Origin of the sequence: Nocardioides endophyticus (assembly GCF_039543845.1) — a bacterium.
In the GTDB taxonomy this organism is placed as follows: domain Bacteria; phylum Actinomycetota; class Actinomycetes; order Propionibacteriales; family Nocardioidaceae; genus Nocardioides; species Nocardioides endophyticus.
In genome coordinates this window covers 1-54,936 of sequence record NZ_BAABKN010000036.1, presented here as the reverse complement: position 1 = coordinate 54,936, position 54,936 = coordinate 1, and the positions used below count along the sequence as shown (strand labels likewise).

60 protein-coding genes (1 of these 60 only partly in view) are annotated in these 54,936 nt (G+C 71.0%); 27 read left to right on the top strand and 33 right to left on the bottom strand.

The genetic code is table 11. The features are described from left to right. The 3 genes in view from pspAB to ABEA33_RS24795 are tightly spaced (at most 50 nt apart) and all read right to left on the bottom strand, a layout consistent with a single transcriptional unit that may run on beyond the window. Positions 1-538: the 5' portion of a PspA-associated protein PspAB gene (gene pspAB, locus ABEA33_RS24805; protein ID WP_345529790.1), read on the bottom strand. 50 nt of this gene lie to the left of the window's left edge; only the first 538 of its 588 coding nucleotides appear in the window; the start codon lies at positions 536-538; its stop codon lies off the left edge, out of view. Further along, positions 538-1,464 (bottom strand): zinc metalloprotease HtpX, encoded by a 927-nt coding sequence (gene htpX / locus ABEA33_RS24800; protein WP_345529788.1) that lies wholly within the window; start codon positions 1,462-1,464, stop codon positions 538-540. The genes pspAB and htpX overlap by 1 nt, the downstream gene beginning before the upstream one ends. A 50-nt stretch (positions 1,465-1,514) precedes the next feature. Further along, positions 1,515-2,294, bottom strand: a complete 780-nt coding sequence (locus ABEA33_RS24795; protein ID WP_345529787.1) for a PspA/IM30 family protein — start codon at positions 2,292-2,294, stop codon at positions 1,515-1,517. A 122-nt stretch (positions 2,295-2,416) separates the two neighbouring features. Between ABEA33_RS24795 and ABEA33_RS24790 the strand changes: the two genes are divergently transcribed. Then, entirely contained in the window at positions 2,417-2,998 is a 582-nt protein-coding gene (locus ABEA33_RS24790) for a DUF3043 domain-containing protein (RefSeq protein ID WP_345529786.1), read from the top strand. 38 nt (positions 2,999-3,036) lie between these two features. Here the strand turns inward: ABEA33_RS24790 and ABEA33_RS24785 are convergent, their stop codons facing one another. Further along, complete coding sequence (locus ABEA33_RS24785) at positions 3,037-4,041, bottom strand: aldo/keto reductase family protein (RefSeq protein ID WP_345529785.1); 1,005 nt, start codon at positions 4,039-4,041, stop codon at positions 3,037-3,039. 490 nt (positions 4,042-4,531) lie between these two features. Here ABEA33_RS24785 and ABEA33_RS24780 point away from each other — a divergent pair, with 490 nt between their 5' ends. Continuing rightward, complete coding sequence (locus ABEA33_RS24780) at positions 4,532-5,758, top strand: HNH endonuclease (RefSeq protein ID WP_345529784.1); 1,227 nt, start codon at positions 4,532-4,534, stop codon at positions 5,756-5,758. On the opposite strand, the gene ABEA33_RS24775 is transcribed toward ABEA33_RS24780, so the two are convergent. Further along, positions 5,710-6,207 carry an MFS transporter gene (locus tag ABEA33_RS24775; RefSeq protein ID WP_345529783.1) on the bottom strand — a complete coding sequence of 166 codons (498 nt, stop codon included), beginning with the start codon at positions 6,205-6,207 and terminating at the stop codon, positions 5,710-5,712. The two genes, ABEA33_RS24780 and ABEA33_RS24775, sit on opposite strands and share 49 nt — an antisense overlap. Before the next feature lie 245 nt (positions 6,208-6,452). Between ABEA33_RS24775 and ABEA33_RS24770 the strand changes: the two genes are divergently transcribed. Next, complete coding sequence (locus ABEA33_RS24770; RefSeq protein WP_345529782.1) at positions 6,453-6,755, top strand: hypothetical protein; 303 nt, start codon at positions 6,453-6,455, stop codon at positions 6,753-6,755. 36 nt (positions 6,756-6,791) lie between these two features. After that, the gene (locus ABEA33_RS24765; protein WP_345529781.1) at positions 6,792-7,181 is read left to right on the top strand and encodes a hypothetical protein; all 390 of its coding nucleotides are present in this window, start codon (positions 6,792-6,794) and stop codon (positions 7,179-7,181) included. Here the strand turns inward: ABEA33_RS24765 and paaE are convergent. From paaE to paaA, 5 genes are all read right to left on the bottom strand, one after another. Next, positions 7,126-8,187, bottom strand: a complete 1,062-nt coding sequence (paaE, locus tag ABEA33_RS24760) for a 1,2-phenylacetyl-CoA epoxidase subunit PaaE (RefSeq protein ID WP_345529780.1) — start codon at positions 8,185-8,187, stop codon at positions 7,126-7,128. The genes ABEA33_RS24765 and paaE overlap by 56 nt on opposite strands. Further along, the gene (gene paaD, locus ABEA33_RS24755) at positions 8,188-8,649 is read right to left on the bottom strand and encodes a 1,2-phenylacetyl-CoA epoxidase subunit PaaD (RefSeq protein WP_345530047.1); all 462 of its coding nucleotides are present in this window, start codon (positions 8,647-8,649) and stop codon (positions 8,188-8,190) included. Continuing rightward, positions 8,649-9,326, bottom strand: a complete 678-nt coding sequence (gene paaC, locus ABEA33_RS24750) for a 1,2-phenylacetyl-CoA epoxidase subunit PaaC (protein ID WP_345529779.1) — start codon at positions 9,324-9,326, stop codon at positions 8,649-8,651. Before paaC ends, paaD begins: the two co-directional genes overlap by 1 nt. A gap of 116 nt (positions 9,327-9,442) precedes the next feature. Further along, positions 9,443-9,724: a 1,2-phenylacetyl-CoA epoxidase subunit PaaB gene (gene paaB, locus ABEA33_RS24745; protein WP_345529778.1), complete on the bottom strand. Its 282-nt coding sequence runs from the start codon at positions 9,722-9,724 to the stop codon at positions 9,443-9,445. Continuing rightward, positions 9,721-10,653, bottom strand: coding sequence for a 1,2-phenylacetyl-CoA epoxidase subunit PaaA (gene paaA / locus ABEA33_RS24740; protein ID WP_345529777.1), 933 nt, complete (start codon positions 10,651-10,653; stop codon positions 9,721-9,723). The genes paaB and paaA overlap by 4 nt, the downstream gene beginning before the upstream one ends. Before the next feature lie 85 nt (positions 10,654-10,738). Between paaA and ABEA33_RS24735 the strand changes: the two genes are divergently transcribed. From ABEA33_RS24735 to ABEA33_RS24720, 4 genes are all read left to right on the top strand, one after another. Next, positions 10,739-11,287, top strand: coding sequence for a GNAT family N-acetyltransferase (locus ABEA33_RS24735; protein ID WP_345529776.1), 549 nt, complete (start codon positions 10,739-10,741; stop codon positions 11,285-11,287). 63 nt (positions 11,288-11,350) lie between these two features. Next, the gene (locus ABEA33_RS24730; RefSeq protein WP_345529775.1) at positions 11,351-11,566 is read left to right on the top strand and encodes a hypothetical protein; all 216 of its coding nucleotides are present in this window, start codon (positions 11,351-11,353) and stop codon (positions 11,564-11,566) included. A gap of 24 nt (positions 11,567-11,590) precedes the next feature. Then, positions 11,591-12,292 carry an AzlC family ABC transporter permease gene (locus tag ABEA33_RS24725; RefSeq protein ID WP_345529774.1) on the top strand — a complete coding sequence of 234 codons (702 nt, stop codon included), beginning with the start codon at positions 11,591-11,593 and terminating at the stop codon, positions 12,290-12,292. Continuing rightward, positions 12,289-12,591 (top strand): AzlD domain-containing protein, encoded by a 303-nt coding sequence (locus ABEA33_RS24720; protein WP_345529773.1) that lies wholly within the window; start codon positions 12,289-12,291, stop codon positions 12,589-12,591. The genes ABEA33_RS24725 and ABEA33_RS24720 overlap by 4 nt, the downstream gene beginning before the upstream one ends. Before the next feature lie 58 nt (positions 12,592-12,649). Here ABEA33_RS24720 and ABEA33_RS24715 read toward each other — a convergent pair whose 3' ends face one another. Both ABEA33_RS24715 and dapB read right to left on the bottom strand, forming a co-directional pair. After that, positions 12,650-14,149: a M4 family metallopeptidase gene (locus tag ABEA33_RS24715; RefSeq protein ID WP_345529772.1), complete on the bottom strand. Its 1,500-nt coding sequence runs from the start codon at positions 14,147-14,149 to the stop codon at positions 12,650-12,652. Between the two features lie 132 nt (positions 14,150-14,281). After that, on the bottom strand, positions 14,282-15,040 hold the full coding sequence (dapB, locus tag ABEA33_RS24710; RefSeq protein WP_345529771.1) for a 4-hydroxy-tetrahydrodipicolinate reductase: 759 nt from the start codon (positions 15,038-15,040) through the stop codon (positions 14,282-14,284). A 62-nt stretch (positions 15,041-15,102) separates the two neighbouring features. Here dapB and ABEA33_RS24705 point away from each other — a divergent pair, with 62 nt between their 5' ends. The 6 genes from ABEA33_RS24705 to ABEA33_RS24680 all read left to right on the top strand — a co-directional run bounded on the left by ABEA33_RS24705 (position 15,103) and on the right by ABEA33_RS24680 (position 21,373). Continuing rightward, positions 15,103-15,618, top strand: a complete 516-nt coding sequence (locus ABEA33_RS24705) for a class I SAM-dependent methyltransferase (protein ID WP_345529770.1) — start codon at positions 15,103-15,105, stop codon at positions 15,616-15,618. A 56-nt stretch (positions 15,619-15,674) separates the two neighbouring features. Next, positions 15,675-16,295 carry a transposase gene (locus ABEA33_RS24700; protein ID WP_345529769.1) on the top strand — a complete coding sequence of 207 codons (621 nt, stop codon included), beginning with the start codon at positions 15,675-15,677 and terminating at the stop codon, positions 16,293-16,295. After that, a complete protein-coding gene (locus ABEA33_RS24695) occupies positions 16,292-16,834 on the top strand; it encodes a hypothetical protein (protein ID WP_345529768.1) in 543 nt (180 codons plus the stop codon). The genes ABEA33_RS24700 and ABEA33_RS24695 overlap by 4 nt, the downstream gene beginning before the upstream one ends. Positions 16,835-16,860: 26 nt before the next feature. Continuing rightward, the gene (locus ABEA33_RS24690) at positions 16,861-18,747 is read left to right on the top strand and encodes an ATP-binding protein (protein ID WP_345529767.1); all 1,887 of its coding nucleotides are present in this window, start codon (positions 16,861-16,863) and stop codon (positions 18,745-18,747) included. 70 nt (positions 18,748-18,817) lie between these two features. Next, positions 18,818-20,836, top strand: coding sequence for an eCIS core domain-containing protein (locus tag ABEA33_RS24685; RefSeq protein ID WP_345529766.1), 2,019 nt, complete (start codon positions 18,818-18,820; stop codon positions 20,834-20,836). A 3-nt stretch (positions 20,837-20,839) separates the two neighbouring features. After that, positions 20,840-21,373 (top strand): hypothetical protein, encoded by a 534-nt coding sequence (locus ABEA33_RS24680; protein ID WP_345529765.1) that lies wholly within the window; start codon positions 20,840-20,842, stop codon positions 21,371-21,373. A gap of 6 nt (positions 21,374-21,379) precedes the next feature. On the opposite strand, the gene ABEA33_RS24675 is transcribed toward ABEA33_RS24680, so the two are convergent. The 3 genes from ABEA33_RS24675 to rpsO all read right to left on the bottom strand — a co-directional run bounded on the left by ABEA33_RS24675 (position 21,380) and on the right by rpsO (position 25,504). After that, a complete protein-coding gene (locus ABEA33_RS24675) occupies positions 21,380-22,624 on the bottom strand; it encodes a M16 family metallopeptidase (protein WP_345529764.1) in 1,245 nt (414 codons plus the stop codon). Positions 22,625-22,725: 101 nt separating this feature from the next. Next, the gene (locus ABEA33_RS24670; protein WP_425577472.1) at positions 22,726-24,966 is read right to left on the bottom strand and encodes a polyribonucleotide nucleotidyltransferase; all 2,241 of its coding nucleotides are present in this window, start codon (positions 24,964-24,966) and stop codon (positions 22,726-22,728) included. A gap of 262 nt (positions 24,967-25,228) precedes the next feature. After that, the gene (gene rpsO, locus ABEA33_RS24665; protein ID WP_345529763.1) at positions 25,229-25,504 is read right to left on the bottom strand and encodes a 30S ribosomal protein S15; all 276 of its coding nucleotides are present in this window, start codon (positions 25,502-25,504) and stop codon (positions 25,229-25,231) included. Between the two features lie 176 nt (positions 25,505-25,680). Between rpsO and ABEA33_RS24660 the strand changes: the two genes are divergently transcribed. Further along, positions 25,681-26,385: a L,D-transpeptidase family protein gene (locus tag ABEA33_RS24660; RefSeq protein WP_345529762.1), complete on the top strand. Its 705-nt coding sequence runs from the start codon at positions 25,681-25,683 to the stop codon at positions 26,383-26,385. Between the two features lie 6 nt (positions 26,386-26,391). Here ABEA33_RS24660 and ABEA33_RS24655 read toward each other — a convergent pair whose 3' ends face one another. Then, positions 26,392-26,634, bottom strand: a complete 243-nt coding sequence (locus ABEA33_RS24655) for a DUF6458 family protein (protein ID WP_345529760.1) — start codon at positions 26,632-26,634, stop codon at positions 26,392-26,394. A 77-nt stretch (positions 26,635-26,711) separates the two neighbouring features. Beyond that, positions 26,712-27,269, bottom strand: a complete 558-nt coding sequence (locus tag ABEA33_RS24650) for an RNA polymerase sigma factor (RefSeq protein WP_345529759.1) — start codon at positions 27,267-27,269, stop codon at positions 26,712-26,714. 68 nt (positions 27,270-27,337) lie between these two features. Between ABEA33_RS24650 and ABEA33_RS24645 the strand changes: the two genes are divergently transcribed. After that, positions 27,338-28,012: a hypothetical protein gene (locus ABEA33_RS24645; protein ID WP_345529758.1), complete on the top strand. Its 675-nt coding sequence runs from the start codon at positions 27,338-27,340 to the stop codon at positions 28,010-28,012. 72 nt (positions 28,013-28,084) lie between these two features. Continuing rightward, positions 28,085-28,468, top strand: a complete 384-nt coding sequence (locus ABEA33_RS24640) for a hypothetical protein (RefSeq protein WP_345529757.1) — start codon at positions 28,085-28,087, stop codon at positions 28,466-28,468. 73 nt (positions 28,469-28,541) lie between these two features. Here the strand turns inward: ABEA33_RS24640 and ABEA33_RS24635 are convergent, their stop codons facing one another. Both ABEA33_RS24635 and ABEA33_RS24630 read right to left on the bottom strand, forming a co-directional pair. After that, positions 28,542-29,723, bottom strand: coding sequence for a sulfite oxidase (locus ABEA33_RS24635; protein ID WP_345529756.1), 1,182 nt, complete (start codon positions 29,721-29,723; stop codon positions 28,542-28,544). A gap of 24 nt (positions 29,724-29,747) precedes the next feature. Next, the gene (locus tag ABEA33_RS24630) at positions 29,748-31,922 is read right to left on the bottom strand and encodes an MMPL family transporter (protein WP_345529755.1); all 2,175 of its coding nucleotides are present in this window, start codon (positions 31,920-31,922) and stop codon (positions 29,748-29,750) included. A 131-nt stretch (positions 31,923-32,053) separates the two neighbouring features. Between ABEA33_RS24630 and ABEA33_RS24625 the strand changes: the two genes are divergently transcribed. After that, the gene (locus ABEA33_RS24625; RefSeq protein WP_345529754.1) at positions 32,054-33,220 is read left to right on the top strand and encodes a sensor histidine kinase; all 1,167 of its coding nucleotides are present in this window, start codon (positions 32,054-32,056) and stop codon (positions 33,218-33,220) included. Beyond that, positions 33,172-33,813, top strand: coding sequence for a LuxR C-terminal-related transcriptional regulator (locus tag ABEA33_RS24620; RefSeq protein WP_345529753.1), 642 nt, complete (start codon positions 33,172-33,174; stop codon positions 33,811-33,813). Before ABEA33_RS24625 ends, ABEA33_RS24620 begins: the two co-directional genes overlap by 49 nt. On the opposite strand, the gene ABEA33_RS24615 is transcribed toward ABEA33_RS24620, so the two are convergent. The 3 genes from ABEA33_RS24615 to ptsP all read right to left on the bottom strand — a co-directional run bounded on the left by ABEA33_RS24615 (position 33,810) and on the right by ptsP (position 36,591). After that, positions 33,810-34,484, bottom strand: a complete 675-nt coding sequence (locus ABEA33_RS24615) for a hypothetical protein (protein ID WP_345529752.1) — start codon at positions 34,482-34,484, stop codon at positions 33,810-33,812. The genes ABEA33_RS24620 and ABEA33_RS24615 overlap by 4 nt on opposite strands. After that, entirely contained in the window at positions 34,481-34,816 is a 336-nt protein-coding gene (locus ABEA33_RS24610) for a PadR family transcriptional regulator (RefSeq protein WP_345529751.1), read from the bottom strand. Before ABEA33_RS24610 ends, ABEA33_RS24615 begins: the two co-directional genes overlap by 4 nt. Before the next feature lie 71 nt (positions 34,817-34,887). After that, positions 34,888-36,591, bottom strand: a complete 1,704-nt coding sequence (ptsP, locus tag ABEA33_RS24605) for a phosphoenolpyruvate--protein phosphotransferase (protein WP_345529750.1) — start codon at positions 36,589-36,591, stop codon at positions 34,888-34,890. 97 nt (positions 36,592-36,688) lie between these two features. Between ptsP and ABEA33_RS24600 the strand changes: the two genes are divergently transcribed. From ABEA33_RS24600 to ABEA33_RS24585, 4 genes are read left to right on the top strand one after another with little or no spacing between them, the layout of a single operon-like run. Beyond that, entirely contained in the window at positions 36,689-37,456 is a 768-nt protein-coding gene (locus ABEA33_RS24600) for a DeoR/GlpR family DNA-binding transcription regulator (RefSeq protein ID WP_345530045.1), read from the top strand. Continuing rightward, positions 37,453-38,412: a 1-phosphofructokinase family hexose kinase gene (locus tag ABEA33_RS24595; protein ID WP_345529749.1), complete on the top strand. Its 960-nt coding sequence runs from the start codon at positions 37,453-37,455 to the stop codon at positions 38,410-38,412. The genes ABEA33_RS24600 and ABEA33_RS24595 overlap by 4 nt, the downstream gene beginning before the upstream one ends. A 2-nt stretch (positions 38,413-38,414) precedes the next feature. Then, a complete protein-coding gene (locus ABEA33_RS24590; RefSeq protein ID WP_345529748.1) occupies positions 38,415-40,460 on the top strand; it encodes a PTS fructose transporter subunit IIABC in 2,046 nt (681 codons plus the stop codon). Positions 40,461-40,494: 34 nt separating this feature from the next. Beyond that, the gene (locus ABEA33_RS24585; protein ID WP_345529747.1) at positions 40,495-40,755 is read left to right on the top strand and encodes an HPr family phosphocarrier protein; all 261 of its coding nucleotides are present in this window, start codon (positions 40,495-40,497) and stop codon (positions 40,753-40,755) included. Positions 40,756-40,997: 242 nt separating this feature from the next. Here ABEA33_RS24585 and ABEA33_RS24580 read toward each other — a convergent pair whose 3' ends face one another. The 6 genes from ABEA33_RS24580 to ABEA33_RS24555 all read right to left on the bottom strand — a co-directional run bounded on the left by ABEA33_RS24580 (position 40,998) and on the right by ABEA33_RS24555 (position 47,662). Further along, positions 40,998-41,969, bottom strand: a complete 972-nt coding sequence (locus ABEA33_RS24580) for a hypothetical protein (protein ID WP_345529746.1) — start codon at positions 41,967-41,969, stop codon at positions 40,998-41,000. Next, a complete protein-coding gene (locus ABEA33_RS24575; protein ID WP_345529745.1) occupies positions 41,969-42,901 on the bottom strand; it encodes a bifunctional riboflavin kinase/FAD synthetase in 933 nt (310 codons plus the stop codon). The genes ABEA33_RS24580 and ABEA33_RS24575 overlap by 1 nt, the downstream gene beginning before the upstream one ends. Positions 42,902-42,923: 22 nt before the next feature. Beyond that, a complete protein-coding gene (gene truB / locus ABEA33_RS24570) occupies positions 42,924-43,778 on the bottom strand; it encodes a tRNA pseudouridine(55) synthase TruB (protein WP_345529744.1) in 855 nt (284 codons plus the stop codon). Further along, entirely contained in the window at positions 43,775-44,236 is a 462-nt protein-coding gene (rbfA, locus tag ABEA33_RS24565; protein ID WP_345529743.1) for a 30S ribosome-binding factor RbfA, read from the bottom strand. The genes truB and rbfA overlap by 4 nt, the downstream gene beginning before the upstream one ends. Positions 44,237-44,321: 85 nt before the next feature. Beyond that, a complete protein-coding gene (gene infB, locus ABEA33_RS24560; protein ID WP_345529742.1) occupies positions 44,322-47,201 on the bottom strand; it encodes a translation initiation factor IF-2 in 2,880 nt (959 codons plus the stop codon). A 137-nt stretch (positions 47,202-47,338) separates the two neighbouring features. Continuing rightward, a complete protein-coding gene (locus tag ABEA33_RS24555; RefSeq protein ID WP_345529741.1) occupies positions 47,339-47,662 on the bottom strand; it encodes a YlxR family protein in 324 nt (107 codons plus the stop codon). Between the two features lie 67 nt (positions 47,663-47,729). Here ABEA33_RS24555 and ABEA33_RS24550 point away from each other — a divergent pair, with 67 nt between their 5' ends. Together ABEA33_RS24550 and ABEA33_RS24545 are read left to right on the top strand one after the other, a co-directional pair. Next, on the top strand, positions 47,730-48,497 hold the full coding sequence (locus ABEA33_RS24550) for a glycoside hydrolase family 16 protein (protein ID WP_345529740.1): 768 nt from the start codon (positions 47,730-47,732) through the stop codon (positions 48,495-48,497). A gap of 9 nt (positions 48,498-48,506) precedes the next feature. After that, complete coding sequence (locus ABEA33_RS24545) at positions 48,507-49,229, top strand: alpha/beta hydrolase (protein WP_345529739.1); 723 nt, start codon at positions 48,507-48,509, stop codon at positions 49,227-49,229. Here the strand turns inward: ABEA33_RS24545 and ABEA33_RS24540 are convergent. The 3 genes from ABEA33_RS24540 to rimP form a co-directional block, all read right to left on the bottom strand. After that, on the bottom strand, positions 49,219-49,437 hold the full coding sequence (locus ABEA33_RS24540; protein WP_345529738.1) for a hypothetical protein: 219 nt from the start codon (positions 49,435-49,437) through the stop codon (positions 49,219-49,221). The genes ABEA33_RS24545 and ABEA33_RS24540 overlap by 11 nt on opposite strands. A gap of 106 nt (positions 49,438-49,543) precedes the next feature. Beyond that, positions 49,544-50,521 (bottom strand): transcription termination factor NusA, encoded by a 978-nt coding sequence (nusA, locus tag ABEA33_RS24535; protein ID WP_345529737.1) that lies wholly within the window; start codon positions 50,519-50,521, stop codon positions 49,544-49,546. Next, the gene (gene rimP, locus ABEA33_RS24530) at positions 50,521-51,024 is read right to left on the bottom strand and encodes a ribosome maturation factor RimP (protein WP_425577471.1); all 504 of its coding nucleotides are present in this window, start codon (positions 51,022-51,024) and stop codon (positions 50,521-50,523) included. The genes nusA and rimP overlap by 1 nt, the downstream gene beginning before the upstream one ends. A gap of 86 nt (positions 51,025-51,110) precedes the next feature. Between rimP and ABEA33_RS24525 the strand changes: the two genes are divergently transcribed. Both ABEA33_RS24525 and ABEA33_RS24520 read left to right on the top strand, forming a co-directional pair. Further along, complete coding sequence (locus ABEA33_RS24525) at positions 51,111-51,533, top strand: hypothetical protein (protein WP_345529736.1); 423 nt, start codon at positions 51,111-51,113, stop codon at positions 51,531-51,533. Next, entirely contained in the window at positions 51,530-51,964 is a 435-nt protein-coding gene (locus ABEA33_RS24520; RefSeq protein WP_345529735.1) for a ferritin-like domain-containing protein, read from the top strand. Before ABEA33_RS24525 ends, ABEA33_RS24520 begins: the two co-directional genes overlap by 4 nt. Before the next feature lie 162 nt (positions 51,965-52,126). Here the strand turns inward: ABEA33_RS24520 and ABEA33_RS24515 are convergent, their stop codons facing one another. Both ABEA33_RS24515 and ABEA33_RS24510 read right to left on the bottom strand, forming a co-directional pair. Continuing rightward, positions 52,127-52,834 (bottom strand): HAD family hydrolase, encoded by a 708-nt coding sequence (locus tag ABEA33_RS24515; RefSeq protein WP_345529734.1) that lies wholly within the window; start codon positions 52,832-52,834, stop codon positions 52,127-52,129. Further along, positions 52,827-54,599, bottom strand: a complete 1,773-nt coding sequence (locus tag ABEA33_RS24510; RefSeq protein WP_345529733.1) for a proline--tRNA ligase — start codon at positions 54,597-54,599, stop codon at positions 52,827-52,829. The genes ABEA33_RS24515 and ABEA33_RS24510 overlap by 8 nt, the downstream gene beginning before the upstream one ends. Between the last annotated feature and the right edge of the window lie 337 nt (positions 54,600-54,936).

The window sequence follows — 54,936 nt, the reverse complement described above, 5'->3', positions numbered from 1 at the left end:
CCATGGGCAGCTCTCCGGCCAGGGTGTCGCGGAGCTGGAGCTCCAACAGGTTGTCCCGCTGCTTCTCCCCCGCGCCGAGACCTGGCTGGGGTGCGAAGCAGTAGAAGGTGCCTCGCTTGTAGAGGTAGACGAGCCCGACCCGGCGACCGTCGGCGCCGACGAACGGGATCAGCGAGCACAACAGCCCCGAGCCGAACTCGTGCTCCTCGAGCGAGGTGTTGACGGCGTGCAGGTCGGTGCACAGTGCGGCCGGGTCGTCGGGGTCGCCGTGCACGACCAGCCAGGAGAAGCCGAACTCGTCCTGGCTCACCTCGACATCGGGCTCGTCGGGGTCGGCGTTGAGCAGCTCCACGACCTCGGCCTGCACCTGCCGGAAGGCCTGGCCGGACGCCGCGCGGTAGCAGACCGATCCGCTGCCGGTGGGCCGCAGCCCGAGGGTGGTCTCGAGCGTGATGGCCGCGCTCGGCACCGCGAAGAGCGAGTCGAGCTGGGGTGCCTTGGGGCGGCTGCGCCCGGCGATGACGTCCCAGAAGCCCATCAGGCGGTGCGATCCAGCTCGGCGCGGACCTTCGCGAGCTGCTCGAGCCGCTGCTCGAGCGTCGGGTGGGTGGAGGTGAGGGTGCGCAGCGAGACGCCCCGAACGGCCGGCGCGATGAAGAACGCGTTCATCGCCTGCGACGCCCGCAGGTCGCGGTCCGGGATCGTGTTGATCTCCCCGGTGATCTTCTGCAGCGCGGAGGCGAGCGCCTCGGGCTTCATCGTCAGGTAGGCACCCGCCCGGTCGGCCGAGAGCTCCCGGTAGCGCGACAGCAGCTTGAGGAGCACGAAGCTGACGGCGTACGTCACCAGGCTGACGAGCAGGACGACCAGCCAGATCGGCAACCCACCGTTGTTGTTGTCGCGGCGGCCGCCGCCGAAGATCGCGCCGTACTGCGCACCGCGGGTGAGCATGCCGGCGAGGATGCCTGCCGACGAGGCGAAGGTCATCACCAGGACGTCGCGGTGCGCGACGTGGGACAGCTCGTGCGCGAGCACGCCCTCGAGCTCCTCGGCGTTCAGTCGCTTCAGGATGCCGGTCGTCACCACGACGACCGAGCGCTGCGGGGAGCGGCCGGTCGCGAACGCGTTGGGGAGGTCGGTGTCGGCGATGCCGACCCGGGGCTTGGGCATGTCGGCGAGTGCGCAGAGCCGGTCGATCATGGTGTGCAGCTCGGGCGCCTGCTCGGGGCTGACCTCGCGGGCACCCATCGCCTTCATGGCGACGGTGTCGGACTTGTACCACTGGAACCAGACCAGTCCGAGGCCGCCGACCCCGATGAGGACGGCGATCCCGACCCCGCCGGCGCTCCAGAAGAGCGACATCAGGACGACGACGAGCGCGACGAAGAGACCGCCGAGGAGGAACATGACCAGCGTCATCCGGGCGGTCAGCCCGGCGTCGCCGACGAACCGTGTGCGTGCCATGCGGCAATTCTCCCCGATGGCCCAAGCGGGCCTGGGGTTGAGGCCAGGGGTCAGGCCTGCTCGCCCTCGCTGCGCTTCTCCGGTGCTGCGTCGAGGACGTCGCCACCCTCGGGCGCGGCGTCGATGGCCGGCGTGCTGCCGCCCTTGAGCGCGGCGAGCTCGGCCTCGACGTCGGACTGGGAGCTCATCGCGTCCAGCTCGCGGGCGATGTCGTCGCCGCCGCCGACTGCGCTGACGTCCTCGAGGGCACCCGAGGCGATCAGCTCGTCGATCGCACCGGCCCGTGCCTGCATCTGCGCCGTCTTGTCCTCGGCCCGCTGGATCGCCGCACCGACGTCACCGAGTTCGTCGCCGATGCCGGACATCGCCTCGTTGATCCGGGTCTGCGCCTCGGCGGCCGTGTAGGTCGCCTTGATGGTCTCCTTGCGGGTGCGGAAGGACTCGACCTTCGCCTGCAGCCGCTGCTGGGCGAGGATCAGCTTCTCCTCCTCGGCCTGGAGCTGCGCGAGCTGCGTCTTCAAGTCGCCGATCTGCGTCGACAGGCCGGACTTGCGGGTCAGCGCCTCGCGGGCGAGGTCCTCACGGTCCATCTTGATGGCCTTCTGGGCCTGGTCGGTGAGCTTCGTCGACTGCTGCTCGAGCTGGTTGATCTGCAGCTCGACGCGCTTGCGGCTGGTCGCGACATCGGCCACGCCCCGGCGCACCTTGGCGAGCAGGTCCACCTGCTTCTGATAGCTGTAGTCCAGAGTTTCGCGCGGGTCCTCGGCGCGGTCGAGCGCCTTGTTGGCCTTCGACTTGAAGATCAGGGTGAAGCGCTGCCAGAGTCCCATTGCTGCGTGTTCCCTCTCGATACGGTTCCGTCTCAGAGCAACCCTAGGCGCAATATCAAGCCGGGGCGACGGCGCCGGTACTCTGGGCATGAGGTTTCGTCCCCGCTACCGAAGGTCCAGCGTTGTTCCGTCGTACCAAGCAAGAGTCCGCTCCCGCGCCCGAGGTCACCAAGGTCGGCGGCAAGGGCCGCCCCACCCCGACCCGCAAGGAGGCGGAGGCCGCCGCCAAGGCGCGCGCCAAGACCCCTCGCACGCGCAAGGAGCTTGCCGCCGCGCAGCGCTCGACGCGCTCCGAGTCGAGCAAGACCGTGCGGCAGGCGATGAAGGACGGCGACGAGCGCTACTTCCCGGCTCGCGACAAGGGCCCGGAGCGCCGGTTCGTCCGCGACTTCGTGGACGCCCGGTTCTCACTGGTCGAGCTGGTCATCCCGCTGCTGCTGGTCACGATGATCCTCGGCTACTCCGGCAACTCGGGGCTGGCTCGGATCGGCAACACGCTGCTCCTCGGCACGGTCGTCGTGGTCGTGATGGACCTCGTCTTCCTGCGGTTCCGGTTGCGCCGGGCGTTCGCCGCTCGCTTCCCGGGGCAGTCCGCCAAGGGACTGACCTACTACGCCGTGACCCGGTCGATGCAGATGAAGTTCATGCGGCTGCCGAAGTCGCGGGTGCGCATCGGACAGCAGCTGCCCGACGACTACCGCTGACCCGACGTACCCCGGCGTACCCGACGTACCCCGGCGTACTAGAAGTCGCGGCTCGGCGGGGACTGGGTCTTCGCAGGGTCGCTCTCCACGACCGGCCCGACGACGTCGTCGATCGCCTTCAAGGTCGCCGGCTCGAGCACGACGCCGGACGCCTTGACGTTGTCGCTGACCTGCTCGGGACGGCTGGCGCCGATGATCGCGGCGGAGACGTTGGCGTTCTGCAGCACCCAGGCGACGGCGAGCTGGGCGAGCGACAACCCCGCCTCGTCGGCGATCGGCTTGAGCTGCTGGACGCGCTCGAGCACGTCGTCCTGCAGCCACCGCTTGATCATGTTGGCGCCGCCCTTGTCATCCGTGGCGCGCGAACCCTCTGGCGCGGGCTGGCCCGGGAGGTACTTGCCCGTCAGCACGCCCTGCGCGATCGGCGACCAGACGATCTGGCCGATGCCGAGCTCCTCGCTCGTCGGCACGACCTCGGCCTCGATCACCCGCCAGAGCATGGAGTACTGAGGCTGGTTGGAGACCAGCGGGATCCGGAGCTCCCGGGCCAGCGCGTGCGCCGCCCGGATCTCCTCCGCGCGCCACTCGCTCACCCCGATGTAGAGCGCCTTGCCCTGGCGCACGACGTCGGCGAACGCCTCCATCGTCTCCTCGAGCGGCGTCTCGTGGTCGTAGCGGTGCGCCTGGTAGAGATCGACGTAGTCGGTCTGCAGCCGCGTCAGCGAGCCGTCGATCGACTCCATGATGTGCTTGCGCGACAGCCCGTGGTCGTTGTGCTTGCCCGGCCCGGTCGGCCAGTAGACCTTGGTGAAGATCTCCAGCCCCTCGCGCCGCTCCCCCTTGAGCGCGGTCCCGAGGACCGTCTCGGCCTTCGTGTTCGCGTAGACGTCCGCGGTGTCGAAGGTCGTGATCCCCTCGTCCAGCGCGCGCCGTACGCACGCCGTCGCCGCGTCCTCCTCCACCTGCGACCCATGGGTCAGCCAGTTGCCGTACGCGATCTCCGAGATCTTCAGTCCGCTGGTGCCGAGGTTCCGAGTCTTCATGGCTCCGACCCTAGGACGCCGGCGGTTGATGCGCGAGGCGCGCCAGCGCCGAGCCTCGAAACCACCACGCGGTCGGCAGGGCGGGCGGGTGGTCGACGCCGCTTCCCGGCTTCCCGGTGGTCGAGCAGCGAGCGCCAGCGAGCGTCGTCGAGACCCCCGCACCCGAGGTAGGACGGTGCGCTGCGGGGGTCTCGACACGCTCGGCCACCAAGGCGCCGTACGCCGACCCCGCGGCAGGCAGGGCGGTGAGTGTGGCCTGCGGGTCCGTCCGGGTCGGGCGCCGAGGGGCAGCTACCCAGGTACGGCGGGCGGGTGATGGCGGCTGCTTGCAGCGTTTCGGTTGTTCATACGTTCGTCCTTGACCCTCCACAAGGAGAACCGCCGGGTGTGGACGACGGCCGCGGATCGTGACCTGTTCGTGACCCAGAACTCAATGAAACAAGGGGTTCTGGGCGCTCTGACTGTCGGTGTCCCCTGCTTGGCTAGACCCATGAGCGAAGCACAGCACCACCCCGGTTTCGGGGAGTCGTACGACTCCGCGGACCAGGTGCTGGCCGCGCTGCACTCCCACCACCAGGTCGTGAATACAGCGGAGATCGCCAAGCTGGAGCTCGCGATCCGGTGGGCGGTCATGCACCCCGCCGAGTCCATCACCCATGGCGCCGCGACCGTCGAGGGCACCGAAGGCGAGCTCGCGATCGCCGGTCCGGGTGCACCCCTGGTCGCCGAGTTCTGCGTCGCCGACCTCGCCCTCGCCTTGGGGATGTCGACCGACGCCGGACGGACGTACCTCGGCGACGCCCTCGAGCTCCGGTACCGGCTCCCCAAACTCTGGGCAGTGGTGACCACCGGGCGGGTGCCGGTGTGGAGAGCACGCAAGATCGCGCACGCCACCAAGACCCTGTGCCCCGAGGCCGCCGCGTACGTCGACCGGCACCTCGCACACCAGGCGCACCGGTGCTCCTACGCCCAGATCGACCGCGCCGTCACCGACGCCCTCCGGCTCTACGACCCCGCCGAAGCCGACAAGCGCCGCCGGGAAGCCGCCGACGCCCGCCACTTCGACATCGACACCAACCAGGTCTCCTTCGACGGCACCGTCCACGTCGACGCCGACCTCGACCTCGCCGACGCCCTCGACCTCGACGACGCCATCACGGCCGGTGCCGCCCAGCTCGGCCGCCTGGGATGCGACGAGTCGTTGGACGTCCGCCGCTCCCTGGCCGCCGGCGCCCTCGCCCGCCGCGACCTCACCCTCGACCTCCAGACCGACCCCGCCGACGTGCCGGCTCACCGGCCATCCCCGCGCAAGCGGGAGCTGATGATCTACCTCCACCTCTCCGACCGTGCCCTGGAGGGTGCGGTCGCCGGGGTCGAGAACACCAGGTCCGCGATCAGCGTCGACCAGGTCAAGGACTGGTGCCACGGCACCAACACCCACGTCACCATCCGCCCGGTCATCGACCTCAACGACAACCTGCGCTGCAGCCGACCAGCACGCAGCGCCGACCTCGACCACGTCGTGGAGCCCGAACGCGGTGGCCCCACCGACAGCGTGAATCTCGCGGCCCTATGCCGAGGCCACCACCGCTACAAGACCCACGGCGGCTGGACCGTCGTCCGCACCGGACCCACCACCTTCACCTGGACCAGCCGCTACGGCTACACCTACGACTGGGACACCCGACACGCCCAGCACACCCGACATCCCCACTGACACCACCCCGCCGGCACCGCCGGCGGGGCCACAGTCACGTCCAGGTGGGGTTGGATAGCCAACGTCAGCGCCGAGGCGCAGAAGATCGCCACAGCAGCGGCGAGCACCGGCCTGAGGCCAACCCGGTCGGTCAGCAGCCCCGCACCGGGCGAGACCACGACGATCACGGCCCGATTCAGCGAGCGCAACGTGGTGTTCGTGTGTGCCTGCAGCTCGTCCGGGGTGCGTGCCTGCCGGAAGGTCTCAACCCCGAGCGCATTGACCGAGTGCGAACACACGATCGCGCCGCCCCGCCCCGCCTCGCCCCCGCCCAGGCGAAGGCCGACGGCGGTGCTGGTCACGGCACCGAGCAACGCGCCCAGGACTGCGACGGCGAACAAGAGGCCCAGCTGGAAAGGCGTGAGGTCGCGCTCCATGTAGCCGTAGGGGACGACCAGCACGAGCAGCACGGCCTGACCCGCGAACCACACGCGCGTCGGAGACCGCGAGGCGGCGAAGACCGGATCCGCCGTACGCCCAGCGCGCACCTTCCCGGATCAGGGCACCGGCGATCGCCGGTCCCGCGGTCTGCGCCACCGCGCTGGCTCCGTCGAGCTACGGCAGCCACCGGGCGGAGTCGAGCCAGCCCACCCTGACACGTGGCAGATGTCCGCCGCCGTACGCTTCACCTGCAGACGACGAGAGGGGGTGCGACATGGTGGCGAGCAGGTCCGCACGTGAGCGAAAGGCGGCCGTGGAGGCGGGGCCACTGGCGACGGTGAAGATCGATCTCGATGGCGAGAAGCAGTTCCTCTACAAGATCAGCTGCACGACCTGCGCCGCCAAAGGCAAGGCCAAGTGGTCGACGCACCGTCCCGGCGGCGACAACGGCTACATGGCGGCGATGGACCGGTGGATCTTCCACCTGCTCGAGAAGCACCCGGGCGCAGAGGCGCCGTGCCTGGCGTACGTCGAGGCAGCGCAACAACGCCTCCACGAGAGGCGCGAGCAGGCCTGACGCCCGTTGTCGGCGGTCACCCCTAGCGTCGCCGACATGTCCCCCTCACAGCACGACTTCGACTTCGTCTTCGGTCAGTGGTCGGTCCGCAACCGCAAGCTCGTCGACGTCACCGACCCGACCTGTGACGAGTGGGTCGAGTTCGACGCATCCAGCGTCGTCGGGCCGATCCTGACCGGCATCGGTCACACGGACGAGATGACGGTGCCCGAGCCCGCGGACGGCGGGCCGCCGTTCGTCGGGTTCACGTTGCGGCTGTTCGACCCCCACGACGAGACCTGGCGGATCTGGTGGAGCTCGACGCGCGCTCCCGGTGTCCTGGACACGCCCGTCGAGGGACGGTTCGACGGTGATCGCGGTGTGTTCGACCCTACCCGTCGTAGTCGAGCACGACCTCAGCCGCGGTCGGGTGCGCCTGACACGTGAGCACGTAGCCACGCTCGATCTCATCGGGCTCGAGCGCGTAGTTGGCGTCCATCGCGACCGTGCCGGTGACGAGGCGCGCGCGGCAGGTGCCGCAGACCCCGCCCTTGCAGGCGAAGGGCAGGTCGGCGCGCACGCGGAGGGCGGCCTCGAGCACGGGTACGTCGTCGGGGCGGAGGTCGAGCTCCGAGGACCGGCCGTCCAGGCGGATCGTGACCCGCGCGGTCCCCTCGGCGCCGCCGTCGAGGGCGGCGACCGGGGCGCGCGGGACCGGGTCGGCGTGGAAGAGCTCGCTGTGGACCTGGGAGTCCGGGACCCCGAGGGAGGAGACCGTGGCGCGCAGGTCGACGAGCATCTGCTGCGGACCGCAGAGGAACCAGTCGGCGTCGGCGGGGCCGGGGACCAGCGCGGACACGATGCGGGTCAGACGAGACCCGTCGAGGCGTCCGGAGAGCAGCTCGACGTCGGAGGACTCGCGCGACAGCACGTGCACGATCTGCAGCCGGGACGGGAAGCGGTCCTTGAGGTCGTGCACCTCGTCGAGGAACATCACCGTCCGGTGCGTCCGGTTCGCATAGATCAGCGTGACGGAGGAGCCGCGCTCCCCCTCCAGGATCGAGGTGACGATCGAGAGGACCGGCGTGATCCCGGAGCCCGCGGCCACCACGACACATCGCCGAGCGACGGTGGGGTCGATGACCGTGGTGAAGCGCCCCGCGGGCGTCATCACGTCAAGGGTGTCCCCGACCCGCAGCGAGCCGAGCACCCCCTCGCTGAACGCACCTCCGGGCAGACGCTTGACCCCGATCCGGAGCCGGCCCGACGACGGCGCGGTGCAGATCGAGTAGGACCGGCGCACGTCGTCGCCGCCGCGGATGTTGAGGTGCTGACCCGGGGTGTAGACGAACTCGTCGGCCAGCGAGGCCGGCACCTCGAAGGTGAGCGCGACCGCGTCGTCGGTCAGCTCATCGATCGCCGCGACCCGCAGCGGATGGAAGGTCGCCGACACTCAGTGCGCCTTGAAGTGGTCGAACGGCTCGCGGCACGACCGGCACACCCACAGCGACTTGCACGCCGTGGAGCCGAACCGGCTCGACTCGCGGGTGTCCAGCGACCCGCACTGCGGGCACCGCACGGACAGCGCCAGGGCGACGGTGCCGGGCGGCGCGACACCGTACGCCGCGAGCTTGGTCTTGGCCTCCTCGGTCATCCAGTCCGTCGTCCAGGCCGGCGCCAGCACGAACTCGACGTCGACATGCTGGTAGCCCGCCGCCGTCAGCGCCTCGACCAGGTCCTCGCTGATCGTCTCCATGGCCGGGCAGCCGGAGTACGTCGGCGTGATCTGCACGTGCACGCGCCCCTGATCGTCCTCGGTGACGTCGCGCAGGATCCCCAGGTCGGCGATGGTGACGACCGGCAGCTCCGGGTCGGGCAGGTCGGCGGCGATCTTCCACGCGGCAGAGTGCGGCATCACCAGGTGACCCCCGGGTGCGAGCGGTGCAGGTGCTGCATCTCGGCCAGCAGGTGCCCGAGGTGCTCGGTGTGCAGGCCTCGCCGGCCTCCCCCGATCGCCGGCGAGACCTGCGGGACCGACAGCGTCGCTTCGACGATGACCTCCTCGACCCGGCTCAGTACGGCGGACCGCAGCGACTGCGGGTCCACGAGTGCGCCCTCGACCGGCGCGAAGAGCTCCTCGACGTGCGGCCACTCCCCCTCGAGCGCTGCCTGCATCCGGTCGTGGGACTCCGTGGTCCCGTCGCCGAGACGCAGCGTCCAGAGCCGGGCGTGGTCGCGGTGGTAGGCGACCTCCTTGACCGCCTTGCCCGCGATGCCCGCCAACGTGGCGTCGGTCGAGGACGCGAGCGCGGCGTACAGCTCGCACTGCCAGGTCGAGAACACGAGCAGTCTCGCCATCGCGACCCCGAAGTCGGTCTGCGGGCGCTCCACCAGCCAGACGTTGCGGAACTCGCGGTCGTCGCGCAGGTAGGCGAGGTCGTCCTCGGTCCGGCCGGCGCCCTCGACCTCTCCGGCGTACGACAGCAGCGCGCGTGCCTGGCCGAGTTGGTCGAGCCCGATGTTGGCGAGCGCGAGGTCCTCCTCGAGCTCCGGCGCCCGGCTGATCCACCAGCTCATCCGCTGTGCCGACACGAGGGCGTCGTCCGCGAGTCCAAGGACGTAGCCGAAGAGCGGCGCACGAACGGGGTCCCCGACAAGTTGTTCGTCGGAGGAGCGAAGCGGGGGAGACGAAGAACTTGGTGGGGTGTTCATAGGTGCTCCACCCCGTCGGGGACCGAGTAGAAGGTCGGGTGCCGATAGACCTTGTCGTCGGCCGGGTCGAAGAACGTCTCGCGCTCCCCCGGGTCCGACGCGACGATCTCCGACGACGGCACCACCCACAGCGAGACCCCCTCCTGGCGGCGGGTGTAGACGTCTCGGGCGTTGCGCAGCGCCAGCTCGGCATCGGGAGCGTGCAGCGACCCGACGTGCACGTGCGAGAGGCCGCGCTTCGAGCGGACGAAGACCTCCCACAACGGCCAGGTGTTCATGCCGCACCCTGCGTGCGAGCAGTTCGCTTCGCCTCGTACGCCGAGGCGGCGTCGCGCACCCACGCACCGTCCTGGTGAGCGCCTACGCGGTGCGCCATCCGGTCGCGGTTGCAAGGACCGTTGCCGGCGATCACCTCACCGAGCTCGGTGAAGTCGATCGCGCCGAAGTCGTAGTGGCCCCGCTCCTCGTTCCACCGGATCTCGGGGTCGGGCAGCGTCAGGCCGAGCGCCTCGGACTGCGGCACCGTCATGTCCACGAAGCGCTGCCGCAGGTCGTCGTTGGAGAACCGCTTGATCCCCCACGCCATCGACTGCGCCGAGTTGGGCGACTCGTCGTCGGGCGGGCCGAACATCATCAGCGACGGCCACCAGTAGCGGTCCACGGCGTCCTGTGCCATTGCGCGCTGGGCGGGCGCGCCGTGGGCGAGCGTGTGCAGGATCTCGAAGCCCTGGCGCTGGTGGAAGGACTCCTCCTTGCAGACCCGCACCATGGCGCGCGCGTACGGGCCGTAGGAGCAGCGGCACAACGGCACCTGATTGACGATCGCGGCGCCGTCGACCAGCCAGCCGATCGCACCGACGTCCGCCCACGACAGGGTCGGGTAGTTGAAGATCGAGGAGTACTTCTGCCGCCCGGTGTGCAGCTGGTCGAAGAGGTCGGCTCGGTCCACGCCCAGTGTCTCGGCCGCGGCGTACAGGTAGAGCCCGTGCCCGGCCTCGTCCTGCACCTTCGCCATCAGGATCGCCTTGCGGCGCAGGCTCGGCGCCCGGGCGATCCAGTTGCCCTCCGGCTGCATCCCGATGATCTCGGAGTGTGCGTGCTGGGCGATCTGGCGGATCAGGGTCCGGCGGTAGGCATCCGGCATCGCGTCGCGCGGCTCGACCCGCCCGTCGTCGGCGAGCAGCTCAGCGAAGGCGGAGTCGGACATGTCCGGCACGCTACCAGAGTTGTTACACTTTTCATCCCGACAAGCAATGTCCTGTAACAGCGACCTTCCTGACAGGATGCCCTGCATGAGCAGCCCCACCGCCGACGTGTCGGTGCGCATCGCCTGGGCCGACGACGCCGCGGCGATCGCCGAGCTGCAGGTGCGCACCTGGCGCGAGGTGTACGCCGACCTGGTGCCCGCCGACGCGCTGCCCGACGATGTCTCGGCCGCCGCCGCGGCTTGGCAGGCCTCGCTGAGCAAGCCGCGCGACGCCCGCAACCGCGTCCTCGTGGCGCTCGAGCGCAACCGCGTCGTCGGCTTCGCGATCACCTCCCCCGCGAGCGACCCCGACTGCGACCCGATCGTCGACGCCGAGCTCTCCGAGGTCACCATCGACCCCGGCGAGCGCGGCAAGGGCCATGGCTCACGCCTGTTGCAGGCGGCGGCCGACACCCTGGCCGCCGACCGGTTCCAGCGCGCCGTGCTCTGGTCGATGGCTGGCGACGACGCTCTGCGGAAGTTCCTGACCGAGGCCGGCTGGGCCGCCGACGGCGCCCACCGCGAGCTCGACCTGGACGGCGCCGGCACCACCCTCGTCAAGCAGGTCAGGTTGCACACCGCACTCACAGGTTGAACCTCTTGCTTTCTGGGAATGCCGGGTCAGGATGGAGTCCCACTCCAGAATCGGAGGCAGGTCGTGTTCGGTCCGTTGCCGCAGTTCCACCGCATGCTGGTGGTCGTCACCGCGCTCGTCGTAGGCGCGCTATCGGGCGTCTGGTTGGCCCAGCTCATCGAGGGGCCGTCCCTGGTCGCCGCCGGCATCGGCTGGGGTCTCCTCGCCGGCCTCCTTCTCAACTACCTGCTTCTCCACGACTTCCACCACCAGCGCGCGGTGCGGGTACGCCGGCACTGACGCCACCGCACTAGCCTCTCGGGAGTGACCGACGCCCCGCTCGACCCGCGCGAGCGGTCGTCGATCATCCGCGACAGCCTGGGGGTCGGTGTCGCCACCGGGGCGTACGGCGTCGGCTTCGGCGCCGTCTCGGTCGCGTCGGGACTGTCGGTCGCGCAGACCTGCGCCCTGTCGTTCCTGGTCTTCACCGGGGCCAGCCAGTTCGCCCTCGTCGGCGTGATCGCCGCCGGCGGCGCCCCCATCTCGGGCGCCCTGACCGCGATGCTGCTCGGCACCCGCAACACGCTCTACGGGCTGCGCCTCGCTCCCCTGCTCGCCTGGCGGGGCTGGCGCCGCGTGCTCGGCGCGCACGTGCTGATCGACGAGTCGACGGCGATGTCGGTGACCCGGGATACGACAGCCGCCGCCCGCCTCGGCTTTCTCACCACCGGGGTCTCGATCTTCGTGCTCTGGAACCTCGCCACGCTGGCCGGTGCCGTCGCCGGCAACGCCATCGGCGACCCCCGCACCTATGGGCTCGACGCTGCCGTGGGCGCGGCGTTCCTCGCGCTGCTGTGGCCGCGGCTCAAGGGTCGGCGCAACCAGCTGATCGCCGCGGCCGCCGCAGTGGTCGCGCTCGCGACGGTGCCGCTCGTGCCCGCCGGCGTACCCGTGCTCGCCGCCGCTGCCGTCGCCCTGCTGGCCGGCGTCCTCACGAAGGACGAGCTCCAGGAGAGTGCTCCATGATCTGGGCGGCGATCATCGCGACCGGCGTCGGCTGCTACCTGCTCAAGCTGGCCGGCCTGTCGGTCCCGCCCCGCGTGCTCGAACGACCCCTCGTGGAGCGGGTCGCCGACTACATCCCGGTCGCCCTGCTCGCCGCACTGATCGCCGTGCAGGTCTTCAGCGACGGGCACAGCCTGTCGATCGACGCCCGCGCCCTCGGCCTCGGTGTGGCCGTGGTGCTCCTGCTGCTGCGCGCGCCGTTCCTGGTCGTCGTCTTCGGCGCGGCGCTCGTGGCCGCGCTCTTCCGGCTCCTCTTCTAGAGGCAGGTAGGGCCCGCACCGTTGCCGGTGCGGGCCCCCCTCGCGGTCTCCCAGAGGGTCAGCTCACGCCGACAGCACTCCAGGCCGTGGCGACCGCGTTGTACTGGACACTGCCCGCGGTGAAGAGGTCGCGGGCCGCATCCAGGCTGGCCGTCCGGGCACCGTGGTAGTCCGTGCCGGACGTCATGTAGACCGTCAGGGCGCGGTACCAGATCCGCGCCGCATCGTCGCGGCCGATGCCGCTGACGGTCGAGCCGTTGCAGGTCGGGCTGTTGTACGAGACCCCGTTGAGGGTCTTCGCGCCCGACCCCTCGGCCAGCAGGTAGAAGAAGTGGTTGCCGATGCCCGAGGAGTAGTGGACGTCGACGTCGCCGGCCGTGGAGGACCAGCAGTTGAGCGAGTCACCGTCGGCCGCCGGGTTGTCCATCCGACGGAGACCGGCGTGGTGGGCGAGGTCGAACTCCTCACCGATCAGGTAGTCACCCGGGTCGTTGGCGTTGGCGGCGAAGAACTCCACCATCGTCCCGAAGATGTCCGACGTCGCCTCGTTGAGGCCACCGGACTCGCCCTCGTAGGTCAGATTGGCCGAGTGCTCGGTGACGCCGTGCGACATCTCGTGGCCGGCGACGTCGAGCGAGACGAGTGGTCCGTAGCTGGTGCCGTCGCCGTCGCCGTACGTCATCTTGGTGCCGTCCCAGAAGGCATTCACGTAGTTCTTGCCGTAGTGGACCCGGTTGTAGGAGCCGGTCCCGTCGCCGAAGATCCCGTTGCGCCCGTACGTCGTCTTGTAGAAGTCCCACGTCGTGTTGGTGCCGTACTGCGCGTCGACCGCCGCCGACTCGCGGCTGCTGGCCGAGCCGGTGCCGAACGACGTGTCCGGGCTCGTGAACAGCGTCCCCGCCTGACAGCCCGCCCCGAGGATCTGGCACAGGAGCGAGTCCTCCTTGTTGTTGAGGTCGGTCGTGTAGGTGTTGCCGCGCGTCGCGTCCTTGAGCTGGTACGACGAGCCCGACTGCGTGAGCTGCAGCGGCACCGTGCCGGAGTAGAGCGACTGCCCGGAGCCCTCGGCGGTCTGGATCTGCTGCTCACGCCACAGCACCTTGCCGCTGCGCGCGTCGACGTACGTCGCGAGGCGGCTCGGCGTGCCGTCGGCCTGGGTCCCGCCGGAGATGACCTCCCAGGCGAGGCGGCCGGTGCCCGAGGTGGCGTCGACGACGAGTCGCGAGGACTCGACCTTCGGGCCGGCGAGGGCCTCGGCCGCGTTCATACCGAGGACCGGAGTGGTCACCGGGCTCAGCGGCGCCTCGAGGGTCTGGCTCACCCCGCGCGCGGCGCCTGCCGGGCCCCGGTGGACGACCCGGTCGCCGCCGATGACCGGCAATCCGTCGTACGTCCGCACCATCCGGGTGTGGGTGGTGCCGTCGGGGTCCGTGATGACGCCGACCACGTCGTACGCGGTGGCATCGTTCTCCACCGAGGCGGGGGCAGCACCGGCTGGTGCTCCGACGGCCACGACTGCCAGTGCCGCCAGAGCGGCCAGTCCCGAGATCGTGCGCATGAGAGGTCCTTCTCGTCGTCGAGGAGGGCTGCGTGATCCGCAGCCTTGTCGCTCTCAACGACGGGCGGTACCAGGAGGCACGCGCAGGTTCGTGCAATGCACGAACCTGCAGAGGTCAGCCCAGGTCCGAGCTCAGCCCAGTTCCAAGAAGTGCTCGAGGCCGACCGTGAGACCTGGGTGGTCGCCGATCGCGCGCAGACCTGTGAGCACACCGGGCACGAAGGAGGCGCGGTCGAGCGAGTCGTGGCGGATCGTCAGGGTCTCCCCTGGTCCACCGAGCAGCACCTCCTGGTGCGCGACCAGGCCGCGGATCCGCAGCCCGTGCACCCGGATGCCGTCGACATCCGCACCGCGAGCGCCCTCGAGGCCGGTGCTCGTCGCGTCGGGCACCGGACCGAGGCCGGCGTCCCGGCGGGCCGCGGCGATCAGCTCCGCCGTACGACGAGCCGTGCCGGACGGCGCATCCGCCTTCGTGGGGTGGTGGAGCTCGATAACCTCGACGGACTCGTAGTACGGCGCAGCCGCGACGGCGAAGCGCATCATCAGGATCGCGCCGATCGAGAAGTTCGGCGCGATCAGCACGCCCGTTGCGGGCGCGTTCTCGAGCCAGCCGCGCAGCTCGTCGAGCCGGCCGTCGTCGAAGCCTGTGGTGCCGACGACGGCGTGGATGCCGTGGTCGATGCAGAACTCGAGGTTGTCCATGACCACGTCGGGGTGGGTGAAGTCGACGACCGCCTCGACTCCCGCGGACACCAGGTCGCCGATGTCGTCGCCAGCGTCGATCGCCGCCACGAACTCCATCCCGTCGGCTTCCTCGACCCCCCGACACACCTCGGTGCCGACCCGTCCTCGCGCACCCAGCACGCCTACCTTGATCGCGCCATCACTCACGTCGTCAATCTACCGGCCCGGCGGTGCCTGACTCCGCGCCGACCGTCTGGCAGTCTGTGGGCATGTCTCTGCAGACCATGCCGCCACGGATCCGATGGGCGGTCGACATGATGGACATCCAGCCATCGGATCACGTTCTGGAGATCGGCTGTGGCCCTGGCTTCGGCGCCGAAGCGATCTGTGAGCGGCTGGAGACCGGGAAGGTCTTCGCGATCGACCGGTCCGAGTCCGGTGTCGACCGCACCAAGCGACGAGGACAGCGCTTCGTCGACAGCGGCCGACTCACCGTCCGTCAGATCGATCTGGCGACGCTGCGCGTCCCGGTGAAGCGGCTCAACAAGGTGTTCGCGTTCAACGTCAACCTCTTCTGGATCCGCTCCTGTGCCGACGAGGTCGCCCTGCTCCACGAGCGAGTGCTGCCGGGCGGCGCGGTCTACCTCTTCTTCGACGCCAACCGTCCCGAGCTGGTGCCCAACATCGTCCGCAAGGCGTCCGCCTCGCTCCAGGAGGGCGGCTTCCGGGTCTCGGTCGTCGACCAGAAGGCCCCGCCGGTCGTCGGCATCATCGGCCGTCGATAAGGAAATAACCTTCATCTGTATTGCATAAGGTTTTTCCCTGAACTACGCTCGAGTCCATGACCACCCCCGTCGTGGTCCTGACCGTGGACCAGCGTGGGAGCCGGACCGGCCCGGACCTGATCCCCGAGGCGCTCGCCCGGCTTGACGACGTGCCGACCCGCCTGGCGTTCGAGCGCACGGTGGGCGACGAGCTGCAGGGCGTGCTCGACCGTGGGACGGCCGTGGCCGACGTGCTCGAGCGGCTGTTGCGCGCCGACGAGTGGAACATCGGCGTCGGGGTCGGGGCGGTCGAGGAGCCGCTCCCCGACCACACCCGCGCCGGACGCGGCCCGGCGTACGTCCACGCGCGGACCGCGGTGACGGCCGCCAAGAACAGCCCCTGGCACACCCGGGTCGTCGGCGACGCCCCCGCCGCGCGCGCGCTCGAGACCACGATCTGGCTCTGGGCTGCGGTGCTCGACCGCCGGACCAGCCGTGGCTGGGAGGTCGCCGACCTCGTCGCCGAGGGCCTCTCGTACGGCGAGGTCGGCGAGCGGCTCGGCATCAGCCAGTCGGCCGTCAGCCAGCGGGCCCAGGCCGCCGGGATCGTCGAGGGCCGCCGGGCCCGCGAGCTCGTCGCAGGCCTCACCGCCCACCTGCTCGGGAAGGACCTGACGATGGACGAGGACCACCGATGAGCCCCGACAACTGGGGTGCGCTTGCGCTCGTGCTGCTGGGCTTCGCGCTGCTGTGCAGCGCGGCCGCCTGGACCGCTCCCGGGCGGAGGATCTGGGCCCCGGTGTCCCTCGTGGCGCTCGCGGCCACGGCGGTGGTCGCGGCCACCCCTGACCAGGTGACGGTCGACGGGCGAGCAGCCGCGACGGCGCTCGTCGCTCTCGGAGGCGCGCTGGCCATCGCCGGCGGCGGCCCGGTCACCGCGCTCGTCTTCGACCTCGTCGACCGACGCGAGCCACCCGCCGGCTCGCTCGACCACGCAGGGCAGGTCCTGCGTGGCGGCGCCTGGATCGGCGCGCTCGAGCGAGTTGCGATCTTCGCGGCGCTGGTCGCGGGGTGGCCCGAGGGCCTGGCGGTCGTGCTCGCCCTGAAGGGTCTCGGCCGCTACCCCGAGCTACGGGCGGCCGAGGTCGGCACCGCCGAGCGGTTCATCATCGGCACGTTCACGAGCGTGCTCTGGGCCTGCGCCTGCGCCGGCGTCGTCGCACTTCTGCTGCGGTGACCAGAGGGTCATGGAATCCTGACGACGTGGAGACGCTCGCGGTCCGGCTCGCCCATGCCGTCGCACGTCGCGTGGAGGCCGGATGGTCGGGAGCCGCGACGGCCGAGGCCGCCCTCGCCGCACTCGGCCCCGAGTTCGGCGACGTCGACCTCGAGGCGGCCCTGGGCACCATCGCCCACCAGTTCGGACTCTCGCCCACGGACGCCTCGATCCTCGAGGTGGCGGCGCTCGCCGACCAGAGCGTCAGCGGCCACCTCCTGCTCGGCCTGCTGTCGGGTGACCCCGGCCCGGCCCGGCCGAGCGTCGCGGTCGCCCTAGAGGTCGCCGGGCTGCCCGCGGACGCCCGCGCGGCCCGCGCCCACCTCGGTCCGCGGTCTCCGCTCGTCCACTACGGCCTGATCGACACCTCCGGCATCGACGTGCTGCTCAGCCGCCGCGTGGTGGTGGCCGATCGGGTCGCGGCGCACCTGTCGGGCGGCGACGACCTGCCGCCGCAACGCGTGCTGACCATGCTGCTCGACGCTGTCCCGGTCGAGGTCGAGGGCACCACCCTGGTCGCCTCCGCACTCAGTGCGGGCCAGCGGCTGGTCTGGGTGCACGCACCCGGCGCCGGCGCAGGTGCCGCCATGGCGACCGCGGCGTGCCGCCGGCTCGGGGTGGCCCACCTGGTGGCCGACCTGGCCCGCCTCGACCCGGCCTCGTCCGTCGAGCAGGCCACGCTGGACATCCTGCTCGAAGGCGGGCTCGCCGGCAGCGTCGTCGTACTGGTCGGCGCGGAGCGGGTGCGCGCCGACGTCTACACGCGCTCGGCCGTCCCCGTCATCGCGGTCAGCGTCGAGCCCTGGGACCCGCAGTGGCCGGCCGACCTCCCGTTGACCGTGCCCGCGCCGCGCCTCTCGGTCGCCGAGCGCCAGGCGCTGTGGGCTCCCCTGCTGGGGGACGGCGACGCGAGCCGCGAGGTGAGCGGCATGCCGCTCTCGCCCGAGCAGATCGCGATCGTCGGGCGGCACGCCACGACCACCGCAGCGCTGCACGGCGAGGACGACGTCACCGCCGAGCGGGTCCGCCACTCGGCGCGCGAGCTGAGTCGCGGCCGCAGCGTGCGCGCGAACGCCGGCTCCTCGGTCACCCTCGACGACCTGGTGCTGCCCCCGGCCGCGCTCGGCGAGGTCCAGCGTCTGCTGGACTGGGCCCGCTACCGCGACGAGGTCGCGGCCATGGGACCGCTCCACGGGAAGGGCGGCAAGGGCATCGGGATCTGCGCACTCTTCTCCGGGCCTCCCGGCACCGGCAAGACCCTGGCCGCGCACGTCGTCGCCGACTCCCTCGGGATGGACCTCTACCAGGTCGACCTGTCCTCGATCGTCGACAAGTACATCGGCGAGACCGAGAAGAACCTCGAGCGCGTCTTCCAGGAGGCCGAGGCCACCAACGCGGTGCTGTTCTTCGACGAGGCCGATGCGCTGTTCGGCTCGCGCTCCGAGGTCAAGGACGCCAAGGACCGCTACGCCAACCAGGAGATCGCCTACCTGCTGCAGCGGATGGAGCAGTTCGACGGCATCACAGTGCTGGCCAGCAACCTGCGCGGCAACATCGACCCGGCATTCGCGCGGCGTCTGCACTTCATGGTCGCCTTCCCGGACCCGGACGAGCCGACCCGCCAGCGCCTCTGGACCCACCACCTCGAGGACCTCGCCACCGACCCCGACGACCCGGTCGACGTCGTACGTCTGGCGTCGGCGGTCGAGCTCGCCGGCGGCGACGTCCGCAACATGGTCCTCACGGCCGTGTACGCCGCGGTCGCGGAGGGGGTGCCACTCGGCATGCGCCACGTCACCGAGTCCGTGCACCGCGAGCACATCAAGCTCGGCCGGCGCCCACCTGCGGGGCTTCCGCTCCCCGACCGGTCTTGACCACCTGAGAAATCCGCTCCGTACAGGCGGTTCGTGAGACTCGGAGCCTCCGCGGGAGGAGAATCCCTCCGTGAGCAACGGCCCGACCCACGCGACCCAGGAAGCGGAGCAGGCGGCTCCCCAGCCGGTGGCCGTCGAGCCGATGATGGGCGCGATCGCTCCGGTGCCACTGATGGTCGGGCACGCCGAGGACCGCGCCGAGCGCGACGCCGACGCCATGGCCGACAGCGCGCTCGGCAGGCTGCGCCGCCTCGAGGGCGACACCCACTCGCACGGCCCCGGCTGCGACCACTCGCAGGTGCGCCGCAGCGCGGCCCCGCCCAGCGGGACACCGGTGGTCGGCTACGAGGGCGGCGCCCTGGACTCGGGCACCAGCTCGGCCATCGAGTCCCGCCGCGGCGGAGGACGCGCACTCGACGCCGACGTACGCCGACGCATGGAGACCGCGTTCAACACCAGCTTCTCGTCGGTCCGCATCCACGACGACTCCCACGCGGCCAAGCTCAACGGCGCCGTCTCGGCGACGGCGTTCACCACCGGCAAGGACATCTTCTTCGGGAGCCGGCAGTACGCGCCCGGCACACCCAGCGGCGACCGGGTCCTCGCACACGAGCTCGCGCACACGTTGCAACCAGACGGAGGCACCCGGCGCCAGGTCGCCACCGCGCCCGGCGTCTCGCCACGCGCCCACGCTGCGATCGTGCGCAGCGTCGCCACCACGCACACGGTCCGGCGCGGGCTCATGGACTACTTCAGGAAGAAGCCCGCCGCCGGCCCGGGCCCGGAGGCGGCTCAGCCCGGCCCGCCCCAGGTCAACAACCTCACCCCGCCGCCCAAGAAGTACCAGGGCGGCGCCGGCAAGCTCCCCACCAACATGGAGGAGCGCGGCAAGGCCACCGTCGTCGGCACCGTCGTCGGCGGCGCGAAGGTCGCCGGGATGGCGACGACGGGGACCGGGGTGGCCGGCAACGCGCTCGGCGGCGCGGTCGGGGGCGCGGCCGGCCTGCTCACCACCGCCGATGCCCTGACCGGACTCAACAACGCCCGCAAGATGGGCAACGACGCCGAGGCGTACGGCGACAAGGGCATGAGCAACCTGTCCGACCGCAAGTACAAGAACCAGGGCATGCAGGCCCTCGGTGGCGCCGTCACCATGGCCAAGGGCGGCGTCGAGATGGGCTACCTCGCGAGCGCCGGCGAGTCCGGCATCAAGGCGGCGATGAAGTCGGGGGTCGCGAACGGCGCGCTCGGTGCGGCCGCCGGTGGGCTCGGCGTGGCCGTCGGCTCGGTGCAGACCCTCCAGGGCCTCTGGAAGAGCGGCAAGGCCGTCCAGAAGCTGTGCCGCCTGACCTGGGGGCGCTCGCAGGAGATGTACAGCAAGCGCGGCAAGGAGTCATGGAAGCCGGCGATCCTGAGCGCCGAGAAGTTCAAGCTCGGCGTCGGAGTGGTGAAGACCGCCCTGGGCGTGCTGGGCATCGCGGCCGGCGCCCTGCTCATCGTCTCGAACCCGATCGGCTGGGGCATCGGGATCGCCGCGGCGATCGCCGGCGGCGTCTACGCCGCGACCAAGATCGGCGCCAAGATCCGCGATGCCAGCAAGCGCACCGAGATCGCCAAGCAGATCCAGGGCGGCCAACCCGCCGACGAGATCGAGGCAGACGGCGGCGGCAAGAAGACCGTCATCGACTCCAACAGGACCATCGTCAAGAACGTCAAGAAGGCCAACGAGCGGTCCAAGAAGAAGAACGACGGCGCCGAGGTCGGGGACGACGTCAAGGCTCGCAGCGTGGCGATCGAGAAGGCCAACGAGGTCGCCCGCCTGGCGTCCAACACCGCCGTCATCGCCTCGGAGATGCGGGAGGCGATGCTCTGGGCGGACGACACCGGACAGGAAGGCGTATGGGGCGCACTGGAGGCTGAGGTCGAGAAGCCGTCGGGCATCCCGGCCAGGTTCCCTCACGAGTCGTGGAAGGAGCTCTACGACGCCTACATGCTGCTCAGCACGATCAACGTCACCCGCGAGGAGGCCGTGGCGCCGTCCGGCCAGGAGCTGATCGAGAAGAAGCTGTCCAAGATGGAGTCGATGTAGCCGGTGGTTCCCCCAGCGCTCGATCCCTCGCAGGACCCGGCGTACGAGCTCCTCGGCCTCCTGGGCGAGGAGCTGGCCTCCGGCGACATCGACAACCGGCTGGTGGCTGCCCAGGGACAGGCGCCGGCACAGCTGGTGATCCCGCTGGTCGCCGAGAACGGCGCGGTCGCGGTGGTCAACCTGTGCTTCCTCCCGGAGCACGACCTGCCCCCGGTCCTGCAGTACATCGTCGCGCTCGAGCACGACGTCGCACCGGACGCGGTCGACAACACCGCCCGCTTCCTGCACCTGGTCAACTCCAGCCTCCCGCTGACCGGGTTCGAGCTCGGCGAGTCGGTGTCTGCGGTGGTCTTCCGCTACCTCCAGCCGGTGTCCATCCAGCCACTGGTGACCGAGGTGGTCGTCTGGCCGCTGTCCATGATCTTCAACGCAGTCGTCCTGTTCGACGCGCTCATCGGGCAGGCATGTGCCGGCGCCTCCATGGAGGACCTGGTCTCCGGCTACGGCCGGGCGATGGCGGATCTCTACGGATCCTGACCAGGACTACGCCGGACCGACGACCGCAAGGATCTCCGGCCGACCGAAGACATCACGAGCGACATCACGCACCTGCTCGACGGTCACGGCGTCGATGCGCCGCATCACCTCGTCGATGCCCAGCAACTCGTCGTGGACGAGCTCAGCCTTGCCGATGCGCGACATCCGGGATGCGGAGTCCTCGAGACCGAGCACCAGGCCGCCGCGCAGCTGACCCTTGCCGCGGGCCAGCTCCTCGGCGGTGATGCCGTCACGCACGACCTTCGCCAGCTCGTCGCGGACCACCACCAGGACGTCGTCGAGGCGGTTGGGCAGGCAGCCGACCGACACCCCGACCAGGCCGGAGTCGGCGTGGTGGGACGAGAACGAGAAGACGGAGTACGCCAGGCCCCGGTGCTCGCGCACCTCCTGGAACAGCCGGCTCGACGTACCACCACCGAGGGCGGTGTTGAGGACGCCGAGCGCGAAGCGACGGTCGTCGTCGCGAGGAAGTCCCTCCATGCCGAGCACCAAGTTGACCTGCTCGAACGGGCGGGTCGCCTCGATCTGGCCCGGCCGGACCTTCTTGCGGCCGCCGTGTCGCGGTGCGACCGGGGTCTCCTCGACGTCCAGCCAGCCGTTGCGTCCGAACGCCGCCTTGACCTGGCGTACGACGGTGTTGTGGTCGACGTTGCCCGCGGCCGCGACCACGATGTTGGCGGGCCGGTAGTGCCGGCGGTAGAAGCGGTGGACCTGGGCCCGGGTCAGGGCAGCGATCGAGTCCTCGGTGCCGGCGATCCCGCGACCCAGCGGCGAGTCGCCCCAGGCCTGCAGGGCGAAGAGGTTGTGGACGACGTCGTCGGGGTCGTCGTCGTGCATCGCGATCTCGTCCAGGATCACGTCACGCTCGGCCTCGACGTCCTCGGGCGCGAGCGTCGAGCTGGTGATCATGTCGCCGAGCACGTCGACGGCCAGCGGCAAGTCCTCGTCGAGGACCCGTGCGTGGAAGCAGGTGTACTCCTTCGCGGTGAAGGCGTTGAACTCCCCACCCACCGCGTCCAGGGCCACTGAGATGTCCAGCGCCGAGCGCTCCGGCGTCCCCTTGAAGAGCAGGTGCTCCAGGAAGTGCGAGCAGCCGTGCAGGGCCGGTGACTCGTCGCGCGAGCCGACCCCGACCCACACGCCGATGGCCGCAGATCGGACACCGGCCTGCTGCTCGGTGATGATCCGCAGCCCGCTGCGCAACGTCGTACGGCGGACCTTGGAGGTCACCTGTCCCCCACTGTCGTGCTCGGTGACGAGTGTGACGGTGGTCTGAGAAGGCGTCGACCCGCCCGAAGTTGCCTTCGAGCGGGTCGACGATGAAGCAGTGGTCACTCGGAGTCGTCCGCGCCTTCGCCGGCAGCGTCGTCCGAGGAGCCCTCGATGTACGGGACCAGCGACAGCTTGCCGCGGTCGTCGATCTCGGCGATCTGGACCTGGATCTTCTGGCCCACCGACACGACGTCCTCGACGGCGTCGACCCGCTTGCCGCCGGCCAGGTCGCGCAGCTTGCTGATGTGCAGCAGCCCGTCCTTGCCCGGCATCAGCGAGATGAACGCGCCGAAGTTGGTCGTCTTGACGACCGTGCCCAGGTAGCGCTCGCCGATCTCCGGCATCGTCGGGTTCGCGATCTGGTTGATCGCGTCCTTCGCTGCCTGAGCGGCCTCACCGTTGGTGGCACCGATGTAGATCGTGCCGTCGTCCTCGATCGAGATCGAGGCACCGGTGTCGTCCTGGATCTGGTTGATGATCTTGCCCTTCGGCCCGATGACCTCGCCGATCTTGTCCACGGGGACCTTGATCGTGATGATCCGCGGGGCGTGGATCGACATCTCCTCGGGCTCGTCGATGGCCTCGGCCATCACGTCGAGGATCGTCATCCGGGCGTCCTTGGCCTGGTTCAGCGCCGCAGCGAGGACCTCGGCCGGGATGCCGTCGAGCTTGGTGTCGAGCTGGAGAGCGGTGACGAACTCCCGGGTGCCGGCGACCTTGAAGTCCATGTCGCCGAACGCGTCCTCGGCACCGAGGATGTCGGTGAGCGCGACGTACTGCGTCTCGCCGTCGACCTCGCCCGAGATCAGGCCCATCGCGATGCCCGCGACCGAAGCCTTGAGCGGCACACCGGCCTGGAGCAACGCCAGGGTGGACGCGCAGACCGAGCCCATCGAGGTCGAGCCGTTGGAGCCCATGGCCTCGGAGAGCTGGCGGATCGCGTACGGGAACTGCTCACGGTCGGGCAGCACCGGCAGCAGGGCGCGGCGCGCGAGCGCACCGTGGCCGACCTCGCGACGCTTCGGGGAGCCGACGCGGCCGGTCTCGCCGGTCGAGAACGGCGGGAAGATGTACTTGTGCATGTAGCGGCGGTGCTTCTCCGGGGAGAGCGTGTCGAGCTGCTGCTCCATCTTGAGCATGTCGAGGGTGGTGACGCCCAGGATCTGGGTCTCGCCACGCTCGAACAGCGCGGAGCCGTGCACCCGCGGGACCACGCCGACCTCGGCGTGCAGCGGACGGATGTCGGCAAGGCCGCGACCGTCCATGCGGATCTTGTCGCGCAGCACGCGCTCGCGCATGACCTGCTTGCTGACCGAGCGGAACGCCGCGCCGATCTCCTTCTCGCGACCCTCGAACTGGCCGCCGAGCTGCTCGAGCAGCGCCGCCTTCAGCTCGTCGGTCTTGGCCTCGCGCTCGAGCTTGTCGACGATCTGCATCGCGACGCTGAGGTCGGCCGTGGAAGCAGCCTCGACGGCGGCGTAGACGTCGTCCTCGTAGTCGAGGAAGACCGGGAAGTCCTGGACGGGCTTCGCAGCGACGTTGGCCAGCTCGGCCTGCGCCTCGCAGAGCTGCTTGATGAACGGCTTGGACGCGTCCAGGCCACCGGCGACGACGGCCTCGGTCGGAGCCTGCACGCCACCCTCGACGAGGGTCCAGGTCTGCTCCGTGGCCTCGGCCTCGACCATCATGATCGCGACGTCACCGGTCTCGGTGACGCGACCCGCGACCACCATGTCGAACACGGCGTCCTCGAGCTGGCTGTGGGTCGGGAACGCCACCCACTGGCCCTCGATCAGGGCGACGCGGACGGCGCCGACCGGGCCGGAGAACGGCAGGCCGGAGATCTGGGTGGAGAGCGACGCCGCGTTGATCGCGAGGACGTCGTACGGCGTGTTGGGGTCGAGCGCCATCACGGTGATGACGACCTGGACCTCGTTGCGCAGACCCTTCTTGAAGGTCGGGCGCAGCGGACGGTCGATCAGGCGGCAGGTGAGGATCGCGTCCTCGCCCGGGCGGCCTTCGGACCGGAAGAACGAGCCGGGGATCTTGCCCGCGGCGTACATCCGCTCCTCGACGTCGATCGTCAGGGGGAAGAAGTCGAAGTGGTCCTTGGGGTGCTTGCCGGCCGTAGTGGCCGACAGCAGCATGGTGTCGTCGTCGAGGTAGGCGGTCACCGCACCGGCGGCCTGCCGGGCGAGCAGCCCGGTCTCGAACTTCACCGTGCGCTGGCCGTGCTTGCCGTTGTCGAGGACAGTCTCGACGGCGGAGATCACGGGCTCGTTGGATGTGGAGTCAGTCAAGGGTCGTTCCCTATTTCTGTTCACGGAGCCACCGGCCACGTCCCGCTCACCAATGTGAGAGGGCCGGTCTTCGATCGAGGCCCACCCTGTCCAGGGGGAGCCACTACCGAGGACCGAGCCAGAACGAGGCGGTGGATCCTGGGGGTTCTACTCGGATTCAGTTCTTCGGTCGTGCGTTCCCGAGCCTATCGGCGTCGGGTCGAAATGCAGACGAAGCGGCTGCCCGGAAGGGGCAGCCGCTCCGCCCCGGAGACCGGGAAGCTCAGCGACGCAGACCCAAGCGCTCGACGATGGAGCGGTATCGGGCGATCTCGGTCTTCTGCAGGTAGTTCAGCAGACGACGGCGCTGGCCGACGAGCAGCAGCAGACCACGACGGCTGTGGTGGTCGTGCTTGTGCGTCTTGAGGTGCTCGGTGAGGTGGCTGATGCGGTGGCTCAGCAGCGCGATCTGAACCTCGGGCGAACCGGTGTCGCCCTCGGTCTTGCCGTACTCAGCGATGATCTTCTTCTTGGTCTCCGCGTCGGTACCGATTGACATGCGGGCTCCTTCTCCGGCCCTCTCGGGCTCAGTCGTTGCGCGGCGCGCCCGGGCCTGTTCACCGGGGCACTCTGGTTCCGCGGCCGTTTGACGGCAGTTGTCGCCTGTGCAGGCAACCGGAGAACCTTACCGCGCGAGAGAGGACCTCACCCAATCGGGCGTGTGATCATCAGGGAGTGCTCACCCGACTCGGCGGACCGCTCGTCGCCCTCCTCCTCGTGGGTACGACGTGCGCGCTCGTGCCTGCGCCAGCGACAGCCGCCTCCGACCGTCGCCTCGATCCCGCCTGGGCGGCAGTGGTGCCGGCCGGCACGACCCAGGTCGTCCGCACGGTGTCGAGCAGGAAGTACTGCCGCAAGGTCTGGTGCACGGTCACGCAGGCGTGGGAGCGGGGTGCCGACGGCGGGTGGACGAATCGCCGCGAGTTCCGCTCCAGCATCGGCGTGCACGGATGGGGGAAGCGCCGCGAAGGTGACGGCCGCTCCCCCGGCGGCACGTTCCGGATCAAGGTGACCTTCACGACCGGGACGGCGAACCCCGGCGCGATGCCGTGGCGTCAGCGCCGGGCCACCTCGGTCGTCTCCTCGAGGGCCGGGGCCACCTACAACACGTGGCTGGAGGTCCCCGGCGTCAGGTCGGGCAACCGGCCGTCGATGCGATCCGGGTGGGTGCTCGACTTCAACAACGTCCGTCTGCGCCCGGGGCATGGCCCGCGGCCGGTGCCGGGAGCCGGCAGCGGGATCTTCTTCCACACCTCGAAGCCCGACCACCGCTGGGCGCCGACAGCCGGCTGCACGCAGGTCGGCAACCCCGCACAGATGCGCTGGCTGCTCACCTGGCTGCGCCCCGAGGCGCAGCCGAGGGTCGTGCAGGACAGATAGCCAGCGTCAGACGGCCGGGGGCGGGTCGTTGCGCTCCTGGACGACGCGACTGCCGTCGGAGTACTGCGTCACGGCGGTCGACCGGCGGCGAGACGCCGTGGTCGCCGCAGTGAGGACGATGATCAGCGCCCCGGCAGCGGCCAGGATCCAGCCGACCATCGTGAGGTCGACGTTGGCGAGCTGGTCGGTCACCGCCAGGGCGAGGATGAGCCCCACCGCCAGCAAGAAGATGCCGAGTCCATATCCCATGAGTCTCTCCCTCTGTTCACGCCCGGTCGGGCGTCCGCTGAGAGGGTTTCCAGCGCAGAGATCGGCGAAACCCCAGGTCAGGTGCCCTCGTCGGTGAAGTGCTGACGGAGCCGCCGCAAGGCACGGTGCCGGGCGACCCGCACCGCCGTCGGGCTCATCTCGAGGGCCCGCGCCGTCGAGGCGACGTCGAGGCCGACCACCTCGAGACAGGCGAGGACCTCTGCCTCCCGCGGGCTCAGCATCGCGAGCAGCCGGCGGGTCTCCGCCTGGCCGACCACGTCGCCCTCCGGCGAGTCGGCGACGCCCCAGGCGACGTCCGGCGACCCTGGCTCGTGCGCGTCGGTACGACGCCGCTGGGCGGCCCGCCGCCGGTTGTTGAGGACGAGCCGGGCGATCGTGAAGAGCCATCCCGCGAAGTCGTCGTCGGAGCCGGTGAACTCCCCGAGCTTGGTAGCAGCGGTCAGCCAGGCGTCGGCGGCGACGTCCTCCGGCGACGCCGCCGGGTCGCCACTGGGGAGCGACGCGAGCCAGACCCTCAGCCGGCGACCGTGCAGAGAGTAGAGCTCCCGCCAGGCGTCCTCGTCGCCGTCGAGGGCGCGCGAGACCAGCGGTCCGTTCGCTCCACGAGACGCCATCACCCATCCTGCCCATCTGTCGGCCTCCGGAGCGTAACGATCGGGCCGTCTTGTGACATGTTCATCCCGTGACGCGCCGCTTCTCCCGCTCAGACGTCCGTCGCGCGCTGCGCGCGTCGGTGGACGAGCCGCTCACCGACGACGAGCTCGTCGGCAGGCTGGCAGCGGCGGCGCGCAGCGCTCCTCGACCGGCGCCGGTCCGGGGTCGACTCCGGGTCCTCGCGCCGGCGGCCGCGCTCGCCACCGCCGCGGTCTTCGGCGGCATCGGCGTGTCGTACGCCGCCGGCTGGGTCGAACCGCCCGGCTGGCCGCACAACCCGCAGCGTGACGAGCCCCGGAACCCCCAGCCGACGGCTCCGGAGCCGGGGCCGAGCACCGGGTCGAGCGATGAGCCGACCACGGGGCCGGGCCAGCCCGACACCTCGGCCGCACCGTCACAGACCGGCAGGCCGAGCGACTCCACGACGCCGGGCAGCACCGGCGGGCCGACCCGTCCCGCGACGCCGAGCCAGGCCGCCGACCCGACCCGGCCGGCGCACCCCAGCAGCTCGGCCGAGCCGACCCACCCCACCAAGCCGACGCACCCGGTCAAGCCGACCCACCCCACCAAGCCGACGCACCCGGTCAAGCCGACCCAGGCCGCGACCCCCAGTCACCCCGCCAAGCCCAGCAAGACCGCGAAACCCAGCAAGACCGCGAAACCCAGCACGTCCGCCGATCCGTCCAGCGTCTCGGGGCTGTAACGCACGACGGCACTCGCGACATGAACTCCATGACCTGCCCAGGGGCGATCGCCCCGAGAACAAGGAGTTCACATGCACCGCATTCGGACGACCACCGTCGCCCTCCTCTCGACCGTCGCGCTGACCATGGGAGCAGCGCCGCTCGCAGCCCACGCCGACAAGCCGGACCGGGAGCCGTGCGCGAAGCAGGAGGCGCAGGTCCAGAAGGCGGAGGACGCCCTGGCCCGGGTGACGGCGGTCTTCGCCCAGCAGAAGGAGCACGTCGCCGACGCGCGGCAGGACGTCAAGCACGCCGACAACCGCTCCGAGCGGGCCGAAGCCGTGGCGGCACTGCACGCCGCCAAGGTGAAGAAGGAGAAGGTCGCCAAGGCCAAGAAGGCTCAGCAGATGCGCCTGGCCAAGGCCAACGAGCGCCTGGCTGCCTGCGAGACGGCGGACAGCGGCACCACGTCCTGACCCCGCCGCCCCGCTTCCGGGGGAAGCCGGCCCGGCGTTCGACGCGCCGGGCCGGCGTACGTGCCGATCGTGCTCAGACCACCGTCACCGGATGGCGCACGACGGCGTCGAAGAAGTACCCGTTGTCGTTGAACGGCGTGACCAGCGGCTGGGTGCGCCCCACCTTGTCGGTCGCACGGGCGAGCAGCTCGTGGGAGCCGACCTCGGGTCGCCGCCACGACCAGCTCCACTGCGTCCAGCCACGCTCGCGGGCACGCCCGAGGTGCGCCCGCTCCCACGTCGTACCGCCGTCGACGCTGACCTCGACCCGGCGGATCGGAGCGGCGCCGCTCCAGGACCGGCCGGTCAGGTCAAGCCGGCGGCCCCGCGCGAGCTGGGCGCCCCACGGCAGCTCCCACGCCGAGCGCACCGGGTTGGTGGTCAGCACCTGATCACCGATCCGGTACCACTTCGTGTTCCAGGGCGAGGTGAGCTCGGTCGTCGAGACCTCGAGCGAGCCGAGCCACTTGATGCTCGCGATGCCGACCCAGCCGGGCAGCACCAGCCGGAGCGGGTACCCGTGGTCGGGCAGCAGCGGCTCACCGTTCATCTCCCAGGCCAGCAGCGCGTCGTCGAGCGCCTTGGCGATCGGGAACGGCCTGCGCACCGGGCCGTAGTCGACACCACCGGTCACATAGCCCGGGTCGAGCCCGGTCGCCTGCACCGAGACCGCGTCGCGGTCGAGACCGAGGTGGCGGAGCAGGTCGCGCAGCCGCACGCCCTCCCAGCGCACCGTGCCGACGGCGCCGAGCGTCCAGGCCGTGCCCGAGGCAGGGGTGCCCTGCTGGCTCGAGAAGAAGCTGCGCCCGTTGCCCGTGCACTCGTGGGTGGTGATGAGGCTGGTCCGCGGCAGCCGCTTGAGATCGCGGAGCGTCACGGAGACCGGGCTGGCCGCGGTGCGCGGCGAGCGGAGCCCGTCGCCGTACACCTTCAAGGCGTACGACGACGCGTCGATCGTCGGCGTCACCGTGTGGTTGCGGACGAAGAGCCGCGACTGCGGCGTCAGGTAGCGGCGTGGGTCCACGGAGGACCAGCGCGTCTCGGCGTTGGTGCCGAAGTCGACGAACTGGTCGGCCGGCAGCGGCTTGAGGATGGCCGGAGCGCCAGCAAGCGCCCGGCCGAGTGGCGCGAGCGCTTGCGTGGCGAGGGCACCGCCGATGACGGCGGCAGAACGGAGCAGGGTGCGTCGGGTCGTCGCCCGAGACGAAGCGTCCATGCTGCGCACCGTAACATCATCTACTTACTCGACATAAGACCCTGCGTACGCCGGCTCCGGCTCCTCGACCACCCGGGCCTGCGGGCGGCGCGGCTTCCAGGGCCACCACACCTTGTCGCCCATCAGCACCAGGATCGCCGGCAGCATGACCAGGCGGACCAGGGTCGCGTCGAGCAGGATCGCGGCCGAGAGGCCGACGCCCATCATCTTCATCTCGAGCATGCTCAGCGTCGCGAAGATCGCGAACACTGACACCATCACCGCGGCGGCACTGGTGACCACACCGGCCGTGTCGGCGATGCCGCGCTCCACGGCGAGCCGGGTCGGCAGGCCGCTGTTCATGTGCTCGCGGACCCGGCTCAGCACGAAGACGTGGTAGTCCATCGACAGCCCGACCAGCACCACCAGCACGAAGAGCGGCAGCCAGTCGATCACGAACCCGGGGCTGGTGAAGTCGAGCATCCCGCTCCCCCAGCCGTGCTGGAAGACCAGCGTCATGACCCCGAACGCCGCACCGATCGACGCCAGGTTGAGCACCGTCGAGATGATCGCGAGCGGGATGCTGCGGAACGTCGTCGCCATGATCATCATCGTCAGCAGCAGCACGAAGCCGATGACCAGCATCAGCCGGCCGTCCTGCTGCTCGGCGAAGTCCAGACTCTCGGCGGCACCACCGCCGACGGCGTGCTCTCCGAGGCCGTCGAGGGTCACCGGCACCAGGTCGTCGCGCAGCAGGTGCAGCGCGTCGTCCACCCGCGGGTCCGTCTCGTCGAACGGCATCCCGAGCACGATCACCGACGTCGTCCCGTCCTGCGACGTCTGGATGCCGCGTCCCGACGCCACGAAGTCGCCGCTGGCGACCGCCTGGTCGGTGAGCTCGTCGAGGGCTGCCGCGACCTGCTCAGGCGAGGCGTCGCCGGACGCTACGACGACGCGCGCCGAGGCGCCCTCGTCTGCCGGGAAGCTCGCGCTGATGTCCTTGATCGTCTGCACCTGCGGGATCGAGGCGGGCAGCGTGTCGAGGGTGCCGGAGTGGGTCTTCATGCCCAGAGCCGGTACGGCGAGACCGAGGATCACCACGCCCGACAGAGCCAGGGCGACCACGGGGTGGCGCACCACCGGGGCGAGCAGGCGGCTGCTGATGCCGCCGCGGCCGATGCGGCGGTTGAGCCGCCACAGCAGCGGGACCCGCGGCCGGTCGACCCAACGGCCGAGCTTCACCAGCAGCGCCGGCAGCACGGTGATCGAGCCGAGCACGGCGACCGCCACCACGAGGATCGAGCCGATAGCGAGCGAGTTGAAGGTCGCGTTGCCGACCACGAACAGTCCGGCCATCGCCGCGATGACCGCGCCACCGGACACCAGGATCGAGTGGCCCGACGTACGGGCTGCGATCTCGACCGCATCGATGGTGGACCTGCCCTTGGCGCGCTCCTCGCGCTCGCGCTTGAGGTAGAAGAGCGAGTAGTCGACGCCGACCGCCATGCCGATCAGCACGATCATGCTGGAGACGGTCGAGTCGGACGGGATGAGGTAGGACAGCGGGGCGAGCAGGCCCATGGTCGCGGCGACACTGGTGCCCGCGAGCAGCACCGGGATCCCGGCCGCGATGAGCGCGCCGAAGGCGAGCGCCATCAGGATCAGCGTGACCGGGAGACTGATCGTCTCGGCGGAGCCGAGGTCCTCGGCCACCCGATCGTTGATCGCCGCATCGACGGACACGTCGCCGGCCTGGCGCACCTGGAGGTCCGAGAAGTCCTCCTGCACGCCGTCGGTCACCGCCTGGACGGCGTCCGCTTCGTCGACGTCCTCCTCGAGCTCGACCGAGACCAGCAGCGCCGTACGGTCCTGGTTCCACTGCGGCTTCGCGACGCTCGCGACGCCGTCGGCCCCCTTCACGCCGGTGGCGACGGCGTCAGCAGCCTGCTCGGCCTGACCGGTGTCGAGCTTGCCGGACCCGGCGGTGATCAGGATGTTCTCGGTGTTCGGCGCCTCGAGGCCGGCCTGAGCCACCATGGCGTCGGCGCGCCCGGACTCGCCGATGCGGTAGTCGGCGTCGGTGGCCTCCTTGCTCGGGATGGCGACCGCGAGCCCGACCGCGAACGCCACGAAGGCGATCCAGCCGAGAATCGCCCGCCAGGGGTGTTCGGCGCTCCATCGCGCCGCCTTCATCGGTACTGCTGTCAGTGGGTTGCCCATGGCCGTCTCCTGGGTTGGTAGGTGCCTCAAGCCTCGAACCGGAGACAGCGCGCGTCAGGGGCTCAGGGACCCGGCCGGTGGTGGTGCCTGCACCACTGCGCGACGTCGGGCTGGCCGGAGAGGATGGTCCGGTGAGCACTCCAACGACGACCGGAACTCCCGGCCGCCTGGTCCTGACGGCGTACGCCGTGGCCCAGCTGTTCCTCTCGATCCTGATGATCGTGCTGTTCGTGCTCTGGGTCGTCGGCGGCGTGCTCGTCGTCGTCTGGGTCGGGCTCGGCATCCTCGCGGCGGTGCTGCCCGCGACCCGCTGGGTCGCGAACCTGCACCGGACGATGGCCGGCCGCAGCCTGGGCACCCCGCTGCCCCCGCCGTACCGTCCCCTGCCGCCAGGCGGCTTCTTCGTCAAGGCACGCACGGTGCTCGCTGACCCGATGACGTGGCGCGACCTCGGGTGGCTGCTCGTGGCGCCCGTCGTCGGCATCACGGTCTCGCTGATCGTGATCGTGCTGCTGCTCGGGATCGTCACCGGCTTCATCTGGTGGTTCGTGACCCCGCCGCTGATGCAGGCGCGGGCGACGTTCGACCGGTGGTTCCTCTGCTACAGCCGCACCGAGACGCTCGAGCAGCGGGTGCAGGTGCTGACCGAGACCCGTGCCGACCTGGTCGACCACTCGGCGGCCGAGCTGCGGCGTCTCGAGCGCGACCTGCACGACGGGGCGCAGGCCCGGCTGGTCGCGCTGTCGATGAGCCTCGGCATGGCCGACGCGGCGTTCGACAGCGAGGACCCGGAGCAGGCCCGGCGGCTGATCAAGGACGCCCGGTCGACGACCGCGGGCGCGATCGGCGACCTGCGCTCCGTCGTCCGCGGAATCCACCCGCCGGTGCTCGCCGACCGCGGCCTGTCCGGCGCCGTCTCGGCGCTCGCCATTGACATGGCGCTCCCGGTCACCGTCGACTCCCGCCTGCCCGGGCGGCCGCCCGCGCCGGTCGAGTCGGCCGTCTACTTCGGCGTCGCCGAGTGCCTCGCCAACGTCGGCAAGCACTCCGGCGCACGCAACGGCTGGGTCCGGCTCGAGCACGAGGACGACGTCCTGCGCGCCGTCGTGGGCGACGACGGTCGCGGCGGTGCCGATCCGGGCGCCGGAACCGGCATGCTGGGGGTCATGCGGCGGCTGGCCGCCTTCGACGGCACACTCAGCGTCTCGAGCCCGGCCGGCGGCCCGACCATCGTCACCCTGGAGGTTCCGTGCGCCTTGTCCTCGCCGAAGACCACGCCCTCCTCCGGGCCGGCCTGATCCAGCTCCTCGAGGGCAACGGCTTCACGATCCTGCACGCGGTCGACAACGCGCCCGCGCTCGACGCCGCCCTGCTCGACCCTGCCGCGGAAGCGGCCGTGCTCGACGTACGGCTGCCGCCGACGCAGACCGACGAGGGACTGCGCGCCGCGATCGCCGTACGGACGGCTCGGCCGGGGTTCCCGGTCATGGTGCTCAGCCAGTACGTCGAGCAGCTCTACGCCCGCGAGCTGCTGGCCAGCGGCGTGGGAGCCGTCGGCTACCTGCTCAAGGACCGAGTCTCCGACGTCGCGGAGTTCGTCGACGGCGTACGACGCGTCGCCGCAGGCGGCACCGTCCTCGACCCCGAGGTCGTCGCGACCGTGATGGCGCGCCAGCGCGACGAGCCGATCGAGCGCCTCACCCCCCGCGAGCGCGAGGTGCTCGGACTGATGGCCGAGGGCCGCTCCAACGCGGCCATCGCCGGCCACCTGCACGTCACCGAGAAGGCCGTCGCCAAGCACATCAACAGCATCTTCACGAAGCTCGACCTGCCGATCGGTGAGGACGACCACCGCCGAGTGCGGGCCGTGCTCGCCTGGCTGCGGGTCTAGGGGGCTGTCGCGTCGGGCGGCGCGGCCAACTCGTACCAGGGTTCGCCCCAGATGCTCGCTCCGCGGTCCTCCGCGATCTGCCAGACCGCGCGGTCGACCGCGCCAGGCAGCGCCGCCACCGCGCCGATGTTCAGCGCGACGAGCAGCAGCCGCGCGGCCACGGACGCGGTCAGCAGGCGGTCGACGCCCCATGAGCGGCGCCCTAGCTGGACGCTCGCCACGACGAAGACGACGAGCACCGCGATCCAGGGACCGTTGAGCTCCACACTGGGTTGCCGCAGGTCTTGCGCGACCATCCAGGCCACCCAGGCCCGCGCCACCCACCACACCGGCTGCACGGCGGTGAGGAACCCACGTGGGCCCCCGGCCGGCAGGGCGTCGAGCAGCCGGTCCCAGTGGGCATGCGCAGCGTCGACCGAGTCCGTTACCGCCCGCGCGAACACGCGCTCCCGGACCCGGCCGGAGCCCGGCGCGAGCCCGGCAGCGGACCGCAGCTCGGCGGCGTACACCTCAGGAGCCGGGAGGACATCGGCTCCCCGCTCGTCCACCAGCTCGGCGAGGTCCACCCCCAGATCCTCGGTGAGCTCCTCGCGCACGTCGTCGGGCAGGTCCGCGAGCGCTTTGCGGACCTCGTCGACGTAGCGGTCCAGGTCGATGGTCGTCTCGTTCATCGCGCGCTCCCCGTGGTGGTGTCGAGGAGGCGACCGACCGCCTCCGAGAACAGCTGCCAGTCGTCGCCCTGCCGCTTCAGCTCGGCGCGCCCGACCGGCGTGATGCCGTAGTACTTGCGGTGCGGGCCCGACTCCGACGGCACGACGTACGACGTCAGCGAGCCGGCGGCGTAGAGCCGGCGCAGCGTGCCGTAGACCGAGGCGTCGCCGACGTCGTCGAGACCGGCGGCTCGCAGACGGCGTACGACGTCGTAGCCGTAGCCGTCCTCCGCGTCGACCACCGCCAGCACGGCGAGGTCGAGCACTCCCTTGAGGAGCTGGGTGCTGTCCATGCGCGAGACACTACTACGCACCGCGCAGTAGTGCGGTGAGTGGAAGTGTGCACGGCGTGTCGGCGCTGCGGCTACCTCAGCAGCGCGCGGACGGCGTCGCGCGCGGCGGCCGGATCGGCGGCGGACAGGGCCGCCTCGGCGGCGTCCTCGCACTCGTCCATCGACGCGGCGGCCAGCTGCGCGCCGACGGGCCGTACGGCGGCCGCGGCCATCGACAGCGAGGTGATCCCCATCCCGACGAGCACGCAGGCGAGCAGCGGGTCGGCGGCGGCCTCGCCGCAGACACCCACGGGCTTGCCGGCCTGGCGTCCCGCCTCGGCCGTGATCGCGATGAGCTGCAGGACGGCCGGCTGCCACGGGTCGGTGAGGTGCGCCAGGTCGGTCGCCATCCGGTCGGCGGCCATCGTGTACTGCGTCAGGTCGTTGGTGCCGATCGAGAGGAAGTCGACGACCTCGAGCATCCGATGGGCGAGCAGCGCGGCGCTGGGCACCTCGACCATCACGCCCGCCTTCAGCCCGAGCGCATGCACCTTGTCGGCGAACTCCTTCGCCTCCGCGACCGTGGCGACCATCGGCGCCATCACCCAGGTCTCGGTGCCGGTCGCCGCCGCAGCGGCCGCGATCCCTTCGAGCTGACGGTCCAGCAGCCCCGGGTTGCCGAACGACAGCCGCAGGCCGCGGACACCGAGCGCCGGGTTCTCCTCCCCCTCGTGCGTGGCGAAGGCGACCGGCTTGTCGGAGCCGGCGTCGAGGGTGCGTACGACGACGTACTGCTCGTCACCGAAGGCGCTGTGCACGTCGGCGCCGAAGGCGCTGAGCACCTCGCCATAGATCTGCGCCTGCTCCTCGACCGAGGGTTCGTCCTGGCGGTTGAGGAAGGACAGCTCGGTGCGGAACAGGCCGACCCCCTGCACGGGAGCGGCGCGTGCGGCGCGTGCGGACTCGCCGTCGGCGACGTTGGCGAGGATCTTCACCGGCACCCCGTCAGCCGTGGCGCCGGGGCCGGACCAGGAGGCCAACGCGGTCCGGGCCGCGGCGTCGGCGCTCACCCGCTCGGCAGTGCTCGTCGGGTCGGGGTCGGTCTCGATGGTGCCGGCGACGCCGTCGACCAGCAGCGAGGTGCCCCCGGGGATCTTCATCGCCCCGGCGACGCCCACCACGCACGGGATGCCGAGCTGGCGGGCGATGATCGCGGTGTGGCTGGTCGGGCCGCCGCGCTCGGTCACCAGCGCGAGCACCAGGCGCGGGTCGAGCCCGGCGGTGTCGGCCGGCGCCAGGTCCTCGGCCACCAGGACGCACGGCTCCTCGGGCACCCCGACACCGGGCTCCGGCTCGCCGACGAGCTGGGCGACGATCCGCCGCTCGATGTTCTGGAGGTCGGTCACCCGCTCGGCCATCAGGCCGCCCATGCCGGTGAAGATCGTGACGAACTGATCGACTCCCGCGCGTACGGCGGCGAGCACGTCGACATCCGAGCGCAGGTGCTTGCGGACGGCACCGCGCAGACCCTTGTCCCGCGCCAGCCCGGCGCTCGCGGTGAGCACCTGTGCCGCCGCGCCCGATGCCGCCTCGGCCTTGCGCACGAACCCGTCGGCCACCGCCTGGGTGGCGGCGTCGTACGCCGCGAGGGCCGCGTCCGCGTCGGCGTACGACCTGCCGTTGAACCGGGCGATCGCCGCGGGCGACACCTCCGCTCGCACGAGCGAAGCAGGGCCGAAGGCGACGCCGGGCACGACCGGCGTACCCCGGAGCGGGGCTGCAGAGCTGGTGACCATGACCACAAGTCAACCAGCCCTCTCCCTTGACAGTCAACACATTCGGGCGTAAAACAACACATACAAAGATTCACAACACCGGGAGCAGACGATGACGATGTACGCCGAGGAGCGCCAGCAGGCGATGGCCCAGCTCGTCGCCGAGCGCGGCCGGGTGTCGGTGATCGAGATCTCCGAGCAGTTCGACGTCACCACCGAGACCGTCCGTCGCGACCTGTCGGTCCTCGAGCGGATCGGCCTGCTGCGCCGCGTGCACGGTGGCGCGGTGCCGGCCACGGCACTCGCGGTGATGGAGGCGGGCCTCGGCGAGCGCGACCAGGCCAACACCTCGGAGAAGGAGCGGATCGCGCGGGCCGCGCTCGACCAGCTCCCCGCGGCCAACGGGACGGTGCTCCTCGACGCCGGGTCGACCACGAGCCGTCTGGCCAGCCTGCTCCCCCGCGACCTCCGGCTCACCGTCGTCACGCACGCTGTGCCGGTCGCGGCTCGGCTGGCCGGCAGCCCTCAGGTCGAGCTGCACCTGCTCCCCGGCCGGGTCCGCTCCACCACCCAGGCCGCGGTCGGCGCCGAGACGGTCGAAGCGCTGCAACGGCTGCGTGCCGACGTCGCGTTCCTCGGCACCAACGCGCTGAGCATCGACCACGGGCTCTCCACCCCCGACCACGAAGAGGCCGCGACCAAGCGAGCGATGGTCGCCGTGGCCCGCCGCGTCGTCTGCCTGGCCGACTCCAGCAAGGTCGACACCGAGTCGCCCGTCCGCTTCGCCGAGCTCGCCGAGGTCGACGTGCTCGTCACCGACGACGGCATCTCCGCCGCCGACCGCCGCGCCCTGGAGCGCGCGGGCGTCGAGGTCGTGGTCGCGTGATCGTCACCCTCACCCCCAACCCGAGCCACGACCGCACGGTCACCCTCGGCGGCCCGCTCGAGCGCGGCACGGTGATCCGTGCCGAGTCGGTGATCTCGCAGGCCGGCGGCAAGGGCGTCAACATCTCCCGCGCCTCGGTCGGCGCCGGCATCCCCTCGATCGCGGTGCTGCCCGCCCCCGACGACGACCCGTTCGTCCACGAGCTGCTCGCCGCCGGCATCGACTGCCGCCCGATCACGACCGCCGGCGCCCTGCGGGTCAACATCACCGTCAGCGAGCCCGACGGCACCACGACGAAGCTCAACAGCCCCGGCCCGACCGTCACCCCGCAGGTGCTCGCGGGGCTCACCGACGCGCTGCGCCACCGCGCCGTCAGCGCCGACTGGCTCGTGCTGGCGGGCTCGCTGCCGCCGGGGGCGCCGGTCGGGTGGTACGCCGAGCTGGTCGCCGCCCTGCGCGACAGTGGTGCCCGGATCGCGGTCGACACCTCCGATGCACCGCTGCGTGGGCTCGTCGACGGCCTCGACATCGCGGCACCGCACCTGATGAAGCCGAACGGCGAGGAGCTCGCCTCGGTCACCGGCGCGGACGGCGCAGAGCTCGAGTCCGACCCGCTCGCCGCCGCCCGCGCCGCCGCCGTGCTCGTCGGACGCGGCGTCGACAACGTGCTCGCGACACTCGGGCCGCACGGCGCCGTACTCGTCACGCGCGAGGGTGCCTGGCACGCCACTCCCCCCGAGACGGCGGTCGTCAGCACCGTCGGCGCCGGCGACTCCAGCCTCTTCGGCTACCTCCTCGGCGACCTGCGTGCGCAGGACCCCGCCCACCGACTCGCGCTCGCCGTCGCCTACGGCAGCGCGGCCGCCGGCCTGCCCGGCACGACCATCCCGCAATCCCACCAGGTCCGTCCCGAGCTCGTCTCGGTCCGCCACCTCGACCTCACCCCGGGAGGGTGACCATGTCCGAACTCATCAACGCCAGCCTGGTGCGCCTCGACGCCGACCTCGGCACCGACAAGCACGACGTGATCCGGGCGCTGGCCCAGGTCGTCGACGACGCCGGACGCGCCACCAGCGCCGAGCGGCTCATCGAGGACGTGTTCGCCCGGGAGTCGAAGTCGGGCACCGGCCTGCCCGGCGGCATCGCAATCCCGCACTGCCGCACCTCCGGTGTCGAGGAGGCGACGCTCGCGTTCGCCCGGGTCGCCCCGAAGGTCGACTTCGGCGCCAAGGACGGCCCGGCCGACCTGGTGTTCCTGATCGCCGCCCCGGAGGGTGGCGCCAACACCCACCTGCAGCTCCTGACCAAGCTCGCGCGGTCGCTGGTCAAGGCGTCGTTCACCGACGCGCTGCGTGCCGCGCAGACACCGGAGGAGGTCGCCACGCTGGTCAACGAGGTGGTCGGCGAGGCTCCCGCGCCCGCCGCGTCCCCCGCTGCGCCCGCCGCTCCCCAGGGCCGCCGCAGCCTGGTCGCCGTCACCGCCTGCCCGACCGGCATCGCGCACACCTACATGGCTGCCGAGGCACTCGAGGCGGCGGCCGAGAAGGCTGGAGTCGACATCCAGGTCGAGACCCAGGGCTCGGCCGGCACGACGCCGCTCCCCGCCGCGACCATCGCCAACGCCGACGCCGTGATCTTCGCCGTCGACGTCGGCGTGCGCGACCGGGGCCGCTTCGCAGGCAAGCCCGTCGTGTCCTCGGGCGTGAAGCGGCCCTTCGACCAGGCGGACGCGATGATCGCCGAGGCCCTGCGGTACGCCGACGACCCGAACGGCCCTCGGGTCGAGGGTGACGGCGGTGGCGCGACGGACTCCAACGACGGCTCCGCCGGGGAGAGCTGGGGCGGCCGGACCCGGCGCGTGCTGATGACCGGCGTCTCGTACATGATCCCGTTCGTGGCCGCAGGCGGTCTGCTGATCGCCCTGTCGTTCCTGCTGGGCAGCTACGAGGTCGTCGGCCCGGCGGCCGACATCGTGAAGAACAACTCGCTCTTCGACCTGCCGGATCCGGCCGCGCTCGACCTCAGCCGGGTGCCGCTCGACTCCGGCCTGCTGTTGTACATCGGCGCGATCTTCTTCGTGCTCGGCAAGACGGCGTTCCTGTTCTTCATCCCGGCCCTCGCGGGCTACATCGCCTACGCGATCGCCGACCGTCCCGGCATCGCTCCCGGCTTCGTCATGGGCGGTCTGGCCGCCGACGTGATGCAGTTCGGCACTCCCGCGACCGGCTTCCTCGGCGCGATCGTGGGCGGCGTCCTCGCCGGCCTGATCGCACACTGGATCGGCGGCTGGAAGGTGCCGACCTGGGCTCGCGGGCTGATGCCGGTCCTGGTCATTCCGCTCTTCACGACGATCGTCGCCGGCATGCTGATGATCGTCGTCTTCGGCCGGCCGATCGCGTGGCTGATGAACCAGTTGGAGGACGGCCTGAACAGCCTCAGCGGCGGCTCTGCGGTCATCCTCGGCGTCATCCTCGGCCTGATGATGGCGTTCGACATGGGCGGCCCGCTCAACAAGGTGGCTTACAGCTTTGCCGCCGCCGGAGTCGGCGGCGCCGCCCTCGCCAGCGATGCCCCCGAGCTCCAGATCATGGCCGCCGTGATGCTGGCGGGCATGGTCCCGCCGATCGCCCTGGCGCTCGCGACCGTCCTCCGCCCCGGCCTGTTCAGCGCTCCCGAGCGCGAGAACGGCAAGGCGGGCTGGGCTCTCGGGGCCTCGTTCATCACCGAGGGCGCGATCCCGTTCGCCGCGGCCGATCCGCTGCGGGTGATCCCGGCGATCATGCTCGGGTCGGCGGTGACCGGCGGCCTGTCCATGGCGATGCACGTGGCGGTGCGCGCACCGCACGGCGGCATCTTCGTGATCTTCGCCGTCGACAACCTCTTCGGCTACGTCATCGCGCTGCTCGCCGGCGTCCTCGTCGGTGCCGTCGCCGTGATCATCCTCAAGTCCATCGGTCGCACCCCGGCCGAGACCACCACCGAGCGCGAGCTCGTCACCGTCTGACCGTCGTACCCCAGCCTCAACCAAGGAGAACAGCATGCCCACCAAGACCGTCGCCGTCGGCTCCTCCGTCGGCCTGCACGCCCGGCCCGCCCAGATCATCGCGGAGGCCGTCGAGGAGCTCGACGTGGAGGTGCTGCTCGGCATCCCCGGCGACGAGGCCGTCGACGCCAGCTCCTCGCTGCTGATCATGACCCTCGGCGCCGGCCCCGGCGACCTGGTCGAGGTCACCAGCGACGACGAGGCCGCGCTCTCCGCAGTCGTCGCGCTGGTGGAGAAGGACCTGGATGCCGAGTGACCCGTGGAGCGGTGAGCCAGCAACCATTTCGCCGCGTTCCGCCGCCCGATTCGGTTGCCAGCTCACCGCCGCCCCGGCGAACACCGCCATCTGCGCACGTCAGCGGTGAGCCAGCAACCATTTCGCCGCATTCCGCCGCCGGATTCGGTTGCCAGCTCACCGCCGACCGACGAGCCACGCGCCAGCGGTGAGTGGGCAACCGTTTCCGCGCCCGATTCGGTTGCCAGCTCACCGCCGCTCGGTCAGCAGCGCGCCCGCAGCGCCAGATACACCGCTCGTACGCCGACCGCCCGCTCCAGCTCGCGCATCACGCTGCCGAAGAACTGCTCGCGGTAGGCCTCGTCGGTCACGGTCGACACCGTCAGGTAGAGCCCGGAGAACGCCGCGAGGAAGGTCGACACCTGCACCAGCGCGCGCGAGGTGGTGAAGGCGTCCTCGGTCTGCCAGGCAAGCATCACCTGATCGCTCATGATCAGCGTGCCGAACAGCATCAGGAACGCGAAGACCGACAGCGACAGCAGCAGCACCTGCACGAACTGGACGATGATCAGCACCAGGATCAGGTTCCAGCGCTCGTAGCCGGTGACCTCGGCGTACGACGCCGGGTCGGCCTCCGGGTCGTCGACCAGCTCGCGGCAGGTGTCGGCGAGCGGCGTCTTGGCGCAGGTGCGGAGCAGGAACGCATCGTCGACGTCGTCGTCGGCGCGGTCCACCTCCTCGGGCAGCCGGACGAACAGGAAGCCGACGGCCAGCGCGGCGAAGAGCAGCACCACCAGCCACAGCGAGCCGACGGTCAGGTTGCCGCCGACCTGCCACATCTCGGTGTTGATGAAGAGGAACGTGATCGCGAGCAGCAGCAGCGGCAGCGCCCGCGTCGTCATGGGCAGTAGCAGCCGCAGGCTCCCCGACGTACGGCTCAGCGCCCAGCCCACGATCGAGCGGGCGCGCAGCGCGGTCAGGGCGTACCAGAGTGCAGCCAGCAGCACGATCGCGAGCAGCACGGCGGGCCCGGCGCTGATCTCGTCGGAGAACCACGCGAGCCCGACCCCCGCCGCGATCGCGACCAGGACGACACCGACCAGCAGCGGGAGTGTGCGACCGGGACGCAGGGCCGCGCGTACGGCGGCCCGCTCGTCCGGCACGAAGTAGGGCAGGCCGTGCTTCTGGAACCAGAGTTCGGCCGCCGCCAGCGGCTCGGCGGGGCCCGCCGTCATCAGCCCAGCAGCTCGCGGGCGCGGTCGACGTCCGCGGTCATCTGCACCACGAGCGCGTCGACGGAGTCGAAGGCGACCATGCCGCGCAGGCGTTCGACGAAGCTGACCTCGACCTCGACGCCGTACAGCTCCAGGTCGGTGCGGTCCAGCACGTAGCTCTCGACCCGGCGATCACGCACGCCGTCGAAGGTCGGGTTGGTGCCGACGCTGATCGCCGCCGGGTAGACCTCGCCGGTGTCCAGGCGCCGCAGCCAGCCCGCGTACACGCCGTCGGGCGGCGCGGCGGTCATCGCGTTGGTCGGCACGTTGGCGGTCGGGAAGCCCAGGCCGCGGCCGCGCTGGTCTCCCTTGACGACCACACCGCGCACGGCGTACGGCCGGCCGAGCGCCTCGGCGGCACCGGCGACGTCGCCTGCGGCCAGGCTCATCCGGACGTACGTCGAGGACCACACCTGCGGGCCGCCGTCGAGCGGGATCCCCTCGGCGGAGAAGCCGAGCCGAGCGCCCGCCTCGCGCAGCGTCGCCACGTCGCCGGCAGCGCGGTTGCCGAAGCGGAAGTTGGCACCGACGACGACCGCCGCAGCGTGGAGGCTGTCGACGAGCACCCGCTCGATGAACTCCTGGGGCGACCAGCCGGCGACCTCGCGGTCGAAGGGCACCGCCAGCACGTAGTCGGCGCCGACCGAGCCGAGCAGCTCGGCGCGGACCTCGAGGGAGGTCAGCGTGGTCGGGGCGTGCTCGGGGCGCAGCACCGCCATCGGGTGCGGGTCGAAGGTGACCGCCACGACGGGCAGCGAACGCTCGTCCGCGACCTCGCGGGCCCGGGCCAGCACGTGGCGGTGCCCGAGGTGCACGCCGTCGAAGTTCCCGATCACCACGGCGGTCGGGCCGAGGTCGGTCGGGACCTCGTCGAGGGAGCGCCAGATCTGCACGGCGGACAGACTATCCACCGGCTCAGACGAAGACTGCGACGGCCTTGGCCGTCTCACCGCGCGGCTCGTACAGAGCGAGGAACTCACCGTCGGGTGCGAACACCGCCGTAAGCGTGTCGAGACCGATGTCGAGCGCCCGCCCGACCCGTACGTCGGCGGCCTGGGTGTCGTCGAGATCACGCGTCGGGAACGCCGCCCGCGCGGCGTCGGCGATCGGCATCAGCGAGAACTCCTCCCCCAGCTGGTCCAGGGACCGGGCGCTGGCGAGGTCATAGGGGCCGACGGCGGTACGCCGCAGGGCGGTCAGGTGTCCCCCGACGCCGAGCCGGGCGCCCAGGTCGCGCGCGATGGCACGGATGTAGGTGCCGCTGGAGCAGCGGACCGAGATGTCGACCTCGGCACCACGCACTGCGTGGACGGTGATCTCGTGGACGGTCACCGGCCGCGCCTTCAGCTCGACCTCCTCGCCGTCGCGGACCCGCTGGTAGGCGCGCTTGCCGTCGACCTTGATCGCCGAGACCGCCGTCGGGACCTGTTGGAGGTCACCGACGAACTCGGCTGCGGCAGCGCGTACGACGGCCTCGTCGAGCCCGTCGGTGGACACCGTCGCGGTGACCTCGCCCTCGGCGTCGTCGGTGGTCGTGGCGACGCCGAGTCGGATGGTGGCGTCGTACCCCTTCTCGGTCAGCATCAGGTGGCCGAGAAGCCGGGTCGCTCGGTTGACCCCGAGGACCAGCACACCGGTCGCCATCGGGTCCAGCGTCCCCGCGTGGCCGACCTTGCGGGTGCCCGCCAACCGACGCACCCGGGACACGACGTCGTGCGACGTCATGCCCCCGGACTTGTCGACGACGACCAGACCGGACTCCGTCGTCACTCTTCGTCGTCGAGGTCGTCGTCCGCGACGACCTCGCGCGGCTTCTTGTAGGGGTCCTCGTCGCCGGCGTACGTCGCGACCCGCCGGGCGGCGACCTCGTCGTCCTGGGCCTTGGCGCGGGCCAGCACCTCGTCGAGCTGCCGGGCCGTCTCCGGCAGGGCGTCGGCGATGAAGGTCAGGGTCGGCGCCGTGCGGGTGCCGAGCTGCTTGGCGACCTCGGAGCGGATCAGCCCCTTGGCCGACTCCAGTGCGGCGGCCGTTGCGGCCAGTGCCGCCTCGTCGTCGCCGGTGGCGTCGAGGACGGTGTAGAAGATCGTGGCCTGCTGGGAGTCGCCGGTCACCCGGACGTCCGTGACGGTGACGAACCCGAGGCGCGGGTCCTTGATCCGTCGTTCCAGCATCTCCGCGACGACCACCTTGATCCGGTCGGCGATCTTGCGGACCCGTGGGTTGCTCATGGTTCCTACTCTCTCAAATCGCCGAGTCGGCGCCAGTTTCCGGGTGGAAGCTGGCGCCGACTCGACACTGACTAGCTGCTGGTGATCAGCTGCGCGGGATCTCGCGCATCTCGAACGCCTCGATGATGTCGCCTTCCTTGATGTCCTGGAAGTTGCGCAGCACGAGACCACACTCGAAGCCCTCGCGGACCTCGGACGCGTCGTCCTTCTCGCGCTTGAGCGACGCCAGGTCGAGGTTGTCGGCGATCACGGCGCTGTCCCGGAGGACGCGGACCTTGGCGTTGCGACGGATCACACCACCGATGACCATGCAGCCGGCGATGTTGCCGATCTTCGACGAGCGGAAGATCGCACGGACCTCCGCCTGGCCGAGGGTCGACTCCTCGTACTCCGGCTTGAGCATGCCCTTGAGGGCCGCCTCGATCTCCTCGATGGCCTGGTAGATGACCGAGTAGTACCGGATCTCCACGCCTTCCTTCTCCGCCATCTCGGTCGCCTTGCCCTGGGGCCGGACGTTGAAGCCGATGATGATGGCGTCGGAGGCGGCCGCCAGGTCGACGTTGGTCTCGGTGATCGCACCGACACCACGGTCGATGACGCGGATGTTGACCTCGTCGCCGACGTCGATCTGCGACAGCGCGTCCTCGAGAGCCTCGACGGAACCGGACACATCGCCCTTGAGGATGAGGTTGAGCTCCTGGCTCGCGCCCTTCTCCATGGAGGCCATGAAGTCCTCGAGCGTACGACGCACGCGGCGCTTGGCCTGCATGGCCGCCCGCTCACGCGACTCGCGCTTCTCGGCGATCTGACGTGCCATCCGGTCGTCCTCGACCACGATGAACGTCTGGCCCGCACCGGGCACCGCGGTGAGTCCGAGCACCATCGCGGGACGCGACGGGTCGGCCTCGGTGATGGTGTCGCCGTGCTCGTCGAGCATCGCCCGCACGCGGCCGTAGCCGGCGCCGGCGACGATCGAGTCGCCCACACGCAGCGTGCCGCGCTGGACCAGCACCGTGGCGACCGGACCGCGACCGCGGTCCAGGTGCGCCTCGACGACGAGACCCTGGGCGTCCTGGTTGGGGTTGGCCCGCAGGTCGAGCGAGGCGTCCGCCGTGAGGATGACGGCCTCGAGCAGCTTGTCCAGGTTGAGCTCGGACTTCGCCGAGACGTCGACGAACATCGCGTCGCCGCCGTACTCCTCGGGCACCAGGCCGTACTCGGTCAGCTGGCCGCGGACCTTGGTCGGGTCCGCCTCCGGCTTGTCGATCTTGTTGACCGCGACCACGATCGGGACGCCGGCGGCCTTGGCGTGGTTGAGCGCCTCCACCGTCTGCGGCATGACACCGTCGTCGGCCGCGACCACGAGGATCGCGATGTCGGTCGCCTGAGCACCACGAGCACGCATGGCGGTGAACGCCTCGTGGCCCGGGGTGTCGATGAAGGTGATGCGACGGTCGTTGCCGTCGACCTCGGCCGTGACCTGGTAGGCACCGATGTGCTGGGTGATGCCGCCGGCCTCCTTGTCGACGACGTTCGCGTTGCGAAGCGCGTCGAGGAGCTTGGTCTTGCCGTGGTCGACGTGACCCATGACGGTCACGACCGGCGGACGGATCGCGAGGTCGGCCTCGTCGCCCTCGTCCTCACCGAACTCGAGGTCGAACGACTCGAGCAGCTCGCGGTCCTCGTCCTCCGGGGAGACGACCTGGACGACGTAGTTGAGCTCCTCGCCGAGCAGCTCGAACGTCTCGTCGTTGACCGACTCGGTCGCCGTCACCATCTCGCCGAGCGAGAAGAGCATCTGCACGAGGGAGGAGACGTCGACGCCGATGCGCTCGGCGAAGTCGGTCAGGGACGCGCCACGGGGCAGCTTGACGGTCTCGCCATCGCCCTTGCGGACGCGCACGCCACCGATCGTCGGGGCCTGCATGGCCTCGAACTCCTGACGACGTGCCCGCTTCGACTTGCGACCACGACGCGACGGGCCACCCGGGCGACCGAAGGCACCCTGGGTCTGGCCTCGCTGGCCGGGACGGCCACCGCCGGGACGACCACCGCCGCTGGGACCGAAGCCACCGGGACGACCCGGAGCACCGGCGCCTGCACCGGCACCGGGCGCACCGCGACCCGGCGCGCCACCGCGACCCGGAGCGCCGCCACGGGCACCACCGGGGCCACCGGGGCCGCCACGAGCGCCGCCGGGACCACCGGGGCCACGGCCGCCGGGGCCGCCACCGAAGGCGGCCGGGGACTTGGGCATCATCGCCGGGTTGGGGCGCGGCATGCCCGGGCGACCGGGCGCGCCGCCGTCACGGGCGCCCGGAGGACGCGGCGGACGGTTCTCGCCGCCGGGGGCCCCGGGAGCAGCGGGCGCGCCACCGGGCGCACCCTCACGCGCAGGGGCAGGCTTGCGGCCCATGCCCTGGCTGGACGCGAACGGGTTGTTGCCCGGACGCGGAGTGCCGGCGGGCTTGCCCACCGGACGGGGCGCGGGGGCCTTCGGGCTCACCGACGCGGCCGGCGCCTCGGGCTCGGCCGGGGGCTCCGTCGTCGCAGGGGCGACGGGCGCCTCGGCGGCCGGAGCCTCCGCAGCAGGAGCCCTCTTCGGGCCGGGCTTCGGGGCGGCAGGCGCGTCGGTCTCGGCAGCCGGCTCGGCGACCGGGGCGACCGGGTCGGCGACGGCCTCGACCTTCTCGGCCGCGGGGGTCTCGGGCTCGGCAGGCGCCGCAGCAGCCTTCTTGGCCGGCGCCTTCGGGCCGGGCTTGGCGGCGGGAGCCGCGGCCGCTGCCGCGGGGGCCTCCGTCTTCAGCTTGTCGCCGTACTCCTTGCGGAAACGCATCTCCGCCGGGAGCTCGACAGTGGAGCTCGCCGACTTGACGAACTCCCCCATCTCCTTGAACTTCTCGAGAACGAACTTGCTCTCGACACCGAACTCCTTGGCGAGTTCGTGAACTCGGGTCTTAGCCACGCTTCTCCTTCTGGCCTGAGACCCGGGTCCAGTTCTTCAGCTGGGGGGTTGATTCAGACCGTTAGTGGGGTGTGCAAACTCATCGGAAAGAACTCATCGAGTGCTCATGAGCTGCTGCTCCAGTTTCTGTCGGTCAATCAGGGTTGATGTTCGTGCGAGTCGAGGTACTCACCCACCGGTGCGCTGGACAGTCCCGTCGTGACCCGTAGGGCACGGCCGAAAGCCTTCCGGCGTACCGCGAGCTCGAAACACTCGGCAGTGGGGTGCAGGTGCGCTCCCCGGCCGGGTGCGGTGGCTGTCGGATCGGGTACGACGACCGGCTGGCCGTGCGCATCCGAGCCGGCGGTCACCCGCAACAACTCGCTCTTCGCGGCCCGCTTCCGACATCCGACACAGGTCCGGACCGGGCCCGTGGGGGCTGAGGGTTCCGGGCATGCAGGGAGGATGTGTTCGCGCGCCACTGCCGACAAGACTAGCGCGCTCGGGCACCGGATATCGAACCGGGGCGTTACGCCCTACCGTGGTGGTGTGCCGCACGGCTCCTGGGATTTCGCCGACGACTTCGACCAGACGGACGTGGATCGCTCCACCTGGCTGACGTCGTACCTGCCCGCATGGAGCTCGCGGGACGCCAGCACCGCGACGTACGCCGTGGAGAACTCGCGACTCACCCTGTTCATTCCTCCGACCCAGGGGCTGTGGTGCCCCGGCGACCACGACCCGCCGTTGCGCGTGTCGGGTCTGCAGTCGGGCGGCTTCTCCGGCCCGGTGGGCAGCACCCGCGGTCAGCAGAGGTTCCGCGAGGGTCAGCTCGTGCGCGAGGAGCAGCCCCGCTTCGAGGGCTGGCTGCCGTCGTCCGGCCACGTCGAGGTCCGGTGCGCGATGACGATCTCGCCGCGGTCGATGGCGGCGTTGTGGCTCAGCGGCTTCGAGGACGACCCTGCGCAGCAGCAGTGCGGCGAGCTGTGCGTGGTCGAGATCTTCGGCAAGGACCTGGGGCCCGGGCCGTCGGCCGAGGTGGGGGTCGGCATCAAGGCGTTCCGGGACCCGGCCCTCCGGCAGGACTTCGCCGCTCCTCGGCTCCCGGTCGACGTGACCGAGATGCACACGTACGCCGTCGACTGGGACGATCGTGAGGCCGTCTTCACCGTGGACGGAGCGGAGGTACGCCGGTGCGCGAACCCCCCGACGTACCCGATGCAAGTCATGGTTGGCGTCTTCGACTTCCCCGCGTGGTCCACCGGCGACGACGACCACCTGGTGCCCTCGCTCACCGTGGACTGGATCCGGGGGTAGGTTGCGGCGGTGCTCGCCTCCCTGCTCGCCCCGATCACCCGCCGTCTGGTCTACCCGAGCGCCGGGACCAGGGTCGACATCCGGGACACGGACTTCACCCTGTCGGTCGGCAGCATCGGCTTGAGCGGCTGGGTGGTCAACCCCGGCCAGGCCCGGGCCCTCGTCTACTTCGGCGGCAACGGCGAGGGCCTGGGCTGGCTCCGCCCGGAGCTCGACAGGCGGTTCCCGCACCACACCAGCTATCTCGTCGCCTATCGGGGCTACGGCGCCAGCGAGGGCCGGCCGAGCCAGCGGGCGCTGACCTCCGATGCTCTGGCGCTCGTCGACGAGGCAGCGAGACTGCACCCGGACGCGCCGGTGGACCTGGTCGGCCGGAGCCTCGGCAGCGGGGTCGCCATGCAGGTGGCTGCCCGCAGACCGACCGAGCGGCTGGTGCTCGTGACGCCGTTCGACAGCCTGGCCGCCACGGCCGGTGACCTCTTCCCGCGCCTGCCGGTGCGCCACCTGATCGCCGACCGGTGGGTCTCCGCCGCGGTCGCACGCAACGTCGCCGCCGAGATCCTGGTGCTGCGCGCCGGGCGCGACGAGCTGGTCCGCCCTGGGCGCACCGACGCGCTGCTCGCCGTACTGCGGCCGAGCACGCAGGTCGTGGACTTCCCCGGCGCTGACCACAACGACCTCTCCGACGAGCCGACGTACTGGTCGGAGATCCAGGCCTTCCTCAACCGCTGAGGACCGCCAGCAGCTCCGGCCAGAGCATCCGTCCGAGCTCGGCATCGGGATGGCTCACGAGCGTCGTCGGCAGACCGAGCCACCGATCCCGCTCGACCGGGATCCGCGCGGCAGGCACCCGGTCGGCGTACGTCTTGAGGCAGTGCTCGTGGAGCCCCACGAGCTCGGGCGGTCCGCCGGCCGGCTCCCAGGAGTCGTCGTACGGCACGAACGGCACCCGGTCGAGGCGCTCGCCGAACCAGGCGTACGACGCAGCGGTCGCTCCGGTCGCGGCGAGGACCCGACGGCGTCCCCGCCCTCGACCACGAACACGCTCAGCCCTCGGGCTGCTCGTCGTCCGAGCGGATGTCGATCCGCCATCCGGTCAGCCGCGCGGCGAGCCGGGCGTTCTGGCCCTCCTTGCCGATCGCGAGCGACAGCTGGAAGTCGGGTACGACGACGCGCGCCGACCGGGCCTCGAGATCGATCACCTCGACCGAGGTGACCCGGGCCGGGGAGAGCGCGTGCGCGACCATGTCGGCCGGGTCCTCGGACCAGTCGATGATGTCGATCTTCTCGCCGTGCAGCTCCGAGGTGACGTTGCGGACCCGCGAACCCATGGGGCCGATGCAGGCACCCTTGGCGTTGACACCCTGCGCGGCCGACTTCACCGCGATCTTGGTCCGGTGACCGGCCTCGCGGGCGATCGCCGTGATCTCGACGGTGCCGTCGGCGATCTCGGGCACCTCGAGCGCGAAGAGCTTCTTGACCAGGTTGGGGTGCGACCGCGACAGCGTGACCTGCGGTCCGCGCATGCCCTTGCGGACCGACACCACCAGGCACTTGATGCGGGTGCCGTGGTCGTAGCGCTCACCGGGCACCCGCTCGCCGACCGGCAGCATCGCCTCGATCTTGCCGAGGTCGACCATCACGTCGTCGGGGTTGCGGCCCTGCTGGATGATCCCCGAGACGATGTCGCCCTCCTTGCCGGCGAACTCGCCGAACCGGATGTCGTCCTCGGCGTCGCGCAGGCGCTGGAGCATGATCTGCTTCGCGGTCGTGGCAGCGATGCGACCGAAGCCGTCAGGCGTGTCCTCGAACTCGCCGATCGTGTTGCCCTCGTCGTCGAGCTCGGCCGCCATCACGGTCACGTGACCGGACTTGCGGTCCAGCTCCACGCGCGCTCTCTCGTGGGCGCCGGGCGACTTGGTGTACGCCGTGAGAAGCGCCTGCTCGATCGCCTCCACGAGCACGTCGAAGGAGATCTCCTTCTCCCGCTCGAGCATGCGCAGGATGCTCATGTCGATGTCCATCAGGCCCCCTCCTCGTCCCCGTCGTCGTCCGACTTCTGCCGGTTGAACTCCACCTGCACCAAGGCCTTCTTGACCTCGGCGTACCCGACCTCCCGGCGGTTGCCGTCGATGTCCAGCGACACCGACTCGGCGGCGGCCTCGATGATCCGGCCGGTCTCGGTCTCACCGTCGTCGAAGGTGACCTTGACCAGCCGGCCGGCGTTGCGGCGCCAATGGCGCTCGAGGGTGAGCGGACGGTCGACCCCACGTGACGTGACCTCGAGCGTGTAGGGCTGCTCGCCCATCACATCGGACTCGTCGAGCACCCGGTTGACCTCGCGGGTCGCCTCGGCGACCTCGTCGAGGGTGACCCCACCGTCCTTGTCGACGGCGATGCGCAGGATCCGGCGCTTGCCGGCCGGCGTGATGTCGACGGCCTCGATGTCGAGGCCCAGGGCACGTAGGGGGTCGTCGAGCTCAGCCTCGATCCGATCCCGAATGGCGTCCTGTTTGGCACTGCTCACGGTCGGGCGACCTCCTTGTGCTGTTGTCGATCGTCCACGATAGCGGCTCGGAGCTGCATCGACCCCACGGCGATAGGGTCGGCGCCGTGCCTCTCGACCCCTTGCTCTCGCGACGCGCCCTACTGGGCGTGGGAACCATCACGCTGGCGACCCTCTCCGGGTGCGCCGACGACGGCGATCCGGCACCCGCGTCCGCTCCCGCCACGAGCGACGACCCGGACCAGGACCTGATCGACCGGGTGCTCGACGAGCTGGCCGGCGCCGAGCAGCTGGCCACTGCCGCCGGGGTCTCGGAGCTGGCCCTGCTGCACCGCACGCACATCGAGGCCCTGGACGGCACACCGCCGAGCCCGTCGCCGGGCAGCGCCACCATGGCCGCCCTCCAGCGCACCGAGCGCCGTCTGCAGAGCCAGCTGGTCGACGCCTCGCTGGCCGCCGAGAGCGGCGGGTTGGCCCGACTTCTCGCCTCCATGTCCGCTGCGGTCTCCCAGCGCCTGGTGGCCCTGTGAGCGACGTCGAGGCCCTCCAGACCACCCTCGCCGCGGAGCACGCCGCCGTCTACGTCCTCGGCACGCTCGGTGGCCGCACCTCGCAGTCGGCCAACGTGCAGCTGTTCGAGGCGATCACCGCGGCCTTCGCGGCCCACCGGGTGCGGCGCGACGAGCTCACCGCAGCGATCACCGAGCTCGACGCCGAACCGGTCGCAGCGGAGGCGGCGTACGACGTGCCGTCCGGGCTGGAGCGGGCCGAGCGGATCGCCCGGGTCGCGCGGGAGACGGAGCAGGCGTGCGCGACGACGTACGCCTGGCTGGTCGCGAACACCGTCGACGAGCGGCGTGCGTGGGCGATCAAGGCCCTGAATGAAACAGCGGTCCGCGTACTCACCCTCCGGGGAACTCCCGAGATGTTCCCCGGAGCAGGTGAGTACGCGGACCGCTGAGGCCTGGACTTGAGGCCCGAGAGCGATTCCGCCGGGATGTGGGGGGACTGGCGGTTTCTGCTCTTGCAAAAGCATGCAACACGGCGGCGCTGAGCGGGAGTGGGCGCCAACCTCACGTTTCTGCATTGCACAAACGTGCAGGATCTTGCAGTCAGAGAAGGGTCAGACCCAGGCGTCGAGGACGGCCAGAATCTCGCCCAGCCGGTGCACGACGGCGTCCGGCGTCCCCTCGCTGTGACCGATCTGGGTCGGCGGGATGACGCTGTGCGGGACGTGGATCGCCCGCATCCCCGCGTTCTGCGCGCCCCAGACGTCGTCGAAGAGCCGGTCTCCGACGTACACGCATCGGCGCGGCTCGGTCGCGCCCACGGCGTCCATCGCCGCCCGGAACGCGTGCGGCGACGGCTTGGTCCACGGGATCTCGCTCGTGTAGACGTCGCCGTCGATGAGGTGGTCGACCCCGTCACGGCGGAAGAACCCCTCGTGCCAGGCCCGCGGCCAGATCGTGTTGGAGAGCACGCCGACCTTCACGCCGGCGGCGCGCAGCGCCTCGAACAGCGGCCCGACGTCCGGATCGGTCAGCGTGTGCGGCTCCCAGAACTCGAAGTACGCCGTCAGCAGGCCCGGGTCGTGCTCCAGGCCGGCCTCGCTGAAGAGGTCCGCCACCGTCGCGCTCTGCTGGTGGTCGCGGGACCGGCCCCAGATCGTCTCGTTGGCGGCGTGCAGCCGCTCCCGGGAGACCTCGACGTCGTGGTCGACGTCGACCACGGCCTGGGCGAGCGCCAGCGACTCCGCGTGGAAGTCCACGTCGTGCCAACGCGTGAGGGTGCCGCCCCAGTCGAAGATGACGGCGTCGATGCCCTCAGGCACGCACGAGCCTGACGACGTGGTCGACCACCTGGTCGGCGTGGACCTGCTCGCTGGCGCCGCTGGCGCGGTCCTTGACCTCGATGGTGCCGTCCGCGGCGAGACCCTTGCCGACCACGACGATCGTCGGGACACCGATCAGCTCGGCGTCCTTGAACTTCACTCCGGGGCTGATCTTGCCGAGCCGGTCGTCGTACAACACGTCGATGCCGTTGCTCGACAGCTCGTGGGCGATCCGCTCCGCGGCCGCGAGCACGTGCTCGTCCTTGCCTGCGGCGACGAGGTGTACGTCGGCGGGCGCGACCTCGCGTGGCCAGCAGAGCCCGACCTCGTCGAGGGTCCCCTCCGCGATCGCGGCGACCGCGCGCGACGGCCCGACCCCGTACGAGCCCATGGTGACCGTCACGAGCTTGCCGTTCTCGTCGAGCACCTTGAGGTCCAGCGCGTCGGCGTACTTGCGACCGAGCTGGAAGATGTGGCCCATCTCGATGCCGCGGGCGCTCTCGAGGACGCCGCCGTCACAGTTGGGACAGGGGTCCCCGTCGCGCACCTCGGCGGCCTCGATGGTGCCGTCGGGGGTGAAGTCGCGGCCGGCGACCAGGTCGATGACGTGGCTGCCGTCGACGTCGGCGCCGGTGACCCAGCGGGTGCCCTCGACGATGCGGGGGTCGACGAGGTAGCGGATGCCGGTGGCGTTCTTCTCCCCCAGCACGCCGGGGCCGATGTAGCCCTTGACCAGGCTCGGGTGCTTCTTGAACTCGGCCTCGTCGAAGGGCTCGACCTCGGTCGGCTCCATCTGGCCCTCGAGGCGCTTCTGGTCGACCTCGCGGTCGCCGGGCAGGCCGATCGCGACCGGCTCCCGGGTGCCGTCGGGGTGCTTGAACATCACCAGGACGTTCTTGAGGGTGTCTCCCGCCGTCCACGGACGGTCTTCGCGGGGGAACTTGTCGTTGAGGTGGTCGACCAGGCTCTCGATGGTCGGCGTGTCCGGCGTCTGCTCGGCGTGGGCGGCGGGCGCGTCGTCGTACGCCACGGGCGTGGGGGGCGCGACCTGCACGGCCTCCACGTTGGCGGCGTAGTCGCACTTCGTGCAGCGGACGTAGGTGTCCTCGCCGACGGCGGCCTTCGCGAGGAACTCCTCGGACTTGGAGCCGCCCATCGCGCCCGACGTCGCCTTGACGATGACGTACTCGAACCCGAGCCGGTCGAAGATCCGGATGTAGGCGTCGCGGTGGGCCTGGTAGCTGGCGTCCAGACCAGCGTCGTCGACATCGAAGGAGTAGGAGTCCTTCATCACGAACTCGCGCCCGCGCAGCAGTCCCGCGCGGGGGCGCGCCTCGTCACGGTACTTCGTCTGGATCTGGTAGATCGAGAGCGGCAGGTCCTTGTAGGAGCTGTAGAGGTCCTTGACCACGAGGGTGAACATCTCCTCGTGGGTCGGCCCCAGCAGGTAGTCGGCGCCCTTGCGGTCCTTGAGACGGAAGATGCCGTCGCCGTACTCGGTCCACCGGTTGGTCGCCTCGTAGGGCTCCTTGGGCAGCAGGGCCGGGAAGCTGAGCTCCTGTGCGCCGATGCCGTCCATCTCCTCGCGGATGATGCCCTCGATCTTGCGGAGCACCTTCAGACCCAACGGCAGCCACGTGTAGATGCCTGGCGCCGCGCGCCGGATGTAGCCCGCACGGACCAGGAGCCGGTGGCTCGGCACCTCGGCGTCCGCCGGGTCCTCGCGCAGGGTCCGTACGAAGAGGCTCGACATCCGCAAGATCATGCGCAGAGGCTACTTGTGCCATCGGGCGGTCAGCGAACCAGTAACCCGTTGGCCACCGCTGGTTGAGGTGTGAGCGCCATCGGGGCCCGACCCCAGTTGCTACTGACACCCGGGCCGGCGACGCCAACGCCACGGCCCGCTCGGGTCACCGCCGGTGACGCGACAGACGGGTTATGGGGTCACCGCAGTCTGGGGTTGCGGTGGATGGTTGCGGCCTCGGTCGGCCTGCGGGCCCGCGCGGGTCGACCGTCGTGGCCACCGCCCCAAGAACATGACAATGCGGACTCAACCGGTTGTTGCAACGAGCCTCGTGTCGAGTGCTCGTCCGGGAGTCTGC

Bases quoted from the DNA above. Each gene is read 5' to 3' on its own strand.
- htpX (WP_345529788.1), bottom strand. From the start codon at position 1,464: ATGGCACGCACACGGTTCGTCGGCGACGCCGGGCTGACCGCCCGGATG.
- ABEA33_RS24795 (WP_345529787.1), bottom strand. From the start codon at position 2,294: ATGGGACTCTGGCAGCGCTTCACCCTGATCTTCAAGTCGAAGGCCAAC.
- ABEA33_RS24785 (WP_345529785.1), bottom strand. From the start codon at position 4,041: ATGAAGACTCGGAACCTCGGCACCAGCGGACTGAAGATCTCGGAGATC.
- ABEA33_RS24780 (WP_345529784.1), top strand. From the start codon at position 4,532: ATGAGCGAAGCACAGCACCACCCCGGTTTCGGGGAGTCGTACGACTCC.
- ABEA33_RS24770 (WP_345529782.1), top strand. From the start codon at position 6,453: ATGGTGGCGAGCAGGTCCGCACGTGAGCGAAAGGCGGCCGTGGAGGCG.
- ABEA33_RS24765 (WP_345529781.1), top strand. From the start codon at position 6,792: ATGTCCCCCTCACAGCACGACTTCGACTTCGTCTTCGGTCAGTGGTCG.
- paaD (WP_345530047.1), bottom strand. From the start codon at position 8,649: ATGCCGCACTCTGCCGCGTGGAAGATCGCCGCCGACCTGCCCGACCCG.
- paaB (WP_345529778.1), bottom strand. From the start codon at position 9,724: ATGAACACCTGGCCGTTGTGGGAGGTCTTCGTCCGCTCGAAGCGCGGC.
- paaA (WP_345529777.1), bottom strand. From the start codon at position 10,653: ATGTCCGACTCCGCCTTCGCTGAGCTGCTCGCCGACGACGGGCGGGTC.
- ABEA33_RS24735 (WP_345529776.1), top strand. From the start codon at position 10,739: ATGAGCAGCCCCACCGCCGACGTGTCGGTGCGCATCGCCTGGGCCGAC.
- ABEA33_RS24720 (WP_345529773.1), top strand. From the start codon at position 12,289: ATGATCTGGGCGGCGATCATCGCGACCGGCGTCGGCTGCTACCTGCTC.
- ABEA33_RS24715 (WP_345529772.1), bottom strand. From the start codon at position 14,149: ATGCGCACGATCTCGGGACTGGCCGCTCTGGCGGCACTGGCAGTCGTG.
- ABEA33_RS24705 (WP_345529770.1), top strand. From the start codon at position 15,103: ATGTCTCTGCAGACCATGCCGCCACGGATCCGATGGGCGGTCGACATG.
- ABEA33_RS24700 (WP_345529769.1), top strand. From the start codon at position 15,675: ATGACCACCCCCGTCGTGGTCCTGACCGTGGACCAGCGTGGGAGCCGG.
- ABEA33_RS24695 (WP_345529768.1), top strand. From the start codon at position 16,292: ATGAGCCCCGACAACTGGGGTGCGCTTGCGCTCGTGCTGCTGGGCTTC.
- rpsO (WP_345529763.1), bottom strand. From the start codon at position 25,504: ATGTCAATCGGTACCGACGCGGAGACCAAGAAGAAGATCATCGCTGAG.
- ABEA33_RS24655 (WP_345529760.1), bottom strand. From the start codon at position 26,634: ATGGGATATGGACTCGGCATCTTCTTGCTGGCGGTGGGGCTCATCCTC.
- ABEA33_RS24650 (WP_345529759.1), bottom strand. From the start codon at position 27,269: ATGGCGTCTCGTGGAGCGAACGGACCGCTGGTCTCGCGCGCCCTCGAC.
- ABEA33_RS24640 (WP_345529757.1), top strand. From the start codon at position 28,085: ATGCACCGCATTCGGACGACCACCGTCGCCCTCCTCTCGACCGTCGCG.
- ABEA33_RS24635 (WP_345529756.1), bottom strand. From the start codon at position 29,723: ATGGACGCTTCGTCTCGGGCGACGACCCGACGCACCCTGCTCCGTTCT.
- ABEA33_RS24630 (WP_345529755.1), bottom strand. From the start codon at position 31,922: ATGGGCAACCCACTGACAGCAGTACCGATGAAGGCGGCGCGATGGAGC.
- ABEA33_RS24615 (WP_345529752.1), bottom strand. From the start codon at position 34,484: ATGAACGAGACGACCATCGACCTGGACCGCTACGTCGACGAGGTCCGC.
- ABEA33_RS24610 (WP_345529751.1), bottom strand. From the start codon at position 34,816: ATGGACAGCACCCAGCTCCTCAAGGGAGTGCTCGACCTCGCCGTGCTG.
- ptsP (WP_345529750.1), bottom strand. From the start codon at position 36,591: ATGGTCACCAGCTCTGCAGCCCCGCTCCGGGGTACGCCGGTCGTGCCC.
- ABEA33_RS24600 (WP_345530045.1), top strand. From the start codon at position 36,689: ATGTACGCCGAGGAGCGCCAGCAGGCGATGGCCCAGCTCGTCGCCGAG.
- ABEA33_RS24590 (WP_345529748.1), top strand. From the start codon at position 38,415: ATGTCCGAACTCATCAACGCCAGCCTGGTGCGCCTCGACGCCGACCTC.
- ABEA33_RS24585 (WP_345529747.1), top strand. From the start codon at position 40,495: ATGCCCACCAAGACCGTCGCCGTCGGCTCCTCCGTCGGCCTGCACGCC.
- ABEA33_RS24580 (WP_345529746.1), bottom strand. From the start codon at position 41,969: ATGACGGCGGGCCCCGCCGAGCCGCTGGCGGCGGCCGAACTCTGGTTC.
- rbfA (WP_345529743.1), bottom strand. From the start codon at position 44,236: ATGAGCAACCCACGGGTCCGCAAGATCGCCGACCGGATCAAGGTGGTC.
- nusA (WP_345529737.1), bottom strand. From the start codon at position 50,521: ATGGACATCGACATGAGCATCCTGCGCATGCTCGAGCGGGAGAAGGAG.
- ABEA33_RS24510 (WP_345529733.1), bottom strand. From the start codon at position 54,599: ATGATCTTGCGGATGTCGAGCCTCTTCGTACGGACCCTGCGCGAGGAC.